Source organism: Lactobacillus sp. B4007 (assembly GCF_026535895.1).
GTDB lineage: Bacteria > Bacillota > Bacilli > Lactobacillales > Lactobacillaceae > Lactobacillus > Lactobacillus panisapium.
Map to the genome: position 1 here is coordinate 173014 of NZ_JAFNPA010000002.1, position 57671 is coordinate 230684.

At 36.1% G+C, this 57671-nt stretch carries 51 protein-coding genes and 1 other RNA gene (2 of these 52 only partly in view); 37 read left to right on the top strand and 15 right to left on the bottom strand.

The features are described from left to right. The 6 genes from add to J3U54_RS04075 form a co-directional block, all read left to right on the top strand. On the top strand, window positions 1-806 hold the 3' portion of the coding sequence (gene add, locus J3U54_RS04050; RefSeq protein ID WP_220220999.1) for an adenosine deaminase. The gene continues 214 nt to the left of window position 1, outside the view; only the last 806 of its 1020 coding nucleotides appear in the window; its start codon lies off the left edge, out of view; its stop codon occupies window positions 804-806. A 264-nt stretch (window positions 807-1070) separates the two neighbouring features. Then, window positions 1071-2057, top strand: a complete 987-nt coding sequence (locus J3U54_RS04055) for an ABC transporter ATP-binding protein (RefSeq protein WP_267385185.1) — start codon at window positions 1071-1073, stop codon at window positions 2055-2057. Continuing rightward, a complete protein-coding gene (locus J3U54_RS04060; protein WP_267385186.1) occupies window positions 2051-2848 on the top strand; it encodes an ABC transporter permease in 798 nt (265 codons plus the stop codon). The genes J3U54_RS04055 and J3U54_RS04060 overlap by 7 nt, the downstream gene beginning before the upstream one ends. A gap of 1 nt (window position 2849) precedes the next feature. Continuing rightward, complete coding sequence (locus J3U54_RS04065; protein WP_267385187.1) at window positions 2850-3632, top strand: ABC transporter permease; 783 nt, start codon at window positions 2850-2852, stop codon at window positions 3630-3632. A gap of 462 nt (window positions 3633-4094) precedes the next feature. Next, window positions 4095-4466, top strand: a complete 372-nt coding sequence (locus J3U54_RS04070) for a cupredoxin domain-containing protein (RefSeq protein WP_220221001.1) — start codon at window positions 4095-4097, stop codon at window positions 4464-4466. Between the two features lie 21 nt (window positions 4467-4487). Next, complete coding sequence (locus J3U54_RS04075; protein WP_267385188.1) at window positions 4488-6392, top strand: copper-translocating P-type ATPase; 1905 nt, start codon at window positions 4488-4490, stop codon at window positions 6390-6392. A 59-nt stretch (window positions 6393-6451) separates the two neighbouring features. On the opposite strand, the gene J3U54_RS04080 is transcribed toward J3U54_RS04075, so the two are convergent. The 7 genes from J3U54_RS04080 to J3U54_RS04110 form a co-directional block, all read right to left on the bottom strand. Continuing rightward, window positions 6452-7171, bottom strand: coding sequence for an antibiotic transporter permease (locus J3U54_RS04080; RefSeq protein WP_267385189.1), 720 nt, complete (start codon window positions 7169-7171; stop codon window positions 6452-6454). Continuing rightward, a complete protein-coding gene (locus J3U54_RS04085; RefSeq protein WP_220269441.1) occupies window positions 7168-7899 on the bottom strand; it encodes a multidrug ABC transporter permease in 732 nt (243 codons plus the stop codon). The genes J3U54_RS04080 and J3U54_RS04085 overlap by 4 nt, the downstream gene beginning before the upstream one ends. A gap of 1 nt (window position 7900) precedes the next feature. Continuing rightward, a complete protein-coding gene (locus J3U54_RS04090; protein WP_267385194.1) occupies window positions 7901-8665 on the bottom strand; it encodes an ABC transporter ATP-binding protein in 765 nt (254 codons plus the stop codon). Between the two features lie 480 nt (window positions 8666-9145). Continuing rightward, complete coding sequence (locus J3U54_RS04095; RefSeq protein ID WP_267385195.1) at window positions 9146-11920, bottom strand: FtsX-like permease family protein; 2775 nt, start codon at window positions 11918-11920, stop codon at window positions 9146-9148. A gap of 12 nt (window positions 11921-11932) precedes the next feature. Further along, a complete protein-coding gene (locus J3U54_RS04100) occupies window positions 11933-12634 on the bottom strand; it encodes an ABC transporter ATP-binding protein (protein ID WP_103752167.1) in 702 nt (233 codons plus the stop codon). A 44-nt stretch (window positions 12635-12678) separates the two neighbouring features. Continuing rightward, window positions 12679-13503 carry a Cof-type HAD-IIB family hydrolase gene (locus J3U54_RS04105; protein WP_103752168.1) on the bottom strand — a complete coding sequence of 275 codons (825 nt, stop codon included), beginning with the start codon at window positions 13501-13503 and terminating at the stop codon, window positions 12679-12681. Between the two features lie 122 nt (window positions 13504-13625). Beyond that, window positions 13626-15233, bottom strand: a complete 1608-nt coding sequence (locus J3U54_RS04110) for an APC family permease (RefSeq protein ID WP_416381978.1) — start codon at window positions 15231-15233, stop codon at window positions 13626-13628. A 275-nt stretch (window positions 15234-15508) separates the two neighbouring features. Between J3U54_RS04110 and J3U54_RS04115 the strand changes: the two genes are divergently transcribed. From J3U54_RS04115 to dcuC, 3 genes are all read left to right on the top strand, one after another. Then, window positions 15509-16237, top strand: coding sequence for a YebC/PmpR family DNA-binding transcriptional regulator (locus tag J3U54_RS04115; RefSeq protein WP_103752170.1), 729 nt, complete (start codon window positions 15509-15511; stop codon window positions 16235-16237). A 287-nt stretch (window positions 16238-16524) separates the two neighbouring features. Further along, the gene (locus tag J3U54_RS04120; RefSeq protein WP_103752171.1) at window positions 16525-17445 is read left to right on the top strand and encodes a nucleoside hydrolase; all 921 of its coding nucleotides are present in this window, start codon (window positions 16525-16527) and stop codon (window positions 17443-17445) included. A gap of 19 nt (window positions 17446-17464) precedes the next feature. Further along, window positions 17465-18871 (top strand): C4-dicarboxylate transporter DcuC, encoded by a 1407-nt coding sequence (dcuC, locus tag J3U54_RS04125; RefSeq protein ID WP_267385197.1) that lies wholly within the window; start codon window positions 17465-17467, stop codon window positions 18869-18871. A 155-nt stretch (window positions 18872-19026) separates the two neighbouring features. On the opposite strand, the gene J3U54_RS04130 is transcribed toward dcuC, so the two are convergent. Then, complete coding sequence (locus tag J3U54_RS04130; protein ID WP_267385198.1) at window positions 19027-19356, bottom strand: helix-turn-helix domain-containing protein; 330 nt, start codon at window positions 19354-19356, stop codon at window positions 19027-19029. 1001 nt (window positions 19357-20357) lie between these two features. Here J3U54_RS04130 and comGA point away from each other — a divergent pair. From comGA to ssrA, 11 genes are all read left to right on the top strand, one after another. After that, entirely contained in the window at window positions 20358-21332 is a 975-nt protein-coding gene (gene comGA, locus J3U54_RS04135) for a competence type IV pilus ATPase ComGA (RefSeq protein WP_267385199.1), read from the top strand. Beyond that, on the top strand, window positions 21310-22302 hold the full coding sequence (locus J3U54_RS04140; RefSeq protein ID WP_267385350.1) for a type II secretion system F family protein: 993 nt from the start codon (window positions 21310-21312) through the stop codon (window positions 22300-22302). Before comGA ends, J3U54_RS04140 begins: the two co-directional genes overlap by 23 nt. Before the next feature lie 11 nt (window positions 22303-22313). Beyond that, window positions 22314-22652 carry a competence type IV pilus major pilin ComGC gene (gene comGC / locus J3U54_RS04145; protein ID WP_103752176.1) on the top strand — a complete coding sequence of 113 codons (339 nt, stop codon included), beginning with the start codon at window positions 22314-22316 and terminating at the stop codon, window positions 22650-22652. Beyond that, window positions 22627-23067 carry a type II secretion system protein gene (locus tag J3U54_RS04150; protein ID WP_220235311.1) on the top strand — a complete coding sequence of 147 codons (441 nt, stop codon included), beginning with the start codon at window positions 22627-22629 and terminating at the stop codon, window positions 23065-23067. Before comGC ends, J3U54_RS04150 begins: the two co-directional genes overlap by 26 nt. After that, window positions 23054-23329 carry a hypothetical protein gene (locus tag J3U54_RS04155; protein ID WP_220221012.1) on the top strand — a complete coding sequence of 92 codons (276 nt, stop codon included), beginning with the start codon at window positions 23054-23056 and terminating at the stop codon, window positions 23327-23329. The genes J3U54_RS04150 and J3U54_RS04155 overlap by 14 nt, the downstream gene beginning before the upstream one ends. A gap of 34 nt (window positions 23330-23363) precedes the next feature. Continuing rightward, window positions 23364-23810 carry a ComGF family competence protein gene (locus J3U54_RS04160; RefSeq protein WP_267385204.1) on the top strand — a complete coding sequence of 149 codons (447 nt, stop codon included), beginning with the start codon at window positions 23364-23366 and terminating at the stop codon, window positions 23808-23810. 192 nt (window positions 23811-24002) lie between these two features. Further along, window positions 24003-25004 carry a class I SAM-dependent methyltransferase gene (locus tag J3U54_RS04165; protein ID WP_267385205.1) on the top strand — a complete coding sequence of 334 codons (1002 nt, stop codon included), beginning with the start codon at window positions 24003-24005 and terminating at the stop codon, window positions 25002-25004. A 43-nt stretch (window positions 25005-25047) separates the two neighbouring features. Further along, window positions 25048-26232: an acetate/propionate family kinase gene (locus J3U54_RS04170; RefSeq protein ID WP_220221015.1), complete on the top strand. Its 1185-nt coding sequence runs from the start codon at window positions 25048-25050 to the stop codon at window positions 26230-26232. 88 nt (window positions 26233-26320) lie between these two features. Then, window positions 26321-26791 carry an HIT family protein gene (locus J3U54_RS04175; RefSeq protein ID WP_267385206.1) on the top strand — a complete coding sequence of 157 codons (471 nt, stop codon included), beginning with the start codon at window positions 26321-26323 and terminating at the stop codon, window positions 26789-26791. Continuing rightward, a complete protein-coding gene (locus J3U54_RS04180; protein WP_267385207.1) occupies window positions 26784-27590 on the top strand; it encodes a Cof-type HAD-IIB family hydrolase in 807 nt (268 codons plus the stop codon). Before J3U54_RS04175 ends, J3U54_RS04180 begins: the two co-directional genes overlap by 8 nt. Before the next feature lie 74 nt (window positions 27591-27664). Beyond that, window positions 27665-28030, top strand: a transfer-messenger RNA (tmRNA) gene (ssrA, locus tag J3U54_RS04185). Window positions 28031-28139: 109 nt separating this feature from the next. On the opposite strand, the gene J3U54_RS04190 is transcribed toward ssrA, so the two are convergent. Beyond that, window positions 28140-29018, bottom strand: a complete 879-nt coding sequence (locus J3U54_RS04190) for a LysR family transcriptional regulator (RefSeq protein WP_267385208.1) — start codon at window positions 29016-29018, stop codon at window positions 28140-28142. A gap of 140 nt (window positions 29019-29158) precedes the next feature. On the opposite strand from J3U54_RS04190, the gene glpK reads away from it, so the two are divergent. The 6 genes from glpK to J3U54_RS04220 all read left to right on the top strand — a co-directional run bounded on the left by glpK (window position 29159) and on the right by J3U54_RS04220 (window position 36266). Continuing rightward, window positions 29159-30679, top strand: coding sequence for a glycerol kinase GlpK (gene glpK / locus J3U54_RS04195; protein WP_267385209.1), 1521 nt, complete (start codon window positions 29159-29161; stop codon window positions 30677-30679). Between the two features lie 18 nt (window positions 30680-30697). Then, on the top strand, window positions 30698-32440 hold the full coding sequence (locus tag J3U54_RS04200) for an FAD-dependent oxidoreductase (protein ID WP_267385210.1): 1743 nt from the start codon (window positions 30698-30700) through the stop codon (window positions 32438-32440). A gap of 239 nt (window positions 32441-32679) precedes the next feature. Beyond that, window positions 32680-33648, top strand: a complete 969-nt coding sequence (gene manA / locus J3U54_RS04205) for a mannose-6-phosphate isomerase, class I (RefSeq protein ID WP_267385211.1) — start codon at window positions 32680-32682, stop codon at window positions 33646-33648. A gap of 27 nt (window positions 33649-33675) precedes the next feature. After that, window positions 33676-34071 (top strand): SdpI family protein, encoded by a 396-nt coding sequence (locus tag J3U54_RS04210; RefSeq protein WP_103752187.1) that lies wholly within the window; start codon window positions 33676-33678, stop codon window positions 34069-34071. Next, window positions 34068-34805 (top strand): response regulator transcription factor, encoded by a 738-nt coding sequence (locus J3U54_RS04215; RefSeq protein WP_103752188.1) that lies wholly within the window; start codon window positions 34068-34070, stop codon window positions 34803-34805. Before J3U54_RS04210 ends, J3U54_RS04215 begins: the two co-directional genes overlap by 4 nt. Window positions 34806-34814: 9 nt before the next feature. After that, the gene (locus tag J3U54_RS04220) at window positions 34815-36266 is read left to right on the top strand and encodes a sensor histidine kinase (protein ID WP_103752189.1); all 1452 of its coding nucleotides are present in this window, start codon (window positions 34815-34817) and stop codon (window positions 36264-36266) included. Window positions 36267-36328: 62 nt separating this feature from the next. On the opposite strand, the gene J3U54_RS04225 is transcribed toward J3U54_RS04220, so the two are convergent. Both J3U54_RS04225 and J3U54_RS04230 read right to left on the bottom strand, forming a co-directional pair. Continuing rightward, window positions 36329-37192 (bottom strand): SPFH domain-containing protein, encoded by an 864-nt coding sequence (locus J3U54_RS04225; RefSeq protein ID WP_258567364.1) that lies wholly within the window; start codon window positions 37190-37192, stop codon window positions 36329-36331. A gap of 50 nt (window positions 37193-37242) precedes the next feature. Continuing rightward, entirely contained in the window at window positions 37243-39435 is a 2193-nt protein-coding gene (locus J3U54_RS04230) for an LTA synthase family protein (protein WP_267385213.1), read from the bottom strand. Window positions 39436-39575: 140 nt separating this feature from the next. Between J3U54_RS04230 and J3U54_RS04235 the strand changes: the two genes are divergently transcribed. The 5 genes from J3U54_RS04235 to J3U54_RS04255 all read left to right on the top strand — a co-directional run bounded on the left by J3U54_RS04235 (window position 39576) and on the right by J3U54_RS04255 (window position 44622). After that, entirely contained in the window at window positions 39576-40190 is a 615-nt protein-coding gene (locus tag J3U54_RS04235) for a VanZ family protein (RefSeq protein ID WP_103752192.1), read from the top strand. Between the two features lie 91 nt (window positions 40191-40281). Continuing rightward, window positions 40282-41628 carry a glucose-6-phosphate isomerase gene (locus tag J3U54_RS04240; protein WP_103752193.1) on the top strand — a complete coding sequence of 449 codons (1347 nt, stop codon included), beginning with the start codon at window positions 40282-40284 and terminating at the stop codon, window positions 41626-41628. A 248-nt stretch (window positions 41629-41876) separates the two neighbouring features. After that, on the top strand, window positions 41877-43262 hold the full coding sequence (locus J3U54_RS04245; protein WP_103752194.1) for an MFS transporter: 1386 nt from the start codon (window positions 41877-41879) through the stop codon (window positions 43260-43262). Window positions 43263-43441: 179 nt separating this feature from the next. Further along, on the top strand, window positions 43442-43564 hold the full coding sequence (locus J3U54_RS04250) for a hypothetical protein (RefSeq protein ID WP_258566335.1): 123 nt from the start codon (window positions 43442-43444) through the stop codon (window positions 43562-43564). Further along, the gene (locus J3U54_RS04255) at window positions 43537-44622 is read left to right on the top strand and encodes a PTS sugar transporter subunit IIC (RefSeq protein ID WP_267385214.1); all 1086 of its coding nucleotides are present in this window, start codon (window positions 43537-43539) and stop codon (window positions 44620-44622) included. Before J3U54_RS04250 ends, J3U54_RS04255 begins: the two co-directional genes overlap by 28 nt. Window positions 44623-44730: 108 nt before the next feature. On the opposite strand, the gene pgmB is transcribed toward J3U54_RS04255, so the two are convergent. Genes pgmB through J3U54_RS04270 form a run of 3 tightly spaced genes read right to left on the bottom strand, consistent with a single transcriptional unit; the run spans window position 44731 to window position 49909 of the window. Next, window positions 44731-45390, bottom strand: coding sequence for a beta-phosphoglucomutase (pgmB, locus tag J3U54_RS04260; protein ID WP_103752196.1), 660 nt, complete (start codon window positions 45388-45390; stop codon window positions 44731-44733). After that, window positions 45371-48187 carry an alpha-L-rhamnosidase gene (locus tag J3U54_RS04265; RefSeq protein ID WP_267385351.1) on the bottom strand — a complete coding sequence of 939 codons (2817 nt, stop codon included), beginning with the start codon at window positions 48185-48187 and terminating at the stop codon, window positions 45371-45373. The genes pgmB and J3U54_RS04265 overlap by 20 nt, the downstream gene beginning before the upstream one ends. Window positions 48188-48205: 18 nt before the next feature. Next, a complete protein-coding gene (locus J3U54_RS04270) occupies window positions 48206-49909 on the bottom strand; it encodes a glycoside hydrolase family 3 protein (protein WP_220235323.1) in 1704 nt (567 codons plus the stop codon). Between the two features lie 135 nt (window positions 49910-50044). Between J3U54_RS04270 and J3U54_RS04275 the strand changes: the two genes are divergently transcribed. The 5 genes from J3U54_RS04275 to J3U54_RS04295 all read left to right on the top strand — a co-directional run bounded on the left by J3U54_RS04275 (window position 50045) and on the right by J3U54_RS04295 (window position 56233). Further along, complete coding sequence (locus J3U54_RS04275) at window positions 50045-51079, top strand: AraC family transcriptional regulator (protein ID WP_103752198.1); 1035 nt, start codon at window positions 50045-50047, stop codon at window positions 51077-51079. A gap of 330 nt (window positions 51080-51409) precedes the next feature. Next, window positions 51410-52696, top strand: coding sequence for a PTS sugar transporter subunit IIC (locus J3U54_RS04280; protein WP_220235325.1), 1287 nt, complete (start codon window positions 51410-51412; stop codon window positions 52694-52696). A gap of 31 nt (window positions 52697-52727) precedes the next feature. Then, window positions 52728-54185, top strand: a complete 1458-nt coding sequence (locus tag J3U54_RS04285) for a glycoside hydrolase family 1 protein (protein WP_220235326.1) — start codon at window positions 52728-52730, stop codon at window positions 54183-54185. A 157-nt stretch (window positions 54186-54342) separates the two neighbouring features. Continuing rightward, window positions 54343-55809 carry a GH39 family glycosyl hydrolase gene (locus J3U54_RS04290; protein WP_267385216.1) on the top strand — a complete coding sequence of 489 codons (1467 nt, stop codon included), beginning with the start codon at window positions 54343-54345 and terminating at the stop codon, window positions 55807-55809. A gap of 247 nt (window positions 55810-56056) precedes the next feature. Next, the gene (locus J3U54_RS04295; RefSeq protein ID WP_267385217.1) at window positions 56057-56233 is read left to right on the top strand and encodes a hypothetical protein; all 177 of its coding nucleotides are present in this window, start codon (window positions 56057-56059) and stop codon (window positions 56231-56233) included. A 26-nt stretch (window positions 56234-56259) separates the two neighbouring features. Here the strand turns inward: J3U54_RS04295 and J3U54_RS04300 are convergent, their stop codons facing one another. Continuing rightward, on the bottom strand, window positions 56260-57270 hold the full coding sequence (locus tag J3U54_RS04300; RefSeq protein ID WP_267385218.1) for a serine hydrolase domain-containing protein: 1011 nt from the start codon (window positions 57268-57270) through the stop codon (window positions 56260-56262). Between the two features lie 363 nt (window positions 57271-57633). On the opposite strand from J3U54_RS04300, the gene J3U54_RS04305 reads away from it, so the two are divergent. Beyond that, window positions 57634-57671 carry the 5' portion of a beta-glucoside-specific PTS transporter subunit IIABC gene (locus J3U54_RS04305; RefSeq protein ID WP_267385219.1) on the top strand. The gene runs 1891 nt beyond the window's last position, so 38 of the gene's 1929 nt are visible here — the first part of the coding sequence; its start codon is at window positions 57634-57636; its stop codon lies beyond the right edge, outside the window.

The window sequence follows — 57671 nt, forward strand, 5'->3', positions numbered from 1 at the left end:
GGACAAAGCAAGATTTTTATGATGTTACGTGGGCATTTTTACAAAAAATGGCGCAAAATAATGTTAAGCATTTAGAATTATTTTTTGATCCTCAGGCACATACCAGCAGAGGAATAGCCTTTGAAACAGTAATAGAAGGGATACACGAAGCAATTGTAGATGGTCGCGCGTTAGGCGTAGACACCCAGCTAATAATGTGCTTTCTCCGTGAATTTTCTAAAGAATCCGCTCGCCAAACATTAGAAGCGGCAAGGCCTTATCATGAGAAGGGCTGGATAATCGGCGTTGGTCTTGATTCAGCTGAACATCACAATCCACCGTTAAAATTCATGTTAATTTTTGCAGAAGCCAAAAAGCAGGGATACTATTTAACAATGCATTGTGATCCAAAACAAGTTGACTCTGTGGAACACATTAAGCAAGCATTGGAAATTATTGAAGTTGATCGGCTTGACCACGGGATGAATATCATTGAAAATCCAGATTTAATGGCTTATCTTGTTGAAGAAAAAATTGGTATAACCGCCTGTCCAATTGCATATTATTACACACGTCAGGATATGGAAGAAAAGGCAATCACTACGCTTTTTAAAGAGGGTGCACTAATTAGCCTGAATTCTGATGATCCTTCATATAAAGGCGGTAATTACATTAACGATGTTTACTATCAATTTGCGCAAAAAGTTGGTTGGGGCAGAGAAGAACTGATTCAGATTGCGAAAAATTCTTTTACCACCTCGTGGATTAGTGATAATGCCAAAAAGGCTTATTTGCAGCAAATCGATGATTACGTAGCAAAAAACTAGTTAAAAAGTACTACTTCGGGTAAAGAAGTAGTACTTTTTTATTTTCCACAACACAAATTAAATTTTCTATTAAATAATATTGAGCATTATGTTAGATTAATGGTAAACTGTGATCACCGCTTAGGGGCAATAAGCTGGTTTTTGCGGTTAAGATAAATTGAAAAGTTAAGATTTTTAACAGGGCATTTTTACAGGTAAATTAATTAGTAAAATTGCTTTTTTGTGCTTTTCAAAGGTATTTGAGTTTAAGAAAGAGCATTTTTAATGGACAAGCAAGTGATTGAAGCACATAACCTCACGAAACAATATTCAATTACAAAAAGGGGCGATGGTCTAAAAGCAGCTATTAAAAATATTATCCGACCAACTAAAAAAACAGTTAAGGCTGTTAATCAACTTAACTTTTCGGTTACGGAAGGTGAGACAGTTGGTTTTATTGGTCAAAATGGCGCGGGAAAAACAACAACTATCAAAATGCTAACGGGCACATTATTTCCGACATCAGGCTATTGCAAGGTTAATGGCTTTGATCCAGTCAAAAGAAGTAACGCTTTTAAAAAATCAATTTCAGTTGTGATGGGAAATCGGTCACAACTGTTTCCAGATCTGACTCCGCGTGATTATCTTAAATTATTGCAGACCATGTATGAAATAGATGACCAAGAATTTGAACAGAACGTGAATACTCTGGCAAAAACTTTAAATATTACTCATCTACTGGATACTCAGACAAGGAAATTATCCCTAGGCGAAAGAATGAAAGTTGAGTTCTTAGCGGGTGTAGTAACTAAGCCTAAAGTTTTATTTTTAGACGAACCAACGATTGGATTGGACGTTTTGGCAAAGCGAGATTTGCGCAAATTCTTGGTAAAGTTAAATAAAAAAGAAAAACTAACCATTTTTCTAACGTCTCACGATATGGAAGATATTGCTGCTATTTGTGATCAACTAATAATTGTTAATCAAGGAGAAATTATTTGGAATGGCAGAAAAAAGAATCTGTTAGAACAGTTTGGTCAAAATAAGTATATCAGTTTTAATAAGGCCGAAACATTTGCACCAGAAAAGATAAAGACGCAAATAATTGACCAGGATGACTTAACAATTACGCTCAAAGTCCCGAACAACCGCGTGGATGAAGAACTTGCTGCGTTAGCGCGTGCTAAACAGGGATCAAATTTTCAAATTCATGATTTAAAACTAGAAGATATTATTCTTGAAATTTTTGCCCGGGAGAAAAAGTCATGTTAAAAAGCTATCTTGCAATTATTGCTGTTTCTCTAAAAAAGATTTTTGCCAATAAAAGTAGTGTCGTTATTCTGTTAATGCAAGCCATTGTTCCCAGCATTGTAATGTTCTATTTATGGTCAATTATTATCAAACCTGGTCAAACGATTGGTGGTTTCACCCGGAATCAGTTAGTTATCTACTATATTGGTGTAAATTTTATTAATTCATTTGTTTGGTATGCCATTGACTGGGAGTTAAATGATGATATTCATTCAGGAGAACTCTCAAAAATTATTCATCGACCTATTCAACTTCATTGTTATTACTTTGCCAAAATGCTAGGAGACAGGTTAGCAAATCTGCTCTTGTTATTACCAATCCTGGTAGTTGGCTTTTGCTATCTATTTGTTAAAAAGCTAGTTCAAGTTTCGCTTTTAACGTTAGTCAAATTTGCAGTTAGCCTCATATTAGCAGCTATTCTTTGGTTCTTATTTTCTTACATTGTTGGTAGTACAGCTTATTGGTTTGATAATCTGTTTTTTGTTTTAATCGTTAAAGAAATTGTTGTCAATTTATTGTCAGGCTTTTATTTTCCCTTAGAAATGTTACCTAGCCCGATGTTTAAGATTATTAGTTGCTTACCGTTTAAATATTTTAGTTCATTTCCAATTGATACGCTTGTTAAAACATTGCCTACAAAGTTTTGGCTTGTAAATACTGCGCTTGAATTGCTTTGGATTTGTTTACTATATCTAATACTGGTGTTGGTTAATAAGAGAGGGCTTCAGAGATATTCTGATGTACTAGGATAAAATGAAAAATAAGCTTAAATTAATAAGGAATCTAAGCAAGGTTGCCTTACTTGAAAGTATCAGTTTTAGACTTGATACATTGTTCGGAATGATATCATCGATCCTATGGTTAGGAATCCCGATTGCTTTTTTCAAAGTTATTTATTTGAACGTTGACACAATTGGCGGCTGGACATTTAATGAATGTCTTTTGCTGGTTGGAGTATATACGATGCTCGATGGCTTTTTAATGGCCTTTTTGGTTAAATCAATGCCATTACTGGAGAAGGATATTCGGGAAGGAACACTTGATTCGGTTTTATTAAAACCAATTAACACTAAGTTATTCTATTTTTTTAGATCAATTGAATTTACGCAATTTATTAATGCGGTTTTGGGTTTAATCATTGTTGTAATAGCTTGTCAAGGTAAGGCGATAACTTGGCAACAATTAGCTTTATTTGTTTTTTCATGTCTGTTCGGTTGTATCTTGTATTATTCACTCTGGTATCTTTGGACAATCTCTGCCTTTTGGTTCCCAACTAATTTTGGTCGCACCGATTTATTTTTAAGTATGATCCAAATGAGTAGGTATCCAGCGACAATCTATCGCGGAATTGGTAATTTGGTTTTCAACTTTTTATTACCGTTTGGTTTAATTGCTTGTCCAGCCACTATCGTTCTTCTTAACGCAAAAAAGTGGTCAGTTGTACTTATCCAGTTCGCTGTCGCTATTGTATTTCTCTTTTGTGATACTTATGTTTGGAACTTAGGACTGAAAAAGTATGATGGTGCAGGAAGATAGTCAAAATCACCTTTTATTTGACTAAAAAAGCAGGTTAAAAAGTCAATTCAAAATACTTGCATGATAAAAAAGATGCTAATAAAATCTTTTTTGCGGTTTTAATTTTATGACGTCTAGGATGGGATAGAAAATGAAAAACTAAGGTATTGTACGCTGTTAAGTAAAGCATTAATTGCTACAATCCTGATAAGTTGATAATAACGATTTTGCTTGAAGATAAAAACTCGTTGGGTAAAATAATTTTTTTACACGCGGGTCGAAATTTTCCAGTTTGGAGGACTGGCTAAAATCGAGTAGACAAAATAAAAAAATCGCAAAGCCTATTGGTTTCAGTGCCAATGGGCATTTTTTATTGCTTCAAACCTTTTATGTTTACATTTGTAAATTTTGGCTTTATAATTATTATAGTTTACAAATGTAGACATTAAAAATGAAAATTAAAACGCAATAGGAGAAATAATTATGGCTAAAATAATCGTATTAATTGTAGGTCTTTTCTTAATACTATTCATTACATGGTGGTTTTTTGGCAAGCAAAATGTTAAGGCTGAGACGGCAGAGCTTGGCACCGATAAGCAAAGTATTAATATTGAGGTAAAGGGCGGTTACTCGCCAGAAAAAATAGTTCTAAAAAAGGGCGTGCCAGCCACGTTAAACTTTAAGCGACTTGATTCATCAAGCTGTCTTGATCACGTCATTTTTTCTGATTTCGGTATTAATCAAGAATTACCTAAGGGAAAAGTGGAACAAGTTAAAATTGATACGAGCAAACCAGGCGAATACGAATGGGAATGTAGTATGAACATGTTTCATGGCAAAGTAATCGTTAAATAAAAAGATAAGGAAACTACCAAGATGAAAATTACAACACGCTTCTGGATCTCATTAATTTTTTCCTTACCGATGCTGTTAGAAATGATTTTGCATCCATTTACCGGGTGGATGCTACCGGGCGGTTCATGGACAATGTTGGTATTTACGACTATAATCATGTTGATTTCAGCAGGTCCTTTTGTGAGTAGTGCATGGGCTGCCTTTAAAAAGCACCATTCTAATATGGATACTTTGGTAGCGCTGGGGACATTAACCACTTATCTTTACAGTATTTATGCTATGTTTACTCACCGGCCAGTTTTCTTTGAAACAGCTGCTTTTGTAATTACTTTCGTTCTTTTAGGCCAAGTACTTGAAGAAAAAATGCGCAGTAATGCTTCTAGTGCTATGAGCAAATTGGTTAAATTGGGAGCAAAAAATGCCTTAGTAAAGCGTGATGATCATTTCGTGAAGGTTTCAATTGATCAGGTTAAACAAGGTGACTTAATTCAAGTTCAACCAGGACAAAAAATTCCGGTAGATGGCAAAATAGTTTCCGGTAACTCGGCTGTTTATGAATCTATGGTAACTGGTGAAAGTTTACCTGCCCACAAAAAAGTGGGCGATAAAGTAATTGGAGCAACAATCAATCAAAATGGGTCATTTGTTTTTACCGCGGAGAAGGTCGGTAGTGACACTATGTTGGCCCAGATTATAGCGATTGTTAAGCAAGCCCAAAATAGTCATGCCCCAATTCAAAAACTGACTGATAAGGTAGCTAATATCTTTGTTCCCACGGTTTTGATAATTGCTATTGCGACCTTTCTTGTCTGGTATGTTCTAATCGGCAAGGATGTGGCTACAGCCCTTAATTTTGCCGTTGCAGTAATGGTAATCGCTTGTCCTTGCGCTCTGGGTTTAGCCACGCCAACAGCCTTAATGGTTGGTACAGGCCGTGGAGCGAAGATGGGCATTTTAATTAAAAATGGTGAAATTCTCGAAGCTGCCAATAATCTTGATACTGTTGTTTTTGACAAAACTGGCACAATAACTAGGGGCAAACCGGTAGTAACCGATATTGTCGGCAATAAAGAAGAAGTCCTGCAGATAGCTGCCAGTTTAGAAAAAATGTCAGAGCATCCCTTGGCACCCGCTATTTTAGCTGCTGCCAAAGCTGGCAAAATTTCTACTAGTCCAGTAACTAATTTTATGGCAATTGAAGGTAGTGGAATTAGTGGTCAAATTAACGGTCGAGCAGCCTTTGTCGGAAAGCCTGCTTCTAAAGACGTGACTGTCGCTTCACCGCTGAAAGCCAAGATTACCACTTTACAAGAAGAAGCTAAAACGGTTGTTCTAGTGGCTATTGAAAAACAGGCAATTGGTTTAATTGCGATTCAAGATGTACCAAAAGAAAATGCGGCGCGAGCAATTAGCGATTTAGTTAAATTGGGTCTAGAGCCGGTGATGTTAACTGGCGATAATAAACCTGTTGCTCAGGCAATTGCCCAGCAAGTCGGTATTAACAAGGTCATTGCAGAAGTTTTACCAATTGATAAGGCAGCCGCAATAAAAAAATTGCAGCAACATCACAAAGTCGCATTTGTTGGTGATGGTATTAATGATGCACCAGCTTTAACCCAAGCTAATGTTGGAATTGCCATGGGTTCTGGAACTGATGTGGCGATTGAAGCAGGTGGAATTGTTTTGATAAAAAATGACTTAGAAGACGTTGTTCGTGCATTAAAGTTGAGTAAGAAAACCTTTAGCCGCATCAAGCTCAATTTATTCTGGGCTTTTATCTACAATGTCCTTGGAATTCCAGTTGCTGCCGGGCTATTTGCTGGTGCTGGCTTAACTCTTAGCCCTGAATTTGCCGGTATGGCAATGGCCTTCAGTTCATTATCAGTAGTAATCAGCTCTGTTTTATTAGGGAAAAGCAAAATTTAAGCAAAACAAAAAGGCAGTCATTATTGACTGTCTTTTTATGTCGGTAAAACTGTGTGAGCTTAAAAGCGGTGTTTTCCTTTGGTTAAAACGGGCCTAATTTGAATGACGTAAGCAATCAAACCAACCAACAGCCAAATTAGAGTAATTATGATGCTGGCTATTAGGTTTGCAGAACCTGTTTTGATAAAAGTGACTGGACTAGCGAATGGAAAAATTAGTGCGATTGACTTTAACCACATCGGATAGGCAGTAATCACAACCAAAATACCGGCTACCAGTTGAATAATTGCGCTAAAGAAATTGGCCAAAAAGTAGGGATCATTCATTTGCCATGATATTGCCCAAGCTGTGAAACCAAAAATAATCCCGGTTAGACAAAGTAATGGCAGCAGGATGACAACACGTAAAATGAGATAAAGGGGAGCACCAAAACAAAGCGCTAAAACCAAATTGATAATTGCTAAAATGGTCCCGATAATTGCCGAAGTGATGCATTTACTCATCCAATACCGAAAGCTGAATGGCTTTTTAGCAATCATCTCAAAGTCGATGCGCAAGCTGGCATCTTCAACTAATAGGTCGTTCATCGTTTGCATTGTTAAAGTGGTAGTATCAATTGCAATTGATGCAGCAACAATCGACCAATTAAAACTGTTGGCATATTGCATATCAATTAATACCAATAATGCCATATTGATTAATGGATTGAGTACAAAATAAATTATTTTTGTACGCCAATTGTTTAAGAAAGGCAAAGCTGAAAATTGTGTGGCAATCATATGATCTTCAACGCTCCTTTCTTGCGTACTAAATAATTAATCTTTTTAACTGTAATAGCAATTAAAAATAACCAGAAGATTAGGCTAAAAATGTAGGCTGCCCAATTAAAAACGATGTTTCTTGTTAGTGCGGAGATTGGTGCTGTAATCGGAATAAACCACTGTGCGATATTCGTTAAAGGCTTTAAAACAGCTTCATTGCCAAATAATCCGGCTACTAACAAAATCGGAGTGCCGATTAAAGTTTCATAAAGCATTGAATTAGGCGAAAGGGTTAAAAAGGCAGCAATTAAAATGCCCATGATAGTGCAACCCAGCCATAATAAAAGAATTAGTAAAATAAAACTGCCAGTTATTGGTCCCGTTGCTACTCCTAAGATTTTAGCCAGTACAAAGGCAAGGGGAAATGAGAAAAGCCCATAACTAGAAGCAGGGAGCAAAAGCGTGATTAGAGAAAGACGTTCATCATACTTGCTATTTAGCAAATAAGGTAAAGTTCCCTTATATTTTTCAAAACTAATGCAGCCGGCAACAGTCGTACAGGAAGTCCAGGTACCAAAGATTCCGCTTTGACGCCATAAAAGGGGATTGTTTAAATCGTGACTTGCGTATGCGATGGTATATTGTATTAAAAAAATTGAACAGGTTGACGTAATTACTAGCCAAACGAAATATTGATCAGATAAATAATCGCGCAAGTGAAAGAGAAATAGTCGAATGAAACGCATTTTATTTTCTCCTCAGCTTGGGTGCTAAAGCCATGTAGGCATCTTCTAAATTATCTAAGGACTTTTGCGTAGTCGAGTTTGCTAAATTAACCACTCCACTAACTGTTCCAGTGTAGAAAATTTTTCCGGCACCTAAAATAATGACTTTGTCGGCTAATTTTTCAACTTCTGTCATTGTATGACTTGTCAGCAAAATACTAATTCCGGTGTCCGCCAAGTTTTTGATCGTTTGCTGGATAGTATGTGTTATTTCAACATCAAGTCCACTAGTTGGTTCATCAAGTAATAATAAACTCGGGTTACCCAGGAGCGCGCGGGCAATATGCAGGCGCTGAACCATTCCCTTAGAGAATTCACCGATTTTTTTATTAGCAACGTTACTTAACTCGACAGTAGCTAACACACGGTTAACTTCATCATTTTGCTTGCGAAAAGGAACCTTAGCCAAATCAGCAAAAAACTTCAAGTTCTGTTTGGCAGTTGCATTACGGTAAAAACCCATTTCACCACCAAAGGAAACACCGATACTTGGCCTTTTACTGGTAGTTGTGATATCTTGGCCCTTCAGGATAACTTTGCCAGATGTTGGAATTAAGTAACCACCAATGATTGAAACAGTGGTAGTTTTTCCAGCACCATTGGGCCCTAACAGTGATAGAATCTCACCTTGATTAATTGCAAAAGAAATATCATCTAAGGCCTTAAATTTTTGATTATGGTCTTGATAAGTCTCTTTTAAATGTTTAACGATTAAAATTTTATTCAAATTTATTCTCCAAAATTAATTGTAAATTCTTTATCGCTAAATAAGGAAGGAGCGATAATCTAAATTTTTTACAGGTTAATTTGAAGATCTGTGATGTTTAACATTAAATCTATTATTGGATTATATCATACTTTTATCATTTTTACTTTTTTAATTAATAAAAAATGGACGTTAAAAGATTAATTAGTCCGCTTGCGTATTTACAAACAGTTAAAGAAGTTGAGCAAAAAACGACAGGTTAATTATGATTCAAAGTGGATGAATATTTTTATGCTAGAAATAATCAATATTTGCTGCAATTGGAAAGGCTAGTTAAAAGTTGCAAATTCGTGAGTTTGAGGCAGAAACAACGGGTCAAGCAGTCGCTAAAATTAAGCAGCGGCCAAAAGTTGTCTTGAAAGTTAATCTAAAAAATACCCGCTTCCAGTAAAATTGTGGAGTCGGGTATTAAATTATTTAATTTGTTAGATAATATTTAGTTTAATCAACTGATTTTAACGCTTCCAGCATATCCAAATTTTTCAATTTGCTATTCACGATGAAGCCAAGCATAATTGTAATAATTCCGATTACTCCTAGTGGCCACATAAAGCTTGAGGCAGATAGAGCAGGATTAAACATCACGTTATCGGGCGGTACTACGTAAAGAATATACTGGTAAAGCAAGTCGCCGCCAAGGTAGCCAACTAGAATACCAATAATAGTTAATAAAATTGTTTCGCGGTAAATGTACATCGTTACTTCGTTGTCATAAAAGCCCAATACCTTTACCGTTGACAGTTCACGAATTCGTTCAGCGATATTAATATTAGTTAAATTATAAAGGATCACGATGGCAAGAAGACCTGCAACAATAATAAGGACTACCATAATCATGTTTAGCGACTGCACAACGACGTCTAATTCCTGACTCACCGCCGTATTTTGAACTACCCCAGCAACACCATTTAACTTCATAAATTCGGCCGCCACTTTTCTGGTATTTTTACGGGATGTATTTTTCAAGTTTACTAGGTAAGCAGTCGTTTTGTAATTGCGGTTAAAGACTTTTTGGTACTGCTTTTGATTCATGAAAACGAAATGTCCCATGTACATTTCCGTAATGCCAGCAATCTTCATTGACCGGCGTTGATTGTTTTCATCAGTTAAAGTGATATGGTCACCTTTTTGAACGTGCAACAGACTTGCTAAGCGCTCGGAAATTACAACACCATTATTTGTTAATGGAATTGTTTGTCGATTGCGCCGGTTATTTAAGTGAACATATTGATTAAGTACATCACTGTGTTTGGGCACAATCAGAGTAATATCTTGTGTATCACCAGACTTACCGGCCGTTTTGGACATTGACTCATAATAAACTGGAGTAGCCGATTTAATATTTGGCTCTTTAAGCTTAGTTGTTAATTTCTGTTGCTGGGTATCTGATAGTGGCTTCTTTTCGGCTACAATCATGTTGTAATGGATTAAATCAGAAAATTGGCGATTGTTCATATTGCTAATTGAATTCTTGACCGCGAATCCAGCAAATAGGAGTGTACCAGCACCGCAGACGCCAAAAATAGTCATTAACATTCGCTTCTTGTATCTGAAAATATTACGTGCAGTTACCTTGTGAGTGAAACTGAGATGATTCCAGATAAAGGGAATCTTTTCTAGTAGAATTTTAGAGCCTGCTGCTGGGGGTTTAGGTAAAAGCAAGGAGGCAGGCTTTTCACGAAATTCGTTTTTAGCGGTCAAATAAGCCGGTAAAACTGAACTTATCCAAGATAAAATCAAGGCAACCAAACTAATTTGCCAGTGAAAATGTTCTTCGATCGGTGGAAGAGTCAGCGACTTATAATAAGCGTGATACACAATCTGCGGCATTAACGTGTGTCCCAGATAAATGCCAATAATTGTTCCAATTGTCCCTGACAAGAAGCCATAGAAAACAAACTTATTAATAATGACATAATCATCGTAACCGAGGGCCTTTAAAGTTCCAGAATTAATTCTTTCTTCATCAATAAACCGGTTCATTGTGGTGAAGGTAACAAGAGCCGCAACAAAATAAAGGAAAATCGGGAATACCTTAGCTAAGTCTTCGACGACACGAGCAACAGTGGTATAAACTAAGTTGCCCTCTCCTCCGGGAACTTCTCGGCGGTTATAAACGCTATAGCTTGGAAGTGCTAATTTTTCAATTTGCTTTTTAGCTTTTGCTAGTTTTTGTTGGCCAGAAGTTATTTCAGATGTAGCTTGTGCAGCTTTTTTGGCTAGTGCCTGTTTTTGCCTTTGTAGTACTTGGGCCTGGGCAGTTAATTTAGCCTGTGCACCCTTAAGCTGCATTTGGTCCTGTGGAGTTGTAGCTTGTGCGGCTTTTCTTGCTAATAGCTCTTTTTGCGCAGTTAGTTGTTTTTCAGCAGTAATTAATTGCCGCTGCGCCGTATAGATTTTTGCTTTAGCTTGCGCTAATTTCTTTTCTTCTGGTCGTAATTTCTTGAATGCCGCTGCAGTAATCCGATCCTTGCGGTTTTGGGCACCATTTTTAAGTACTTTTTGCAGCTCTTTTTTATGAACACTGATTTTATTATTATAAGTTTTTCCAAAAGAATCGAGTCCACGTAAATCATGGTATCTTAAATTAGCTACGGTATAAACGGTGTGATCAAATGCTTGTGGCATTATTACGGCATAGCCTTTTAGCTCACCAGTTCCGCTATTGCTTTGACCTAGATTAACGTTTGACAAAATTTGACTAGAACGGACGAAACCGACAACTTTAAAACTTTTGCGCTTTAAGAGGGTTGTGCCAAGAATATTTTTCTTTTCAGTAAAACTAACTTTTTGCCCTAGATGGTAGCGCTTGTCGTAATGCGCAGCTAAAGCTACCTCATTTTGCTTATTAGGCAGTCGACCTTGACGCACTTCATATTTACCAACACTTTTGGGTTTGGAAAAAACGCGAAAACTTTCTTGCGTTTTTTTTAAAACCGTATCGGTCATGTAACCAAATTCTGCTGTTTCTAAACCCTTGGCTTTTTTGATCTTGGCGGTATCATCATGGTCAAAGCCATAATTGCAGATAACAGTCAGATCGGCAGTATTGAGCTGCTTAGCGTAATGATTACCGGTATCGCGCATGTCGGGTCCAGTGACAATTAAGCCGACCAAAGCAAAAGCCCCAATCATCATTAGGCCCATGATTGACAGAAATTGCCCTTTGGTATGTTTAATTGACTCCCAAAAATCTTTCCAAATTATTTTTGTCATTGTTAGCCTTCTTTACCATTTAACGTTAGCAATGTCTTCGGGATGAGCGTTTTGATCAATCTTAGTAACTTGACCGTCATGAAAATGAATTACCCGATCAGCAATCGGTGCTAAAGCACTATTGTGGGTAACTATGACAACTGTGGCACCTTTTTTGCGACTCATATTGGCGATAATTTGCAACACACTTTTACCAGTCTGGTAATCAAGAGCACCAGTTGGTTCATCGCAAAGTAAAATCTTGGGATTTTTGGCCACGGCACGTGCAATCGCTACTCTTTGTTGTTCACCACCCGACAATTCAGCTGGAAAGTTGTTAATCCTGTTTTTAAGTCCGACATCTTCAAGTGTTTTAACAGGATCAAGAGCATCATTGACGATTTCAGATGCTAGTTCCACATTTTCTTTAGCAGTCAGGTTTTGGATTAAGTTATAAAACTGAAAGACAAAGCCAATATCATTACGGCGATAAGTGGTTAATTCACGTTTATTGTAATTAGCGATATTTTTGCCATCAATTATGACATCACCAGAGGTATTGGTATCCATTCCGCCAAGAATATTTAAAATGGTAGATTTTCCAGCACCTGAAGCACCTAGGATAATTGCTAATTCGCCTTTTTCCACTGTAAAACTAACATTATTGTTAGCTAAAATTTCCGTATCACCTGTTTGGTAACGTTTGAAATTGTTTTTAACTTCGATGTAGCTCATGAAGAATTATTCCTCTTACTTTAATAAATATTTCTTAGTTCATTTTAGTACTGTTTTCCATCTAAGTAGTTTTCAAGCACTTGCAAAACTCCCATTTCGTTATTAGAAGGGGCTTCATATTTAGCAATTTGTTTCAACCGCTCATCGCCGTTTTTCATTGCGTAACTGTAGCCAGCAAGTTCAATCATTTCTTTGTCATTCATGCCGTCACCAAAAGCAATAAGCTCTTCCGGTTTTACATTGAAGTAACGCAAAAAGTACTTGATTCCTTGCCCCTTATTGACACCAGCTGGCATCACGTCGATATTATCAAAGCCACTTGTTGTGCAATGAATTCGTTCGGGATTACTGGCATTAAATTTACGCTCAAGTTCACTAGCGAGTTCAGAGGAACAACTTAGCGTTAATTTAGTAAGGCTATCACTTGTTGGAATATCGACTAAGTTATTGACTTCCACTGAGTCAGGGTAAAAGAAGTGCATTAAGCTCTTGAATTTAGCTGGTGCTCTTTTATTCATGTAAGCCCGATCCAAACCGCTAGCCGCTATTTTTACTTCTGGATAATTGTCTTGAATAAAGTTGATTAACTTAATGCCAGTTTTATATGTAAAAACATGGCGGGCAATAATTTGATTATCTTGGGTTAAAATTGAGCCGTTGTCAGCAACGATATCGATCCGATCAAGAAATTCAAAAAAGTCTTGGCGCAAACGGGAAAGCGGCCGACCGCTTGAAACGATAAAGTGAACGTGTTGGGCACGCAATCTGGTCAGTACTTTTTCAAACCGCTGATGATCGAATTGCTTGTCATCATTTTCAAAAGTACCGTCCATATCAACTGCAACTGCTTTAAAAGGGATAGATGTCATTTTACTCTCCTCATTACTAATTTATTAAGTATATTATATAGTAGAAAAGGCCATTACCTCGTTAAAAAATTAGCTTTTACACGAAAAAAGATTCATTGCAGACACAATGAATCTTTTCTATTTTAATTATTAATTTTAACAGGCTTTCTTCTGCCAACAAGCCAACAAAATAGAATAGCGACAATCGTCTCAATGATGATCAAGACAATATTCATTCCTAATTTGATTTGACCTAAGCTGACGCTAGCACCACCGAACAGGCTATTTTTCTCACCAAGATAAAGATCAAAAATAATCGAACCAATGATTAAAATGAACATTATCAGCCACTGATTGCGGCTAAAGGCAGTGCCGTATTCTTCTTCTCTGCGTCTGATACTTGGCAAAATTACTCCAAGACCAATTAAAACAACAATGGCAATAATATTAATGATTAATTCGTACCACCAATAGCCACTGAATTGTTTAACGTCTTGCGGTGCAATACCGAGAATTGTTGCCACTGCGGTTACAATTAGCAGGAATAGTCCAGCTAAGTAACCAACCTTGTCATTTTTCAAGAAGACATAATCAGACGGGAACTTCTTGGAATTTTTCCGAATCTGCATAAATGAGAAGAAAATCCAGCAGGTGACACCCGGTGAAATAATACCGTTGAGGTTTAGTAACCAGTTGAAAATATCATTCATATCTGGCAAAAAGATACCTAACAGCATGATGAAGGCTGATAGAGCAACCGTTAATACGTAGCCATTGATAGGCAAGCCGTTTTTATCTTTTTTCTGTAAAAAGCGGGGCATATAATTGTCACCAGTGTCAGAAATAAGCATTCTGGTCATGGCATCAAGTAAAACGGCTAATAAAGCTGCGTTATAAAATACGGAAGTCCAAGCCCAGATGTAGAGTAAGGTCTTGCCCATTCCATATTGATGTCCAACCATATCAAAGACGTAGTAGGCACCATTCATTTTTAAGTCATTTGGAATATGATAGCTGTTAAAGTAAATACCAAGAGCAAATGATCCAAAAACGGTTAAGAAAATGGTCATAAGAGCTAGCGCAACCATAGCTTTAGGAAAATCTGATTTTGGTTTCTTCATTTTGGTAACGTATGGTGCAACTAACTCACAACCGTTTAAGGCGTAAATCAGCATGGCAATAGTTGTCCAATAATGCATATCAAATTTTGGAATTAATGTTTTCCAAGTAAATGGTTGAGTAGCCATGTGGCCGCCGGATTTTGCTAGCCCTAAGAATGCCAAAAAGACAAACATTAAGGTCATGATTAACATTAATCCACCACCAATCGTGGACAATACTTCCATTGAACGGGAGAAGTAATGCTCGATAATAATGAAAATAATGAACATGGCAAAAGTCATGAGAGCAAACTTAGTATTAGAAATCTGATTTTGAAACTTCTCTGAGCCAGTTATTGCCCACCCGATGTCAACAATAATTTCATTAGCTGAATCGACCGCATAAGGAATCGAAGCTGCCCAGTATGTCCAAGCAGTAAAGTAACCTAAGAATTCGCCATTAGTGCCCCGGACCCACGAAGAAAGTCCGCCACCTTCATGGTTAAAGACCGAACCAAGTTGGCCAACCATTAATGAGTATGGAATAACATAGAATAGACACATGATAATCCAGGAAGTGACAACAGGCATTCCCTGGTTTTGGAAATTATACATGATATCATCGAGGCCAATAACCGTACAAAAGGCCATCAAGGTCAGTACGGGCCACGAGATAAATTTCTGATTAGAATTTATTTCCTCCACAAAAGTTCTCTCCTTTAAATTAAACTAACGTTTCCATTTTACTAATTAAAAGTGAGAATGACTAGGGTAAATCACGAAATTATTGCAGGCTATCCTTGAAAAATGCGTAATTATATAAATTAAAGAAAAAATTTCCTTAACTAGTTGCTAGTATTGAATTTTCCGTGTCTGTGCGGTAAGATTATATCGTTAATAATTTACCAAAAGAAAGAAGGATTCTTATGTCAGGACATTCAAAATGGCACAATATTCAAGGCCGCAAGAATGCGCAAGACGCAAAGAGAGGTAAAATTTTCCAAAAATTATCTCGTGAAATATATATGGCTGCAAAGAATGGTGGTCCTGATCCCTCTGGGAATCCTAACTTGCGAATGGTGATGGACAAGGCTCGGGCCAACAACATGCCTAAGACAAATATTGATCGGGCTCTTAAGAAGGCTGAAGGAAATTCAGACGAGCATTATGACGAGATTACCTATGAAGGTTATGCTCCTGGTGGTATTGCTGTTTTTGTTGAGGCTCTGACCGATAACAAGAACCGGACCGCTTCAGCTGTTCGAGTAGCTTTTACTCGTAATGGTGGTTCACTTGGTGCTACTGGATCAGTTGCCTATATGTTTGATCGCAAAGGTTACATTGTTATTGATCGGACAACAACAGACGCTGATGAAGATCAGATGTTGTTAGACGTAATGGACGCCGGTGGTGATGATTTGCAAACCAGTGACGATGCCTTTGAAATTTACACAGATCCAAAGCAATTCGCTCAAGTTCGTGATGCACTGGAAAAGGCTGGTTACAAGCTTGCTAATGCTGAACTTACAATGATTCCAGAGAACACGACGCCAGTTCCAGAAGAAAAGAAAGATCAATTTGCTAACCTAGTTGATGCACTTGAAGACGATGACGATGTCCAAAACGTCTACACTGCAGCAGCTGACGAAGATTAGTACTATGTTGATTTTTGCTTTGATTTTAAAACAAAAAAATATTTAAAATTAACCCTTTAGATTAGTTTGAAATTTTTCTAAAGGGTTTTTATTTTAGCTGATTTTTCAACGTGTAGTGCAGATTAATGATGAATAACGAATATTTTTTACTAAAAATAGATATATTTTACGTGATTTTTAGAATATAATTTGAAATAAGTACTAGATTGATGGTCTTACTACCATAAATTACGTACTATTAATTTTCATCATAAACTTATTGATTTGAGCCATAGGAGGATATGGTAATGAGTAAACCCATTATTTTAAGTACGGATCCCGGTATCGATGATGCCGTTGCTTTGGCAATCTTATTGTTTGATCGTCAGGTTGACGTCAAACTAATTGCAGCCGCTGCCGGAAATGTCGGAATTGAGCAGACTCTAACAAATGTTTTAAAACTAGAAAAATTTTTGAATAAAAAGGTTCCAGTTGTTCAAGGATGTAAAAGGGCTATCGTCAAAAAGCCAATCGACGCGGCCAGTGTTCATGGCAAGTCGGGAATGGACGGTTATAATTTCCCAGAGCCAGATAACAGCCTTCTTTTAGAAAATCAAGTTGCACCGGAAGCAATTCATCAAGTTGTTGCTAATTCACCGGAAAAAGTGACTTTGGTTGGCATAGCACCGCTGACAGATTTTGCCATGTATATTCGGCTTTATCCCGCTGATTTAGCTAATATCGAGGAACTGGTAATGATGGGTGGCTGTATCGGAAGAGGAAATTACGGCGTTTTATCAGAATTCAATATTGCGGGTGATCCCGAAGCTGCTAAGATTGTGTTTGAAAGTGGCTTAAAAATTCGTGTGGCTCCGTTAGAACTAGGATTTCAAGCGAAAATCAAACCTGAAGTAAGTGAACAAATCAAGTCTTTAGGTAAAGTGGGTGATATGTTTTATAGCTTGTTTAAACGATACCGGGGCGGTAGTTTCAATACTGGTCTTAAAATTTATGACGCGTTGGCTGCTGGTATCTTACTCAAGCCAGAAATGTTTGAGTTTGAAGAAACGCATGTGGAAATAATAACAGATAGTGGCTATACTTACGGTGCTTCCTTGATGGATTTCAATGATAAATTGCACCAATCTCCTAATGCAATAATTGGTAAATCAGTCAATGTCGCAGAATTTGTTGAATGGTTCGTTAGCGCCATTAAACAGGCTAGCTAAACAGAAAGAAGTATTTTAAATGAGTCAAACAATCGCAATAATTCTTACATTGCTTTCCGTAGGCATTTTAGTTTATATGTTATCGAAAAAGATGGATATTAAAATCGTCTTATTTGCCTTAGGCTTGTTGCTGCTATATTGTGCCGTTTTTATGGGTAATAAAGTGACCGTATTGCAGCCTGTCTCCAGCCAATTTTTAAAACCAATTCAAGTAATGATCGATCAGTTCACGACGACATTGTCGCAAGCTGGTTTTGTAATTTTATTATTGGCAGGCTACAGCGCGTATATGAGTCACATCGGTGCAAATGATATTACGGTTACCGGACTAACTTCTTCAATGAAGGGGATTAAGTCGGTATATTTATTAGTCCCAATTGTCTTTTTGATGGATAACATATTATCATTAGTAGTTCCGAGCGCTTCAAACTTAGCAATTATCTTGCTAGCGACTTTATATCCAGTTTTACGTTCAACGGGAATGAGCAGACTAACCTCAGCGGCTTTAATTGCCACATCGGCAACAATTATCCCTACGCCACTTGGCTCCGATAATGTTGCGATGGCAAATGCATTACATATGTCAACAACCCAGTATGTCTTTAATTATCACGCTTTAATTTCTATTCCAACTTTATTATTAATGGCGTTAGTGCAGTATTTTTGGCAAAAACATGAAGATAAAAAAGATGGTCCAGAAATTAGTTATGAGCAAGAACTAAAAGAATATGGCATTGAAGATGAAACTGCTAAAACGACAAAAGCGATTAATGGCAAATTCATGCGCTTTATTTATGGTGTATTACCGTTAATGCCAATCATTATTCTTATCGTCAATTTTATCTTTAATATTGCTCAAGGAAACGACTCAACAATGAGTGTTCAGGCAGTAACACTAATTAGTTGGATAATCGCAATCATTATTGAGCTAATTAATTGTAGGGATGCAAAGCAAGTTTTAAAGGATACCAACGTCTTTATTAAAGGAATGGGCAATGCAATGGGAATAGTTGTTTTGTTAATTGCTGCTCAAACTTATGTCCAAGGATTAAATGCGATTGGTATCATGTCAATGATCCAGAATGCGATGCTTCATGTTAAAGGAGCAGGAATATTGCTACCATTAATTATGGTTGCCTTTACTGCGGTAATTGTTATTCTTAGTGGTAGTGGAATTGCTCTAATTTTTGCGATGATTCCATTAATTGTTCCGTTAGCTAAATCGGCGGGCATTGCACCACAGCAATTATCAGTCCCAATCCAACTGGCTGGCAATTTATTAAGAGCCGTTTCACCAGTAGCTGCTGTCGTATTAATTGTATCCGAGGCCACACACGTGGAGCCTGGACAAATTATTAAGCGAACCACGGTACCGATGATTAGTGGTGTAGTAATAATGTTAATTTTGTCATTCATTTTGCTTTAATGCAGGATATAAAGTAACAATCTTTAATTAAAATAAAAAAACAAAAAGGTCCTAAGTAATCCTCTGAATTAGTAATAAGCTATTATCAGAGCTAAGCTTAGGCTTTTTGTTTTGCGGCAATGTTCTTTTAAATATAAATTGATTATTTAGTTGTGTTAGTGCTTGTCTTTTGGGCTCTTTTCATGAATATCTTCTTCCATGAGAAAGCCAAGCATTTTAATGTATTTATCTGGAATAGGATGACCTTGATAAAATAACGGCATAGTTGTATCCGCTAGATCTATCCCTTTATTGTTATCCTGTCCGAGTAAAAAATCCGTCGAAACGTGAAGAACTTTAGCTACTTTAGTTAAAGATTCAATTGAAGGTTTAATTACTTTCCAGCGATAAATACTATTTTCCCCAATATGGGCTTTTTTTGCTACTTCTTTAACGGACATTCCGTGATTTTTGGCAGTTTTATAAATACGAGTATAGACATTCATGGCAACTCTTTCCTTAAAAAAGTATCACAAATGATTGTCTTTTTCGCTTGACCGCTATCAAAGGTGGTATTATAATAAAACCATCCACAAGATGGACTGCGTAAAGACTTTTCATATTGTGTAACGTTTGAATTAAGTAGTCATTATTTGGGATTGGCTACTTTTTTGCTATATCTAAATAGTATCACTAGTGATAGCAAAAAAAACAATATTTTGTACTATGTTACGTCCACAAAAGTGTCCGTGTATTATTAACTAACAGCATAATGTGCCAAAACTTGGCAAGGACCATAAAAATATTCATTACTACGTTTTGTATTATTATATGAATTTATTTTTTTAAGTCAATTATTTTATTCTAAATACAAAATTGCTTAAAGATAGTTAAGCGTATTACTATTCGTGAATAGTGATATGGGTATAGTATTTGTTTAGTAAAACATTAAATCTTGTAAAATCAGTAATATTTGTAGATTACTTAAGAGGGTTTAGTGTATACTCATAAATTGACTTAAAAATAATACTGGTATTTCGAACAGTTGACTGAATTAAAAAAATTAAATAATGATTTTATTTTTTTAGCATACGACCAGAAAGGAGAGTGATGCCTTGGGAGTAGACGCATTAAATACTAATCAAATCGGAGCAAAAGAGTTAAATTCGTTTAAGTTTCCTAACAGAACACCTATTCGACAAATACAGCAAATCTCTTATGCAAACAGATGAGTAAGAGGAAAACATACTAAATTTATTCTTTTCTAGAGATTTTATTAATTACATAATATTCTATACAAATCTATACAAATATAAACATTATCTTTTAGAGTGAGAGACTGTTTTCCACCCCTTCTAAGCGAGCTTGATTGGGGCGATTGGTATTTAAGCGCAAAAAGGGCAGCATACAAATGCTACTCTTTTTGTTTGCTAAAAATTTTTCTTTTTAAAAAATAAAATCGTTTTTTTGCGTAACTAATAATGGTGACAAAAATAAGGGGGTATTTATGCGAGTTAAAGAAATGGTTAATTCACTGATTGAACAAGCGATTCAAAAACATGCAAGTGATATTTTCTTTTTAATTCAGAATCAAGAACTGATTATCAACTTGCGCACAATAGCTGGTATTAAACGGCAAAGATCATTTTCTGTAAATGAAGGAAGGGAAGTAATTAATTTTTTGAAGTTTGCGGCACAAATGGACATTGCCGAACATCGCCGGCCGCAAGTTGGAGCGCTTGAATATCAATTTAACCACGAAAAATATTATTTACGTTTATCAAGTATCGGTGACTATAACGATAATGAATCACTTGTTATCAGGATAATTTATCGAATTGGTGCAAGTAAGTTTTTTTACAGTAAGCAGCTGCAGCGTTTAGAAAAATTGACGCAAAAAAGAGGGCTTATTCTAACAAGCGGTCCCACTGGTTCGGGAAAAACAACTACGATGTACAAATTGGCTAAGCGCATGAGCAAGAGCCAAATGGTGATGACAATTGAAGATCCAGTGGAAATCCAGGAAAAGTCATTTTTACAAACACAGGTTAATTTTGAGGCTGGCATCACATACACTAAACTTCTTGAAGCTGCAATGCGCCATCGCCCAGATATTTTAATTATTGGTGAAATACGAAACAGCGCGACTGCACGGCTGGCAGTTGATGCTGCTTTAAGTGGCCATTTGGTTTTCGCCACTGTGCATGCAAAAAGTACACTGCAGACACTATCAAGGTTAGAAAGCCTTCATGTTAATGCTAATGAGTTAAGTAATTGTCTTACCGCAATTTGCTATCAACGGTTATTACCGACTGTAAATGGTTCGTCCTGCTTAATGGATATTGCAGCAGAAGACGATCTAACAAATGCACTTAGTCAAAGTATCCGTTCAGATTTTATTAACTGGCCCAGTAACTTAACTAAATTATGTGAGGGAGGACAGATCAGTGCGCAGGTATATGAACGGTTTAAAAAAGGATAAACTGACTAATCAAGAGCGGCTTAATTTTTTAGATTATTTACAAAATAGTTTAGCAAATGGTTTTTCGCTCAGTGTTAGCTTGGAATTAATGCCAATTTTATGGCCCAAGCGAAAAGATTTGCTCGTTCAAGTAAATAAAAATATTCAATCTGGTAGCAGTTTGAACAGTTTAATGTTGACATTAGGTTTTTCAAAAACAATTGCAACACAAGTTGCATTAGCGCTGAGGCAAGGCAATTTAGTTGAATGCTTATCGCAACTGGCAACTCTAAACCGGTTAAAAAATGACCAAATTAAAAAACTAAAAGCAGAAATGTCTTATCCGTTTGTTTTAGCGCTAATGATGATCTTTTTATTGTTTTTTATGCAAACCTTTGTTTCAAATCAATTTGCTGATACTAATGAGCACACGGGCGATATCATGTTACTCATTTTATTATTTTTGAGTCTGTTATTTTTATATTATCTGGTTAAGATAATGAACCTACTAAAATTGCAGGATTACCATTCATTAAATAAATTAGCTCATTTCCCTGTTATCGGAAACTTGATTAGTTTGTACGTTAAATATTTGTTGATATACGATATCGGAATGCTGCTTGCGAGTGGCTTTTCATTACAGAAAATGTGTGAATATGCCGCAATTCAAGAAAAAGGTTCGCTGCAACAATTTATCGGTGAAAAAATTAGGCAACAATTACTAGCTGGAAAGAGTTTAGAGGAAATTATCAAATATGAGTATTTTTTGCCGAATGAATTACTGCTTTTAGTTAAAGCGGGTTCCAAAAAAGAAGATCTCAGTAAAAGATGTTTGCTATTAGGTCGGACACTTTTTACTGATTTGACCAATAGAATTACTAAGCTGATTGTTAATGTCCAGCCGGTTTGTTTTATTTTAATAGGATTATGCATTATTGGGATGTATCTTAAGTTGCTACTACCAATGTATGCAATGATGCAGAGCATCTAGAAGAAGGAAAAATGAACAAGAATTTAATTACTAAAAATATTAAAAAGAAAAAAGCAAAAGGATTTACCTTAATTGAAATGGTTATCGTTGTAGCAATTATTGTTATGCTCCTAGTGATAATTGCACCGAACTTAGCTAAGCAAAAACAAAGTGCCAATGAAAAAACAAATGATGCTTTTAAAACCACATTACAGACACAAGCCAACTTATATGAGGATGACAAAGACCGTGACGGTAAGGAGATTAACTTTAAAAATATGTTTGATGATGGTTATTTGACTAAAAAGCAGCTTGAAAAGGCTAAAGGTTATACGGTTGTAGACGGTGTTGTTCAAAAAGCTACCGAATAAAGTAAAAAAATCGGGCTTTACTCTTATTGAAATGATGATTACTTTAACCATTTCGATTAGTCTGGTGATGCTTGGAACAGTCTACCTAAAAAAATATGATGAAAAGTTAATTTTGGATAATACTGCTAGAGAAGTTAAAAGCTCAATTGAGCAGGCTGCAAGAATATCAACTATTGAGCATGAGCCAACCATAATCAGTTTTTATCCAGAATCGAAATACTTATCTATTAAAAGAAGTCATGATTACCGCAAGATTAAAATCAACTCTCAAATCGAGATATATAATCTTGCCAACTTTAAAATATCTGCCAAAGGTTCAATGGCACCGCATACGGTCGTTATTACTAATCATCATGAAACAAGACGAATTCGATTACAAATGATGTGGGGACGTGCAATAAATGGTAAAGACTAAGCTAACAGGATTTTTAATAGTAGAAAGCATTGTAGCGTTGCTGATAACTATTTCTGGGGTTGTAATTATGGCGCTAATCGTCGGTCAAAGTCGTGCCTTGGAGCAAAAAATGGAAGAAAAAACTGATCGTGTCTACGCCTGGCATGTCATGAAAAAATGCGATCTAGCTCAAATTACAGTTCATAGTCACGTTTATCAATTAGTAGGTAATAAAAAAGTTTATGACACAAAAGATAAAAAAACTTATCAGATCACGAAATAATAGTTTTTTAATAGCAGAAGCCATCTATTCAGTTATGGTGACACTTTTAATTGTAGTAACTCTGCAAGGGTTAATAAAAACAATTACTGTGTCTAATCATTTGCAGCATCATACCGATGATATTGTCTTCAGTTATGTTCAATTTAATCAGTTTTTAGGGGATGAAGATGTTAAGACGGGCTTCGCATTTCCAGAGGCGTCGAATTCACGGCAAGCCGCTGTTGAAAAAGTTACTAAAGACGGCGAATCAAATATTTATCTTTTGACGCATTACAAAAATATGATTCGTGTCACTACCCCCGAGGGCGGGCACATGCCACTTCTTTTAAATATTAAAAGAGCCTTTTTTGTCACTAAGAATCGGCAAATTAAAATAACGATAACTGAAGAAGATGGTCGTAAGTCAGAAATTTATTTTAAACTTGATCCTATTCCGAAAAAGAAGGAAAAAAATGCTAATAAAAAGATTCACCAAGTTTAAAGCAAGTGCATTACTTAGTAGTGTGTTAGTTTTAAGTACTTGTTTAATTTTTGTCCAATTTTACCAGTTGATCTTTCGTGATTGCATGCAAAATAATTTATTACTAATCCAATACCTACTAAATAATTGATTTGCTTGCTTGAATTGCCTTCTTTCTATTAAAATGTTTAATGAAATAGAAGGGGACACGAGATGAACAATATAGAAGAACTGTTTAATAAATTTTTAGATTGTATTAATTGCTTGCAAGAGGCATTGAATGTCTCTTTTGGTGAAGCTCTAACAGAAACATTTGATAATTTGGAAAACAACCAGATCAAGGTTGAATTAGGAGCACCTGATAAGGAAACTGTGGCTAAATTAAGTAAAAAATACGCTGATCTGCATTATGATGAGCTGACTCAACAAGTTAAAGTTCAGCTGTTTACGTATTTAACACTTAAGGCGATTAATGAAGATGGACTAGATCCTAATCAAATGCCAACACCACCAATTATCGCAACAATTATTGCAATGTTTATGCAAAAACTTTTGCCAGATAAAAAACAGGTAATTGTGGATCCGGCTATTGGATCAGGTAATTTATTATTTTCAATAATTAACCAACTAAAAAGAGCTAATCATTCACGGAGCAATTTTCAATTATTTGGAATTGATAATGATGAAGAAATGCTCAATTTTGCGGATATCAGTGCACATTTGAATAAGATTGATATTGAGTTATTCTGTCAGGATGCTCTTACACCTTGGCTTTTTGCCAAGCCAGATATTGTTGTAAGCGATATTCCAATTGGCTACTATCCAGACGATGACAATGCTGCAAATTTTGCTACTAAAGCTGAAAAAGGCCATTCATTTGCTCACTTCTTATTTATTGAACAAATTATTAAAAGTTTGCGGCCAGATGGCTATGCTTTTTTGGTTGTACCGCAAGCAATACTTTCTGGTAAAGGTGGAAGTGACTTTATGCCTTGTTTGTCGGAGAAAGTATATCTCCGGGCAATAATTGAGCTACCCGATAATCTCTTTCAAAATAAGTTTAACCAAAAGTCAGTGTTAGTATTTCAAAACCACGGCGAGCAAGCAAAAAATTGTGAAGTATTTCTCACAAAGTTGGACTCTTTTAAAAACGAAGAAGACCTAATCAAGCTTAATGTTAAACTAAATGAGTGGTATACTAAAAATATTCATTAATTTGTGAAAAAGTCTAAATTATGTGTATGGAGGAATATCATTTATGAAAAAAGTTTTAGCAATTAACTCAGGCAGCTCTTCTTTTAAATATAAATTGTTTGCTATCCCAGAAGAAAAAGTGTTAGCAGAAGGAATTGCCGATCGAGTTGGAATTGATGGCTCTTCTTTTGAAATTAAATTGGCAAACGGCGAAAAGCATACGCAAGAAATTGCTATTCCAGATCAAGAAACTGCTGTTAATCTGCTATTAAAGGCTTTAAAAGACTACCATGTAGTTGACGATTTAAGTGAAATTGTCGGCGTAGGTCATCGAATAGTTGCAGGGGGAGAAGATTTTACTGATTCTGCCATCATTGATCAAGCAAAATTGCAAAAGATTTATGATTTAAAAGAATATGCACCGTTACATAATCCGGCTGAAGGTAAGGGAATTGAAGCTTTCATGAAATTACTACCTGATGTACCGGAAGTTGGTGTCTTCGATACTTCTTTCCATCAAACTTTAGATCCAGAGCACTACATTTATTCAATTCCTTACGAATACTATGAAAAATATGGTATTCGTAAGTATGGTGCTCATGGTACTTCAGTTCGTTATATTGTTGGCCGTGCCGGTCAAATGCTTAAAAAAGATGTCGAAGACTTAAAGTTAATTGTTTGTCATTTAGGTTCCGGTGCGTCAGTAACGGCTGTAAAAAATGGTAAATCATATGATACTTCGATGGGCTTTACCCCATTAGCTGGAATTACTATGGGTACGCGTTCAGGTGATGTTGATCCATCTGTTTTACAATACATTATGAATAAAGATCATCTTGATATTAATGAAATGATTGATATCTTAAATGATAAATCAGGCTTATTAGGAATTTCAGGAATTTCTTCTGATATGCGCGATCTTGAAAACAATTCTGCACAAAGAGCAGCACTGGCACGTAAAATTTTTGTTAACCGGGTAAGACAATATGTTGGATCATATATCGTTGAACTTAAAGGTGTTGACGCAATTATTTTCACTGCCGGAGTTGGCGAGCATGATGCTGGTATTCGGGAAGAAGTAATGAAATCATTTGAATTTATGGGCTTAGAACCTGATTATGAGGCTAATAAGTCTAATGGCGAAAAATTTATTTCAAAACCAGACTCGAAAATTAAAGCACTTGTTATTCCAACTGATGAGGAATTGATGATTGAACGCGATGTCGTTCGTTTGGCACATTTAAATTAAACTTCGGAAAAACCGTTAAGAAAAAATCTTAGCGGTTTTTTTGTATAATTTTTGTTATGATAAATAAATAGGTTAAAGGGGAGAGAATATGAGAGATTGGCGTGATGACAGAATTGATTCTGCAATAAATGGTACTAATCCAATGGTAATGGCGGAACTAACTGGAAGTTTTGTAGCTTTTGGAGATACACAGTTTTTACCAGGTTATTGCGTTATATTACCTAAAAGAAAAGTACCTTCTTTGAATGATTTAGAAATTAATGAAAGAACATCATTTTTGTGTGTGATGAGTTTGGTAGGGGATATCCTATTAAAAGTATGCTCATGTCAAAGGGTTAACTATGATATTTTAGGAAATACTGATAATTTTTTGCATGCACATGTATTCCCACGATACTTAACAGAAAATTCTAAAAGGTTGGCAAAGCCTGTTTGGTTGTATGATTCGAGTTTTTGGACTGATTCAAAATATCAGTATGATGCAAATAAACATGGAAAAATAAGACAGGCTATAACTGAAGAACTAAAGAAAATAACGCAAGGAGAAATAATTGATTAAATTAGTAGCAATTGATGTTGATGATACTTTATTAAATAGTAACGGAAAGTTATTAGAATCAACAATCACCACTATTAAAAAAGCAGTAAACCAACAAGTAAAAGTGGTTTTGTGCTCAGGACGGCCTTTGGCGGGAGTTAAGCACTTTTTAAATGAATTAGATATTGTAACTGATGACCAATATGTGATTACTTTTAATGGTGCTGTGATTGAGTCAGTTACGGGTAAATTATTAAAAAAAGCCGGGTTAGATTTTGCCACTTATCAGAAAATTGATCAATATTCATATGATCACAATGTTTCATACAATATAGTGGATGCTGATAGCAATATTATTACTAGTAACTTGGATGTCAATTGGATTACGGTAGTTCAGGCATGGGAAAATAGTGCTGGAGTCTTGGTCAGAAAACCAGCAGAATTGACTAAAGATCACCAGATTATTAAAGCGGTTTTTGGTGATGAAAAAGAAAAATTAGACCAGATTGAGGATGATGTCATGAAAGAATTTGGGCAAGATAATTATGTAGTCCGAGCACATCCTTATTTTTTAGAAGTTATGCATCAAAATGTTAATAAGGGTGCAGCTTTAGAGTTCTTGGCCGAAAAACTAGGAATTAAGACTAGTGAGATTTTGGCGATTGGTGACGAGCAAAACGATATTCCGATGTTTAATGTTGCCGGAACCGCTGTAGTAATGGGTAATGGATCCGATGCTGCCAAAAAACACGCCGATTATGTTACATCAACCAATGATGATGATGGTATTAAGCAGGCGTTTGACAAATTCGTTTTTTAAAATAGTAAAATTGCTGATAACAGCTGCCAGTAGTAATGCAATCACCTTTATGCTATAATAATGTCGTCTTAAACGGGGATGTTTTGGGATTCGACAGGCGTAGATTCGCATTGACTGCGGTTCGTAGGTCACGTCTACGTAAAAACGTCACAGTTTTATAACTGCAAATAAAGAAAATTCTTACGCATTAGCTGCTTAATTTAAGCGCATGTGTTGCTTGTTACCGAATTACTCACGTTTGGTTTCAAGTATCAACTTAGTGAGTTACGTTTAACTACCTCATCTGAATAGTTAAAAAGAGTCATTACAGGTTAGCTAGTCCATTCTAGCCCTGTTATATGGCGTTTTGGGCTAGTGAAGTTCAAATAATATAACTATAATCGTAGATGTCAGTGACGGGATGCGTTTGGACAGGGGTTCAATTCCCCTCATCTCCATATTAAAAAGCTTGTAACAGCAATTGTTACAAGCTTTTTTATTTTCTTACGGCAAACGCACGGCATAAATAATTTTTTGAATAATTATTAGATTAAGTAGTGATATTATTACTTATTTCGCGGTTATACTTTGACTTAGAATACGGGTAATTGCCGGATCTTTATAGATGGCGACAACATCATATTGAAGAAGGGGTAAATTGGGTAAATACCTTATGTTTTGATCATTAATACCGGGAATTGCCAGTTCTTTAGGGTAAATTGCCATTCCTTGGTTTAATAAGACATTCGAAAGTGCACCATCAAAGCTATTGAGGTAGATAATATCGCTATAGTCAATTTTCATCTTGGCCAAGATTTGGAGAATTTTTGTTTGCACATCATTGTCTTCTGTTGCAGTCCATTTTTGTAAAAAAAGTGGCTGCTTTTTTGTTTCTTCCTTTTTAATTTCTCCGCGTTCATTTAAACAGTTTTGATTGACTAAAATACTAAAGTTGGCTGTTCCAATTTTTTGAGAATGAATATTTTTAATTTTACTAAGAGCTGTTGAGAAGCTCACCAAAATATCATAGTCGCCCTGGTCTAACTTGGTGATACTCTCTGAAAAGTTTTCGGTGTCTAGTTGTAAAGCCAGAGAAGCATGATGTGTTTTTAAAAGCTTGGCTAAGTTAATTGCCCAATAGTTAAACCCCCGTAAATAATGGATACGCAGAGTGTGGTAAGAGTTGTCCAGTTGGCTTACTTGAGCATTGAATTCATAGTAATTATTCAAAATCTGGATGACATAGTGATAGAGCTTTTCGCCAGCAAAAGTTACTTTAAAGTGTGAAGTAGAGCGGTCAATCAGTTTGACATTTAACTCTTTTTCCAGGTTTTTGATGGAATTGCTAATAGCTGTTTGGGAAACAAAATTTCTTTTCGCTGCCGGAGTAAAACCCTGAGTCTCAACGACATCAACAAAATACTTGAATGATAATAAATTATATTTCATTAAAAAGCTTCCTTTGCTTATAACTTCAAGTGATAAGTTATCACCATTATATGTTAGCGCTTACTAAAAAGCGAGGGTAAAATTTAATTGTAACGATCGTTATTTTCCTAAGACAAATACTAAAAAAGGAGTAGTGGACAATGCCTAAGAAATATATTTTGGCAATTGATGAAGGTACAACCAGTACCCGGGCGATCATTTTTGATCATGCAGGGAAAAAAGTGATTGACTCGCGTAAAGAGTTTAACCAATATTTTCCTAAACCTGGTTGGGTAGAACATGATGCAAATGAAATCTGGAACTCAGTTTTATCAACGATTGCTAACTCATTCATCAATTCAGGAATTAAGCCAGACCAAATTGCCGGAATTGGAATCACTAATCAACGTGAGACAACGGTCATCTGGGACAAAAAAACCGGGTTACCTATTTATCATGCAATTGTTTGGCAATCGCGGCAAACTTCTGCAATAGCAGACAAGTTAAAAGCTGGTGGCTATCAGGAAATGATTCATGAAAAAACCGGGCTAATACCAGATGCTTATTTTTCCGCTACTAAGATTCGGTGGATTTTAGATCACGTTGAAAATGCCCAGCAACGTGCTGAAGATGGTGAGCTTTTATTCGGAACAATTGATTCTTGGCTGGTGTGGAAGCTAACAGGGGGCAAGGTTCATGTAACGGATTATACCAATGCCAGCCGGACGATGTTGTTCAATATTACTAAATTGGATTGGGACGACGATATTTTAAAACTGCTTAACATTCCACGTAAATTGCTTCCTGAAATTAGAACTAATTCGGAGGTATATGGTGAAACTGCTGAATATCATTTTTATGGCAGTCAGGTACCAATTGCTGGCATGGCAGGTGATCAACAAGCAGCCCTAATTGGCCAATTGGCGTTTGAGCCAGGAATGGTCAAAAACACTTATGGTACTGGTGCTTTTACCGTCATGAACACGGGTGAAAAGCCCAAATTTTCGGCGAATAATTTATTGACGACAGTTGCATACGGTCTTAATGGCAAAGTAAATTACGCTCTTGAAGGAAGCGTCTATGTTGCTGGTTCCGCAATCCAATGGTTACGCGATCAGCTGGGAATAATTGAGGATGCACCGCAATCTGAAGAAGAGGCCCGGAAGTCGAAAGACCATAATGAAGTATTTGTTGTTCCGGCTTTTACCGGTCTAGGCGCACCATATTGGGATTCAGACGTGCGAGGCGCTGTTTTTGGCTTAACTAGAGGAACAACCAGCGCAGATTTTACTAAAGCTACGCTTCAATCGCTGGGTTACCAAAGCCGTGATGTTATTGATACGATGCATGCAGACACTAAAATTAAAATTCCTAAACTTAAAGTTGATGGTGGGGCCGCCAATAATGATTATCTAATGCAGTTTCAAGCAGATATTCTTGGTATAGAAATTGAACGGGCAGCTAATTTGGAAACCACTGCACTTGGAGCAGCCTTTTTAGCTGGCTTGGCGATTGGCTTCTGGGAAAACCTTGGTGAGATTAAAAAAATTCAGAAAAACGGGCGTATTTTTAAGCCGCAGATGTCAACGGCTGAACGTGAGTCCTTGTATTCCGGATGGAAGTCGGCGGTTAAGGCAGCGCAAAGTTTTTCTTACGTTCCTTTTCAAAAGAAGTCCAACTAAAAAGAAAGGAGCTAGAAAATGACATTCTCGCTTGCAAGTAGAAAAGATGAAATTGAGCGGTTAAAAAATGAACAACTTGATTTGTTAGTCATTGGCGGAGGGATAACGGGAGCGGGAGTAGCGCTCCAAGCTGCCGCAGCAAAAATGAAAACTGGTTTAATTGACATGCAGGATTTTGGTGCAGGTACTTCCTCACGTTCAACTAGGTTAGTCCATGGCGGTATTCGCTACCTAAAAACCTTTGATGTGCAAGTCGTTTCAGATACAGTTAAGGAGCGTGCAATCATCCAGCACATAGCCCCGCATATGACACGTCCTGATCCGATGATGTTACCGATTTATGATGAACCGGATACCACGTTTACAATGTTTTCAGTCAAAGTTGCAATGGACCTTTATGATCATTTGGCTGGAATAGAGGGTGATTCTCCCTTGAAAAAGTATGCAAATTACACCATCGATAAGAAAGAGGCATTAAGACGAGAGCCACAGCTAAATTCGCAAAACTTGCTAGGTGCAGGCATTTATCTGGATTATCAGAATAATGATTCTCGGCTGGTGCTTGAAAATGTTAAAAAAGCTCATGAGCTGGGATGCTTAGCAGTTAGTCATCTAAAGAGCGTAAAAATCCTTCATGACAGAGCAAAGCGTGTTAATGGCGCCCGCGTCCATGATAATTTAACCGGTGAAGAATTTGATATTCACGCCAATGTAGTAATCAATACTTCTGGTCCATGGTCTGACATTGTTCGGCAAGAAGACAAAGCTAGTTACCGGAAACCTCGCTTACGGCCAACAAAGGGCGTTCACTTAGTCGTCGATCAAACACGCTTAAAAGTTCCCCAACCAACTTATTTTGGTTCTGGGACAGCAGATGGCCGGATGATTTTTACCATTCCAAGAGAAGGTAAGACCTATTTTGGGACGACAGATACTGATTTTACTGGTAACCTTGCCGATCCAAAAGTAGAGAAAGGAGATGTTGATTATCTACTAAATATTATTAATAAAAAATATCCGAGCGCTCATTTGAAAATAGCCGATATTGAGGCTAGTTGGGCAGGTGTTCGTCCGCTAATTGAAGTTGACGTCGAAAAAAACCAAAGTGCAGCTGCTGATGCAACTACTGGAGCAAGTGTTTCCGATAGTACTTCTGCACCCTCAGCGGTTTCTCGTGGCAGTTCTTTAACACAAGCAGAAGATGGCTTAATTACCTTGGCTGGTGGAAAACTAACTGATTACCGCATTATGGCAGATGGTGCAATCGCTAAAATTAGGGCCGTTTTAAAAGATCGGTTTAACAGAGATTTTACGCTGCAAGATTCAGCTACTATCAAAGTGACAGGAGGTGATTTTAATTCCGATAATGCCGAAGAGGAGTTGGCAAAAATTGCTGACTACGGAATTGCGGCTGGGTTGACGAAAGACGATGCCACAGAAATCGCACACTTATTTGGTTCTGAAGCCGTTAAAATATATGATCATGCTAAAGAAATTGAACCGGAGGATGGTCTGAGTTTAGGCGAAACAGCGGCCCTTGATTATTCAATGGCAGAAGAGATGACTTTAACTCCTGTAGACTATCTATTACGCAGAACTTATCATATTTTATTTAAAAATGATACTTTAGACCGAGTTAAGTTTGGTGTAATAAATCATATGGCGAAGTTTTATGGCTGGGAGCGAGATAAAAAAGATGAATATGTACATGATTTAAATCAAGAAATTTCGGAATCACGATTAGAATATTTAAAAAAATAAAAGTAAGAATTTGAACTAAAGTAGTAAATTATTTCCCAAAAAAAATCTATCAGAGCATATTCTGATAGGTTTTTTGTCTGTAATCATTTAAAATAAAAGAGACCGGTCTTTTAAGTGGTAATTAAAAAATGAATATTTAATTACCTGTTAGATCTGGTTTTAGATCAAGTTTTCATATTTGAAAAAATGGTTTTAATTTTAGAGAGTAAAAGTTTAAACTTATATATGAGGTGAGACAGATGGAACCAATTTTTTTAACACCATACTTTAGACCCAAAATTTGGGGTGGTCGTAAGTTAAAGACTATTTTTAGTTACGATATTCCTGAGGGCCAGATTGGTGAAGCATGGGTGATATCAGGCTATAAGGATGATGCTTCAACCGTTGAGACAGGTGATTTAAAAAACAAGAGCTTACGGACAGTTTATCATGAACATCCTGAACTTTTTGGTAATCCCAAAAGTAAAGAATTTCCATTATTAGTAAAATTTTTGGATGCTAATGATAATCTTTCGGTACAGGTTCACCCTGACGATGAGTATGCTCGCAAAGTCGAAAATGATAGTGGCAAAACCGAAAGCTGGTATGTCTTACAAGCTGATCCAGGTTCTTACCTAATCTATGGTCATAACGCAAAATCACGCGCTGAATTAGCCGATATGATTAATAAAGGTGAATGGGATAAACTCCTTCGCAAAGTACCCGTTAAAAAAGGCGATTTCTTTTATGTACCTGCTGGAACAATTCATGCCCTAACAAAGGGGATTGTTGTTATTGAGACGCAGCAATCGAGTGATGTAACTTATCGTTTATATGATTATGACCGAGTAGATCAAAAAACTGGTCAAAAACGAGAGTTACACACGCAAAAGTCAATTGATGTTACAACAGTACCGCATGTTGACCCTAAGCTTAATGTTCAGGTTAAAAAAGAACAAGATGCTGTCATTAAAACTTTGGTTTGTCCGCCTGTTTCACCTCACTTTTACCTCTGGCAAATTACTCTAGATGGTAAATGGGAGACTGGCTTAAATGATAAACCTTATTTACTGGTAACAGTTATTGAGGGCTCAGGAAAGCTTGAAGTTAATTCGAAGATTTACGATTTAAATATAGGTACCAATTTGATTATTCCTAATCAGATGAAGAATTTTACATTCACTGGTAAAATGAAAATGGTTATTTCTGCACCAGGAAATGACGACTAATTTTTTCTGTTAAAAAGGGGAGACAGTATGATTTATATAGCTTGTGGGTCGATTATTTTAGTTGTGGGTATCTTATGGTTAATTAACCCACCTAAAAAACCTTGCCCATTTTATGGTTATTATTCATACTTAGCTCAGGTTAATAAAGCCAGTTTTAGATTTGCTCAAAAAAAGGCAAGCCTTTACTTTATTATTTTTGGCGGAATTCAGTTAGTATTAGGAATTGGGATTCATTCTTTAAATTGGGATCGCTATTTTTTGCTTTGGCTACTTACATTTTATCTTTTTCTTTTGTTTCCAATTATGGCGACAGAAAAAAGTTTGAAGCAGTTTTTGCTTGAACGTCATGAATTACCGCGCGATTACACGGATCCTGACAAAATAAAAAGGGTAAAAACTAAAGGATTTAGGGACCGAAAATGAAACCAGAAAAAAATTTGAGAATTTTAATGGTTGAGGATGATAAATCAGTTGCTGAAATGATGGACATGTTTATTAAAAAAGAAGGATGGACCATGGATGTGGCTACTGATGGTGATCAGGCTGTCAAAATGTTTGCCAAAAATCCTGACCAATATGATTTGATCACTTTAGATTTAAATTTGCCTAAAAAAGATGGTATTCAAGTTGCTAAAGAAGTTTGTGCCATCTCACCGACAATTCCAATTATTATGTTAACTGCCAGGAGTAGTGAGGCTGAACAGATCTTAGGACTGGGAGTTGGGGCAGATGATTATGTCTCAAAGCCATTTAGTCCGCTTGCCCTGATTGCTCGCATTAAAGCGTTGCAACGCAGGATTATGATTGAAGATAATCAAAGCAAGGTTATTTCGGAAAAACGTGATGAGACTTTTGATGTTGAAACCCAACATATGAAAATCTCGAAAAAAAGACGAGAAGTATTATTTGATAATAAAGAAGTCGACTACATTACTCCAAAAGAGTTTAATTTACTGTATACAATGGCCCAAAAACCAAAACAAGTATTTTCACGTGGACAATTACTTGAATCTGTTTGGGGCTATGATTATTTTGGCGAAGAGAGAACCGTTGACGCCCACATTAAAAAACTAAGACAAAAGTTAGAAAAGGTTGGCGCTAATGTCATTCAAACCGTGTGGGGCGTCGGCTATAAATTTGATGATTCGCAGGTTTAAAGTTACGATATGAAATTAATTTATCAGCACATGCTCAGCTTTTTGCTGATTATTCTGACCACAGTAGCGATTATTGGGTATTCTGAAATTTTATATGTTACCAATCAATCTTATTCTCAAAATTACCAACGAATGGAAGATTATGCGTCTGCTCTGGGGTCACTTGCAACTACTGATAAGAAAAATGGCACTTATTTGCTCAATTCCGAATTTTTGCATCAACTAGAGTTTATTTTGCATGGAGATGATCTCCATATTCGCGTTTTTGATTCAAAAAGTAAGCAAATATACCCTAAGACTTCTGAAGATTTACATTTAGCTTCAGATGTTTTAGGAATCCTGAAACAAGGACAAGAAATTCGCATTAAAAATAACAATGATTCGCATACTTACTTAGGTCATACTAAAGATTCATGTACTGGCGTATTGGTTCCTTGGATTAGTGATCATCAGTTTATTGGTGCTGTTTGGATTGGTGCACGTGTCAAAAATGTTGAGAAGCCCATTACGATGGCGAAACAAAACTTGGTCAATGCCTTAATCATTGCACTAATGGTCGGACTAGGGCTAAGTTTCGCTTTAGCATATTACACCACGAATAAAATTAAGCGCTTAACACGTGCTACGCAAAAAGTGGCTGCTGGCAATTTTGAAGTTCAATTAGAATACACTGGTCATGATGAAATTGATCAACTAGCTGCTAATTTTAATCAAATGGTCCGAACATTGAAACAATCAGATAACGAGATTAAAAAGCAGGAAAAAAGACGTGATCAATTTTTGGCTGATGCGGCTCACGAAATGCGCACGCCACTGACAACAATTAATGGTATTCTAGAAGGATTACAGTATAATGCTATTCCTGAGGAGTCAAAACCGAAGTCAATTGAATTAATGCAGCGTGAAACCAAGCGCTTGATCAGATTAGTTAACGAAAATCTTGATTTTGAAAAAATCAGAAATAATCAGATTCTTTTGACTAAGACGGAATTTAATGCAACGCAGATCTTAAATGATGTGTCCATTCAACTTTCGCATAATGCCGAAAAAGTAAATGATAGAATCAAGGTTAGCGCTCCAAGTGACTTACCAATCTATGCCGATCAAGATCGTTTTACCCAAATAATCGTTAATCTCGTTCAGAATGCTATTCAATTTACTAAGAAGGGTAAAATCATGATTTGCGGTAAAAGAGTAGATCATGGAACAGAAATTAGTGTTAGCGATAACGGGATTGGAATGAGTGATGAGCAGATGAAATATATTTTTGAAAGATTTTTCAAGGCAGATCCTTCTCGTGTTCGTGACGGGTCGGGAGAATCAGGTCTTGGCTTGTCCATTGTTTCTTCACTCATTAAACAGCATGGTGGTAAGATTACGGTTAAGTCTCGCCCAAATCAAGGAGCAATATTTACGATTACGATTTTTGATAAGGGTTACGAGCAATACATTACTGACTAACGAAAAAAGACGCTTTTGATTAAGGTGTCTTTTTTGTTTACTAATTTCTCGTTTATAGTAGATTATTCGTTTTCAGTCGATTTATTCCAAACTTTAGCAGTTGCTGGAATTGAACCCAAATTGGTCATATCGTCTTTATCAACTACAATCATGTTGTTAGGACCTGTGGCCAGCTTATTGAAACTATCCAAACTCTGATTTTTAAAGTAGCCATCACTGGCTGCAGCTAAGCTACTTTGCAATTTACTAATTCTGTATGCCTCAGCATCGGCTTCGGTTTTAACGGCCTCAGCTTTCGCTTTTGCCGTTGCAATTAAAGCATCGTTTTTAGCTTTTGTAGTCAATTCAATGTTTTTAGCTTCACCTTCAGCTTTTTCAATAGCAGCAATTTTTTCACGATCGGCGGTCAATTGCTTATCCATGGCTTTCTGAATTTCAGCACTTGGTAGCAACTCATCGATATTGACCCGTACAACCCGGATGCCATAAATATCGGTTAAATCACCGATAGCCTCAGATAATTGGGTATTAATTTTACTGGTTGATCCAAGGGCTTCATTTAAGTCCATTCGACCAATGATGTCACGCAGGTGCCCTCTAATTAGTTCTACCATTGATTTAACTGAATCAGTATTATTGTAAAAGTATTTATAAGAATCAGTTACCAAATAGTTTAAGGTTAAGCTGGTGGTAATCTCAGCATTATCTTTGGTAATGATAGAATATTTTGAAATTTCTGCCGGAAACATCGCTAAAGAAACGCGCCGCATTTTCTGAATAATTGGAATGATAACAACTAGACCGGCTTTAACGGTTCTAGAATACTTGCCCAGAGTCTCAATAAGTCCTTCGTTATTTTGCGGTACAACGCGAAAAGATGATAAAACGAGTAGAATAACCAGGATAGCAATTATTGCTTTAAACATAATTAAGGTAACCTCCATTCAAATTGAAATTTTTCTGATATCCTTAATTTTTAATTATAAAACTTTCTGCTTTTTTTACTAGGCTTATTTTTCTTTTCAACTAAGTGATTACCCGAAACCGAATCTGGAATATCCGTAATTTCTTCATGCCGGCCAGACAATTCGGCGGCATCTGTTTTGTACAAACTAGTAGTGGATTTATGGTGTTTAGTTATTAGGGCGGTTGAATGTCCTTTTAACTTTTCTCTTATTTCTTCCATTTGCTGAAAATTAGTTAAATAATCGAATTGTCCCGGATCGACCGGCTTGAAGCCAGTTGGGGTGTAAAAGCGCAAAAGATTATGATTGTTTAATAGGTCAGAATACTTAAGCGATAATTTACCTTTTTTGGCTAAAGCAGCAATCTCAATTTTTTCTTGTTGGGTAAAATTGATAATTTGCTTGCCAGATTGACGGTCGTAAACAACACCTTTTTGCCCCTTGCCACCAATGATGACGTATTTTTGACTAACGATAGTGCCATTGCGGAAGACAATCCAAGGCTTATATTTGGGTGATAATAAGTCATTTCCAAATTGAACATAATGGCGATTAGAAATACCTAATAAATGAAGTAAAGTTGGTAAAACATCAATTTCGCCGGCTACTTCGTGTTTAATTCCTCCCTTTATTTTAGGTGAATAAATCATAAAGGGAACTCGCTGCATTTGGACATTGTTATAGCTGTTCCAAGTATCTGAACTTTCTCCAACAATCGGAGCCAAGGTTTCATTTTCCGAATTGCTTAAACCATAATGATCACCATATATGACAACCATCGTATTTTTACTTAAGCCAGAACGATCTAAGTAGTTAAAAAATTCGCGGACAGCTTGATCGAGATAATGGGCAGTTTCAAAGTAATTATTAATTGATTTATCCGTCGTGTCAGCAGTTTTGAAAGATGGATCTAAGTCTTCTTCGTCCATATCAAAGGGAGTGTGATTAGTTACGGTAATAAACTTGGTATAAAATGGCTGCTGCATTCTTTCCAAGTACTTAACACTTTCTGCAAACATAATTTTGTCTTTAATACCATAACCGATTCGATCACTGCGGTCATAACTGAAGTAATTTTGGTCAAAAAAGTAGTTATAGCCCATATTTTTGTAAACATCGTCACGATTCCAAAATGAGCCCACATTACCATGAAATACGGCAGAGGTGTAATTGCCGTGTTCACGTAAGATTTGTGGTGCGGCTTGAAAGGTATTAGAACTACCGAGGGCAGTAAATAATGAGCCATCAGAAATACCGAAGGTACTGGTTTCAAGCATATTTTCCGCATCACTTGTCCGACCAATGCCAACCTGATGGTAGAAATTAGCGAAGCTAAGTGAATGCCGGTTATGATAGATTGAATTGAGAAATGGCGTGACTTCCTTGCCGTTAACCTTTAAATCAATTAAAAATTGCTGGAAGCTCTCTAAATGGATTACAATCACATTCTTGCCTTTGGTTACACCATAATATTGGGGGTTAACCGGTAATTTGCTTTTTTTGGTATAAGCCAAAATTTTATTTAAATCGGCAGTGTTTGCGTTGCGGTTAACTTGCTCAGTTTGCTCGTTTTTTACGCCATCATAGATCGTAAACGTATTAATACCAAGATATTTGACAATGTATGACCGATCAAAAGTTGTCCCTAACAAGCGTGGCCGAGAAGATTCAGCCATGAACACGTTTAGTGACAAAACCACTGCACCAAAAGAAGTGATGGCAAACGGTGTTAGCAGGCCATAAGATTTTTGATCAATTTTAATTTTGCGTGCAATTAATAAGCCGATAATTACTATTAGATCAAGCCAAAGAAATAGATCGGAAAACTGTAAGAGGGCGACAGCACTTTTACCAAGTCCGGGTGCAACTTTACCGGCATTAGCGATTGTTTTTACCGTAATAAAGTCGGAAAATTGCCGATAATTAAGAATATTGGCAAAAAGCAAGCCGGTATCGGCAAAATCCATCAATAGCATTACACAATACGAAACTATTGGTTTAGGAAAATAAAATCCAATGCCGATTAACAAGATTGTCGTGCCAATCGGGCTCAACCACATAATAATATGTTGGTAAGGATCAGAAATGCCCAGGTTAAAATCGTGATATGCTGCGAAAATGTATTTCAGTGTGAATAACACCACTAAAAGGCAGAAAAAGCCTGTTCTTGTCTGAATGAACTTAATCAGATTCTTTTTTTTCAAAGTGAACTCTCCTTATTTAATTATTTTAAGATTTTCAGCAGTTTTAGACAATCTTTTCTACATTGTTAGTCCTTTTTTAAGAATTAACTGGTCAAGATTGAGTATAATTTAAATGAATACTATTATGGGACTGAACAAAAATGATATTTTTAGGACCGCTATATAACCTAATTGCTCAAATGTATGCAACACAAATTAACCATTTTGCCTTGATCAAGTTAATTGTGCTAGCGTTTGATAAAACTATTTTTTACTTTTTAGTTTTTATGGTGCTGCGTTTGTTGTGGCTAATGGCGATAAGACGACGTCGAACAATCAAATCCGAAGCCTCTGTGTGGTTGTTTGCATTTTATCTAATCTTAGTGTTAATGCTAACAACCTTTCGGGGAACATATTTTCCGTGGCAGCTTTCTTTTAACTTTCACCGGCCGTTAAGCGACATTAACTTGGTATTTATGAAAGAAACTTGGAAAATGTTTTATGCGCAAAGCCGCTTAGATTTTGTCTATAATTCTTTTGGTAATATTGTTTGTTTTCTGCCTTTTGGCTTTTTGGCACCATTTGTTTTTTCAAAAAAGCAAACATTTATTAGGGTATTACTAAGCGGAATGATGTTTTCGATATTTATAGAGGCAATGCAATTTTTACTAGCAACTGGCGTGAGTGATATTGACGATGTCTTTTTTAATAGTTGTGGTACAGCCTTGGGGTACCTGCTTTACTGGCTGGTGCAAAGAGTTCGGCAAAAGTTATAAAACTATTCAAAAAGCTCTGGTATTTATAAAATAAGATTGCTAAAATGGTTTTGTGAAATAGATATTTAATTCAATAAGGGGAGCGTATTGTATGAATTTAATTAAATTCGATAGCACTAAATTAACACCGTTTGTTCATGAAAACGAATTAGGCGAAATGCAGGCCATGGTTGACGCTGCGGCTAAGGAATTAAAAGACGGAACCGGTGCAGGTAGCGATTTCCTCGGCTGGGTTGATTTACCAGTTAATTATGATAAAGATGAATTCGACCGAATTAAAAAAGCTGCTAAGAAGATTCAAGACGATTCTGAGGTATTAATCTGTATTGGAATTGGTGGATCTTACCTTGGCGCACAAGCAGCAGTTGAATTCTTAAATGGTGCATTTTACGGAAAGGGCAAAGAAAAGTATCCTACAATTGTCTTTTGTGGTAACTCACTTTCTGGCTCATATCTTCATGATTTGATTGAATGGCTTGGTGACAAGGACTTTAGTGTCAATGTTATTTCTAAGTCAGGAACAACGACTGAACCAGCTGTTGCTTTCCGCATTTTCAAAGATAAGTTAATTCAAAAATACGGCAAAGAAGAAGCACAAAAACGCATTTTCGCTACAACTGACCGAGCAAAGGGTGCTTTGAAGACTGAAGCAGATGCTGAAGGATACGAAGAATTTGTTGTTCCTGATGATATCGGTGGTCGTTTTAGTGTCCTTTCAGCCGTGGGTTTATTGCCAATTGCTGTTTCTGGTGCTGACATTGATCAATTGATGAAGGGTGCAGCCGATGCTCGCAGTGATTACCAAGATACTGATGTTACTAAGGCTACGCCATATCAATACGCTGCTTTGCGCAATATTTTATACCGTAAAGGTTACACGACAGAAATTGTTGAAAACTATGAACCAACATTAAGAATGTTTAGTGAATGGTGCAAACAATTGATGGGTGAATCTGAAGGTAAGGACAACAAGGGAATTTGGCCAGCAAGTGCTAACTTCACTACTGATCTGCACTCACTTGGACAATATATCCAAGAAGGACTTCGAAACTTATTTGAAACTGTTATTAGAGTCGAGAATCCTGCAAATGATGTTGAAATTCCAACAGATGACCGTAATTTAGATCAATTGAACTTCTTAGCAGGTAAGAGCCTCAATTTTGTTAATGACCGCGCATATGAAGGTGTAGTTTTGGCTCACACTGATGGTGGTGTCCCAGTGATGACTGTTAACATTCCAGATCAAACTGAGCATACCTTAGGCTACTTGATTTACTTCTTTGAATTAGCAATTTCAATCTCCGGCTATTTGAATGGTATTAATCCATTTAACCAACCTGGTGTTGAAGAGTACAAGCGCAACATGTTTGGTCTTTTAAACAAACCTGGTTATGAAGACTTACACGATGATCTTTCAGCTCGCTTTGAAAAAGAATAAGACTATTTATTTAAAAGCTAATTGCGTTTTTTACGAAAAAGCAATAAAATAGTTTAAGTGTATTTACTAACATTATCTTTAATAGCATTGTTTTATCAATCATATTGAGAAATTAGGTAAATTGGAAAAACAAAATTAGTATAGTTCATCCTGTACATGTTAAATTATTGATATTTAGTCAATTATGGAAAGGGTAAAAGTTAATCGCTTTTTACTCTTTTTTTATTATTAAAGATAAGGAGTTTATTATGAAAGAGAAAACAGAAACGCCCAAACACGTTTTGGCAATCATTAGCTGTGCTTTAATGGCCTTTGTCTCAATTTTGACGGAAACTAGTTTAAATGTTACCTTTCCGACGTTAATGAAACAATTTCATATCGGTTTAGGGCTAGTGCAGTGGACAACTACAGGCTATTTGCTAATGATTGCTGTGATTATGGTTTCGAGTTCTTATTTGAATGACCGTTTTTCGGCTAGGCAGTTATTTTTAACTGCTGCCATAGCTTTTATTGGCGGCTCGCTTGTTGCCGGGTTTGCCCAAAATTTCTGGGTTTTACTAGCTGGTCGATTGATTTCATCAGTCGGGGCAGGTTTATCTATTCCATTAATGTTTAATCTGGTTGTTGAATTGATGCCACAAGAAAAGTGGGGCTTTTATATGGGCTTAACGGGTTTGGTCGTCATTTTGGCACCATCACTCGGCCCAACTTTTGGTGGAACAGTTGTATATTACTTTGGCTGGCCATTAATTTTTCATATTGTTTCCGGTATCGCTTTGTTGGTGTTATTACTTGGATTTTTTACGGTTGAACAGTATCATGAAAAAAAGCACCCAAGTTTTGACTGGCTAAGTTACGGTGTTATTGCGGCAGCAATGGTCATCTTTAATATTGGCTTTAACCGCATTAGCAATGGTTTAACTGATCTTGGGTTTTGGCTTAGTATGATTGTGGTCGCAATTCTGGTGTTCATTTTTATTAAATTATCTAAAACGAGCGATAAGAAGCTCATTAATTTAGCTATTTTCAAGAATAAACCATTCATCTTTGCGATGATCTCATACTTGTTATTACAGTTTATTAATATTGGTACAAGTTTTGTTTTACCTAACTACGTTCAGATCGTTAATCATGCTAGTTCTTTGGTCGGCGGCTTGGTCTTATTACCTGGCTGTATTTTAAGTGGTATCTTGAATCCTTGGTTTGGCCACATTTATGATGAAAAAGGCCCAAAGATTCCATTTTTGACGGGAACATTGTTCTGTTTCAGTGCTAGCTTATTATTTACCATTTTTGGCCTAAAAATTTCTACGCTTTTAGTCGGTGTTTTTTACGGCATTATGATTATTGGTCGGCAAATGGCCTTTAACAATACAATGGCGGAGGCTTCGAAACTGCAGCCAGATGAACTGCATACTGATGCAACCGCGGTATTTCAAACAGGGCAACAATATGCTGGTTCAATGGGCACGACAGTGATGGCAACAATTATTTCAGCTTGGCAAAAAAAGCCGGGTAATTATGCCGTGTTAACTGCTCAAGGTAGTCAGGTAGCTTTTTTGGTCATGACTGTTATTAGTGTAATTATTTTTCTTAGCTATTTAAATTTATTTAGATTAGAAGCACAAAAGTAGAATAAATTCCTATTTTTTAATTATTAAAGTCTTACCGTAAGGTAAGGCTTTTTTGCTTTGTTTTCTACCATATTTGAACTATTAAAAGAGTAATATTAATAAATTATTAATTAATTTATTTACTTTTTCATTTTTAATGTTAAAATATTTAACTATATTTATTTTTAGGAGGAAGAATCATGCAAGAAGTCATTACTAACCAAGATTTGTTGAAAGTCATTTTGAAAGGTAGGGTACATGTAAAGGCAAGAGTAAAAAGTAAAGGAGTATTCTCATGGCAGATGCAACTAACAGCAAATTAACCGTTAAAACCTTTTTTAACAATATTCTAGCAGGAACTGCTACTGGCATTATTGTCGGCTTAATTCCGAACGCCGTAGTGAGTGCCATTTTAAAATTATTTGGTCAAAATCAAATTACAGCAGGAATAGGTCAGGCACTTTTGATTTTTCAATGTGCCACCCCTTTATTAATTGGCGCCCTCATTGCTATTCAATTCAAGATGGCGCCTTTAGATGTAGCGATAGTTGCGGCAGCAGCTTATGTCGGTTCGGGTGTAACAAAATTTGTTCCTCAGATTGTCAATCCAGCAACCAAAGCTCCAGGTGTATTTATTTCCGCAGGAACAGGGGATTTAATTAATACGATGATTACAGCAGGATTGGCTACCAGTCTGATCTTACTCGTTGGCAACCTTTTTGGTTCGGTTAAAATCGTTGCAGCCCCAATTTTAATCGGTGGGGGTGCTGGCTGGATTGGCCTGTTGATATTACCGTATGTAAGTAAAATTACGACCTGGTTAGGGACTGTTATTAATTCCTTTACTAATTTACAACCAATTTTTATGTGTATCTTAATTGCTTGCATGTTTGCAATTTTAATTATTTCTCCTATTTCAACTGTAGCAATTGGAATGGCTATCCAATTAAATGGTCTTTCAGCTGGGGCTGCAGCGATGGGTGTGGCCGCAACAACAATCGTCTTAGTCGTTCACTCATGGCGGACAAATAAATCTGGTATTACCTTGGCAGTGGCTCTGGGGGCTATGAAAATGATGATGCCTAATTTATTTAGACATCCGATTATTTTGCTGCCAACCCTAATAACCGCAATTGTTTCGGCTATTCCGGTAGCCTTATTCCATGTTAGCGGAACGCCGGCATCAGCTGGTTTTGGGTTAGTCGGATTAGTTGGTCCGCTTGCTTCAATCGATGCAGGCAAGGCTAGCATTAGCGTCATTCTAGCTTTAGTAGTTTGGATTATTATTCCGGCTGTGGTAGCAATTATTTGCCGCTTTGTTTTTGAAAAAATCTTTCATGTATATGATGAAAAAATTGTTTTCGCATACTTAGGTGAATAAGGCTATTGTCGAAGTTTATATCAAAATAAAAGGATCCAGCCTCAAGTTAAAGAGGTTGAATCCTTTTTTGTTTGTTTAAGTTTTTTCAATTTCAAAGGGTCGATTAAGCTACTTAAATTCTTCCCAAGCAGATTCTATTTGGTCATAGTTTAGGGCTGAGGTATCTGGAAATAGTAGTTTTGCTTCACTCAACTCATTTTTAGCACCAACGCCAACTGAAAGTGCACCGGCTTTATTAATTGCTTTAATACCGGCAATTGAATCTTCAATTCCAACACAGTCTTTAGGATCGACATTGATTGCAGATGCTGCTGCTAGGAAAATATCCGGAGCAGGTTTACCCGCTGCCACTTTGCTTGGATCAGCAATTGCATCAAAAACAGAATTTAATTGTAGTTTCTCTAAGATATAAGGGCCATTAAGGCTGGCTGAAGCTAGTGATAATTTAACATCATGTTGTTTAAATTGGGAGATTAAGTCAGATATTCCTGGAAGAATATTTTGTGGTGTTAAACTGGCAAGTAATTCACGAAAGACTTTATTCTTTTCGTCTGTCATTTCTTGAAAATCTGCATCACTAACTTTGATATCGAGATAGTTTAAGATTGCTGTTAAGGAGTCTTTACGACTAACTCCTTTAGTTTGCTTTTCTAATTCGTCAGGCAAATCGCGGTTAAAATGATCTTTAATTAACTTGCGCCATGCCTGAAAGTGGTAAACGGAGGTATCGGCAATTACGCCGTCAAGATCAAACAGTACGCCTTTCATTTAAGAACTTCCTTTCACTTGCTAATGGTGTTTGTACCATGATTTCTTTGATTTTTGCAAAATCATCATCTGAAATATTAATAAATGGGAGCATTACGTTCATCTCGGTTAAAGAACTACCACCAAAAGTTTCCAGATTCTTAGGATCTTTCAAAAAGCCAAATACGTCATTGATTGGTTCTAATTTTTCAACTAATTCCTGGTCAGCCATAATTTGCTTGGCAGGCATTGCTAAATTGTAATATTCAATGTAACTAGTTACTGGTTGGTAGCTAATAGTGTATTTTCCGCCGGTAAGGGTCAATGGTAGGCTTTCACTCACGCCATTGACTTGCACTTGTCCGTTAGTCCGAGGCAATTTAACCGTTACAGTTTGTCCAAATGGAATAGTTAAGTTAATTTCAATCGTGTGTTTTTCGTCTTTTTCAAGTTGATATTCAATTTGCAGGTCACCATATGAGCTTTCATAATGGCCCTGAACATGTTTAAGACGATAATCAAATTGTGGTGCAAACTCAACTTTTTGGTAGCCGTTTTCTTGATGATGAAGACCGAGAACTTGTTGATAAACCCACTGCATGATTGCTCCGATGGAGTAATGATTTAATGAATTCATTCCTTCAGGGTTCATTGAACCGTCAGGTAAAACTGAGTTCCAACGTTCCCAAATGGTAGTAGCTCCAAGGTTAACGGCATAAAGCCAACTTGGAAAATCTTCGTTTAAGAAAATTTGGGTAGCTAATTTATGCTCACCGTTTTCTGACAATACTTGACAAATTAATGGGGTACCCACGAAACCAGTCTTTAGATGATTATTATCCTTACCAAGGCGTGTCACTAAATCACTTACGACACGCTTTTTCTGTTCTTCAGGAATTAAGTCAAAGCGCAGTGCTAATGCATAAGCGGTTTGGGTGTCAATTGCTAGACGCCCGTTGTTCGTGATATATTCAGCTCTAATAGCCTGCTTGATAGCTTTAGCCTGTTCAGCGTATTTTGCTGCATCTTCTTGATGACCTAAAACTTTAGCAGCGGCAGAAACGATTGAACTTGAATAGTAGTAGTAAACGGAGGCAATGAAGTCTTCATCTGTTTTACCAGTAGGCATTGCCGGATTTTCACCATCAAGTGATAACCAATCACCAAACTGGAAACATCCTGTCCAAAGATTTGGCGTTGAAGTCGATTGACTAATCCAGTCAACCCAAGCCTTCATACTGGAATAGTTTTGCCTTAAAATTGCTGGATCACCGTATGCTTCATAAACTGTCCACGGAATGACGGTCGCAGCATCACCCCAAATAGCGGCTCCACCACTGTCATTACCCATTGCTGGGGCATACATAGTGAGCATGCCATCGTGATTGTTTTGCTCAATTTGCATGTCACGGGCATACTTCTTAAAGAATGCGTATGCATCCATGTTTAAGACAGCAGTACTTGAAAAAATGTCTGCGTCACCAGACCATCCAAGACGTTCATCACGCTGCGGACAATCTGTTGGTACATCAAAGAAGTTGCTCTTTTGACTCCACATTACGTTAGCTAACAAGCGATTAACCTTGGCATTATCTGTCTTAATAGCCCCGGTAGTTTTCATGTCTGAATAGATCACTGCTGACCTAAAATCTTCCTTAGTTAGTGGTTTAGTATTGCCAGTAACTTTGACATAGCGGTAGCCGTAATAAGTGAAGTGGGGACGAACCCATTTTTGTTCACCATTTGAAGTATAGTGGAATGCTGCCCGAGCCTCTCTCAAATTGTCACGGTAAAAATTACCATTTTGCAGAATTTCGCCAACCTGTAATTTAAGTGTAGTGCCGCTATTTTCCCGGTTAAAGAATTCTGGCCATCCAGCATGATTTTGACCAAAATCTAAGACCGTTTCACCAGCAGGTGTCGTAATTATTTCTTTAACTGGAAGGTATTCATTAACTTTAAGCGGTAAGCTCAGACGATCATGTAGAATTTCTTTAGAATGATCGAGTATGGTTACCGGCTCCCAGTCAGCTATTACATGAGTATCATCATAATCCTCACCATAATAGATAGCCGACTTAGTGATTTTACCGGAAGTAGTTTTCCAGGAAGCATCACTTAAAATTGTTTCTGTTGAATTATCATCGTATTGAACATGTAATTTAGCAATAGCCATTTGGCGATCGCCGTAGATATTGTCTTGGCCGCCATCAAAACCAAAATTGCCTTTATACCAACCATCACCAAGTGAAATTAATAATTCTTGGTCAGAGGATTTTTGAAGAAGTCTGGTTACGTCATAAGTCTGCACTTGAACCAATTGGTCATAGGCGGTTACACCGGGGGCCAATATTTCATTGCCAACTTTTTCCTTATTCAGGTAGGCTTCATAAACTCCTAGACCGGTCATGTAAAGACGAGCACTTTTTACCGGCTTTGTTAACGCAAAGTTCTTTAAAAGCAAAGTATTTTGAAGATCTTTATTAGAATTGCCAATCCAACTTGCAGTGAATGGCTCAGCCATTTTACCCGTTTCAAAGAAACTATTTTTACTGCTTTCATCGTTAGCATTTTTTACCGAAACGGTTAATTCATAGCGCGTTCTAGGCTGCAAGTTAATCGCAAAATCAAAAAAGTTATTCTTGTAATCTTGCCAGTCTGAATCGTAAATTTCTTGATCAGCTTTAACTACGACTCTTTTCTTTGTGTTCTGCATAGCGACAGAACTAGTAAGATTAAAGTCAACCCGTAAATGATTATCTAAATCATAACCAAGTGGTTCGGTTAAATGATTAATTGTAATCTGATTAATTTCAATCATGATTTTACTCTCTTTCTATAGACGGGTATCGAAGCGACCGCAGAAAGGATCTACTGGGTTTTTACCGAGAAATTCTTCTTGTCCCATCATTTTCTTTAATAAAGCATCAATAGTAACATCGTTGCCAGTATATGCATTGACGTAAGTTGAAACCATTGGGATATCAAAGAGGTGGTAAGGGTTGCAAGTGGAAACAAAGACAGTTGGGATGTCCTTCATGAACCACGGTGCATCTGCGGCCATTAAATGAATCCAATCTAATCTAGTGGTCGTTTGGTTACTTGCAGTTTCAACGTTGGCAACGTAAAAGGCAAGGTCAAAGCGATCTTTTTCAAATTGGACACCACCTTCAAAAACTTCTTGGAAGTCTAAGTGCTTTCGATCAAAGACAGAAACCTGGAATCCTTTTTCCTCAAGTTTTTCTTTAAACTTGGCAGTTACTTTACCACCTTCTTTAAAGCCACCATCATCCGTATCACCTAAAACGACAAGACGAACTCGTGGATATTTCTTCGGTGTTATTGGCAGTAATTGATCACGATCCTTAACAAGTGTTACTGATTCTTCAGCAACCTTAGCAGCAAGCTTTTCGTGTTCTGCTAGCTTTAAGTCGAAATTACTTGATGAAGGTTCACAAAGTTCACCTGCGGTATTCATTACGCCTTGTGCTACCTTAGTTGCGATAATTCTCGTAACAGCTTCATCAACGCGTGACATTGGAATAGTTCCGTTAGCTACGGCATCAGTAATAAATTGATAATCTTCGTCAATATCTTTATTAAAGAGAATCATGTCAATACCGGCATTGATTGTTGCAGGTAAGGCTTCTGAGCGCTTCATGATTGCGTTATAACCAATCATTGGCGTTGCGTCAGTAATGGTTAGGCCATTGAAGTTCAAAACTTTCCGAAGTAAGCCGTTAATTAAAAGCTTAGAAGTTGAAGCCGGTCGTAAATCTTTATCTTCAATTCCTGGCTCAAGTCGGCGTTCCCAAGCAGGCTGCATAATATGAGCAATCATGATACTTGGTAAACCATTATCAATTAAGTGATGATAAATTTCTCCGTAGGATTTCATCCATTCATCAGCCGAAAGCGAATTAATCGAACTTAATAAGTGCTGGTCACGTTCATCGACACCATCACCAGGGAAGTGCTTGGCAACAGGAATAACGTGGTTAGCATTTAATCCGGCAATTTGAGCATCAGACATTCTAATTACTCGTTCCTTATCACTCCCATAAGTCCGGACATTCATAATTGGATTACGGAAGTTTTGGTCCAAGTCGACGATTGGTGCAAATGACATGTTGCCACCAACTTGTTTTGCTTCGTAACCGGAGACATCTCCTAAGTTATAAGCGTTTTGATCATCATCAGTTGCAGCAATCTGTAATGGGCGGCCAAACCATGTACCGCCGTTAACAAGTCCATTACCACCAGCTTCAAGGTTAGCTGCGATTAAAAGTGGAATGTCACTTGCTTTTTGTGAAGTTGCAATTTCGTGTTGTAGTTTTTTGGCATCATCGGGACGGTACATAATTCCGCCTGGTTGATATTTTTCGACAAATGCTTTCAAGTCCGTGTTTTCTTCGTCTTCACCGATAACAAAGAAAAGTTGACCGATTTTGGCATCGGTTGACATGCTTGCTACTTTTTGCTTGACAAAGTCAATTTGCGCAGCAGACAAGTTATAAGGTTTTTTAGATAGGTCTGTCATATTTTTCCTCCGTGTGCTATATAAATTTGTCTTGCTTTGCTTATTATTTTAACGTAATGTATAAGAGTGAACTATTGTTAAATAACATAAAGAAAATGTTTATTTCACAGAAATATTTTATTAAAGGTAATGAATATGTACGAAAAGATTATCCAAATGCTCCGACAAAATAATGGCTACCGGGACTGGAACGAAATTTTGCAAAAGCTTAATAAGAACGATTCTAAATTAAGAGTAGCAAAGTATATAAACGGCAAACCGGTTTATAAATTTTATAATACATACTCTGATAATTTGATTTTGAATAATAGTTCTATCACTATTTCAGTCCAACCAGTTAAGTCTTTTATACCTTTTCACATTCATGATTATGTTGAGATAAATATTCCTTTAATAAATAGTTGTATGGTAAAAACTGAACATGAACAGATTCTAGTTAGTCAGAACGATGTGATGTTCATTGGAATGAAGACTCCTCACAAAGTCGAGCCAATTTCTGAAACTGATGTGGTAATCAACATAGAATTACGTCCCTCAGCTTTTTCATTAAATGAACTTAATTTTTTACAAACAAAAGGAAAGGGCATCACAATTTCTAATTTGTTGTTCTCCCTTCTGTCAAATGAAGAGCATGGTGAAGGACATTATAGCTTATTTAAAATTGATCAAGATCCTAAAATTTGTAATTTAATTTATGATATTATTGATGAATATTACAGACCAAAAATCCAAACTAATCAAATAATTAAACTAAAAATGTTAACTATGTTTTCGCTTCTAATTCGAAAAGTTTATTATAAAGAATCAAAAGTTACCAATTCAAAAAAACAGACTAATAGTTTATTATCATTACTTCTTTATATTGAAAAAAACTATTCGAATATTACACTATATAAAATGGCTAATCATTTTAGTTTTAATCCTAATTATTTATCAGATTATTTAAAAAGTGAAACTGGGTTGTCCTTTATTAAATTAGTTCAGCTACAACGGGTAAATGTTGCAGCTGAATATTTAACCAATACTGAAGTTTCAGTTGAAAAAATAGCCAATCAAGTTGGTTATAAAAACGCTTCATATTTTTATAAAGTTTTCAAAATTTATTTTGGAATTTCGCCTGCAAGATATAGAATAAATACTAGAGAAAGTTTTAAAAAAACAAGTAGATAATTACAGGATTTGACCTGGAAATTAAGCATTAACCATGATCTTAATAGATAAACAAATTCCTAAATAATATACGGACTTATTATATAGAACATTCAATTTTAAATTGAATGTTCTTTTGTATTTTAAGGAAAGTAAATATTGCCTTTATTAGATTAAGACTTAAACCCAATCAAATCTTTTTAACTTATTGATTATTGTATATCTGTGAAATAGACATAACTATTCTGTATTTTATATATAGTAAATTTTGGAATATTCTTTAAAATAAAAATAACTGATCAGTATGTCATAATTTTATTGTTTCTATTTTATATTTTTTAGGAGGAACTTATGGAAAGAATATTGGAGAATCCATTTATGAAAGAACTCCAGAAATGGGGTGAACAAATAGGAAAAAATAAATTCCTATCCGCTTTGCAATCTGCTATGATGGGTACACTAGGTATAATTTTGGTAGGGTCTATTGCACAAATATTAATGGTTTTTTTGGGACCTACTTTATTAAAAATTATTTCTGATAAAGGAATCGTTTATAATTCTTTAAACTATATTTACCAATTTACTATGAACTTAATGTCGTTATGGATTGTAGCACTATTTGCGTACAACTATGCAAAAAAATTGAGTTTAAAAGCACCTTTAATGAATATTTTAGATGCTCTTGTTTGTTTCTTTTTGGTTGTAGGATCGATTACGGTAAATAGGAATGGACAATCAAGCATTGATATGACATATTTAGGAACGCAAGGCATGTTTATAGGGTTTCTTGTAGTTTTCTTATCTGTTCAAATAGAAAAAATATTTCAAAAAAATAATATTCGTATAAAAATGCCTGATGTTGTACCTCCTTTTCTAGGGGAAAGTTTTTCTGCATTGTTACCTTTATTGTTTAGTACGGTTGTATTTTCAATAATTGTTGGTACAGTTTCAGCTATTTCAAATGGTAAATATACTCTAGCATCTGGATTTACAATGATATTATCGTACCCATTAAAAACATTAACTTCAGTGCCAGGTATAATAATTCTTTGCACTCTTGCTTCAATTCTGTGGTGTTTTGGAATTCATGGCACTATGTTAATATCTTCAATTGTTTTTCCTTTATCAGTTCAAGCAATAGCATTGAATGCAGCAGCTCATGCTGCTGGACATCCAATGCAATTTTATCCAGTATTTTTGTATGCAGGTCTTTCTATGGTTGGAGGAACTGGTAATACTCTTCCATTAGTATTAATGGGATGTAGGTCAAAATCAGAGCAAATTAAGTCGATTTCAAGAGTATCACTAATACCAGGGTTATTTAATATTAATGAACCAGTAGCTTTTGGGATGCCTATTATGTATAATCCAATATTATGTATCCCTTATGTTTTGAGTGTACCAGTTGTTATGCTTTTAACATACTTTGGTTACAAGACTGGCTTTATACAAGTACCTTGGATTTTAATACCTCCAATGTTGCCATTAGGTTTTCAGAGATATCTAGAAGGGTTAAAATGGCAAAATGCAATTTGGGATTACTTAATGTTAATTCCAACAACAATTCTTTACTATCCTTTTTTAAAAATTTATGAAAAACAGTTATTAAAGAAAGAACAACAAAAAAAGAATAATTAGATTGTAATATTTTAGGGGTAAGGAGTTTATTATGGTAAGATTTCCTAAAGATTTTTTATGGGGTGGAGCAATTTCTGCTAATCAGACTGAAGGTACCTTTTTAAAGCACGGAAAAGGTTGGTCCACAGCCGATATAGACAAATATGTTCCTAAAAATATAAGATCAAACGGTCCAACAAATAGCTTAATTAAAAAGTCAGATATTGAATATGCCATACATGATAAGAAAGGAAGATATCCTAAAAGAAATGGAATAGACTTTTATCATCATTACAAAGAAGATATTCAGTTATTGGCTAATGCAGGATTTAAGATGTTTCGAACCTCAATTTCGTGGTCTAGAATTTTTCCAAATGGTGATGAAGAATTCCCTAATGAAGAAGGATTACTATTTTATGATAGAGTTTTTGATGAGTGTTTAAAAAATAACATTAAGCCTATGGTAACATTGTCTCACTTCGAAATGCCACTTAATCTTGTCTTAAAGCAAAATGGTTGGCTTTCACGTAAAACGATAAATCAATATGTTCATTTTGCAGAGACGGTATTTAATCGTTATAAGGATAAGGTAAAATATTGGATTACTTTTAATGAAATTAATATTTTAGAAATGAATGGATTTACTAGTGGAGGTATTTTGGCTGATGGTATTGAAAATAATATTGAAGCACGTTACCAAGCAGCTCATTATCAGTTTATAGCAAGTGCATTAGCAGTTAAAAAATGTCACAAAATTATACCTGATGCTAAAATTGGAGCAATGATTGCGAGATTTCAAAGTTATCCAAGAAGTTGTAGGCCAGTTGATGTGTTAACAAATGTAAAAGTAAATCAAAATAATCTCTTTTTCAGTGATATACAAGTCAGGGGATATTATCCTAGCTATGCAAAGAGATTCATGAATGAAAATAATATACATATAAAAACTCAAGAAGGCGATAATCAAATATTAAAAGAAGGAGTAGTAGATTTTCTTGCTTTTAGCTACTATTCATCCATGGTAGCTGTTTCTCAAGAATCCCAAGAAGGTGAAGAAATAACTTCTGGTAATCTGAAGTTATCATTTAAAAATCCTTATCTAAAATCTAGTGAATGGGGATGGCAATTTGATCCTATTGGATTGAGAATAGCTTTAAATGAACTATATGACAGATACCAAATCCCACTATTTATTGTTGAAAATGGATTAGGAGCAAAAGATACTATTTCAAGTGATAATTTGATTCATGATAGTTATAGGATTGATTATTTAAAGCAGCATATTAAACAAGTTGGAGAAGCTTATGAAGATGGTGTAAATATTATGGGTTATTTAATTTGGGGTTGCATTGATTTAATAAGTGCTAGCTCATGTGAAATGTCTAAGAGATATGGTATTGTTTATGTGGATTTAGATGATTCTGGTCAAGGAACACTTTGTCGTCAAAAAAAGTGTTCCTTTGATTGGTATAAGAAAGTGATAGCTTCAAATGGATCAAATCTAGAGTAAAATTAATTAATACTTTTAATTTTGATAAATACTTAGAATGTAGAATTACATTTTATTATTGATTTTTATAAATTAATTTAATTGTAGTTTTTACCACTTTTTTACTGATTAAATTTTATAGTTTTTTGAGAGCGATTTAAATGTAGGAAAGAAACTTATGCTAAATTTTACAATTGATGAAAACAAAAAGACAGATTTTCCCCATTATTGGGAAACATGTGTTGGAAGCTGTCATGCTTATACGGCATTGAGGGAAGATTACTGTGAGCAATTAATCAAAGTTCACCAAGAATTAGGGTTCAAGTATGTTCGCTTTCATGGTATTTTCGATGATGAAATGAGTGTTTGCATCGAAAACTTTGATTTTAACGGCAAGTCTCAAGGAATTACATATAATTTTATTAACGTTGATAAGATTTTTGATTTCTTATTAAAAATTGGTATGAAACCCTTTGTCGAATTGAGTTTTATGCCTACTTGTCTCGCCTCAGGAGAGAATCGCGTTTTTCCGTATGGTGGCAATAATACAATGCCTAAATCGGATGGAATGTGGGAAGAACTTATTAATCGTTTTATTTGTCATTTAATCGAGCGGTATGGCAAAGAGGAAGTTGAATCGTGGTTTTTTGAGGTTTGGAACGAACCCAATTTACCGTTATTTTTCGCCGGGAAACAATCAGATTATTTTCACCTATACCAAATTACGGCCTTAACAATTAAGAAAATTGATTCTAAGTTAAAATTGGGTGGTCCAGCAACTTCATTTAATTCATGGATCCCTGAAATGATTGCTTTTTGTGAAAAGAATCAGGTTCCACTTGATTTCATTACGACTCACCATTACCCAACAGATGATCCCTTATGGCAAAGTGGTTTGGGAATTGAAGAGTTTTTCAAAAACTCAGATCAAGAAAAAACAGACTACCATCGTGGCATCTTGAAAGAAATGACTATTAGAACGAGGGAGCAAGCTAAATCATATCCCCTTTATTATACCGAATGGAATGTTTCCGCAATGGTAGGTGATTTAATTCATGACGAACCATATGCTGCTGCAATGGTAGCTAAAACATTAGCTGACAATGATGGCTTAGTTGATGGCTATTCGTTCTTTACTTTTACTGATATTTTTGAAGAGCAATATCAAAAGCCGGGAGTATTTCATGGTGGCTACGGCCTGCAAACAGTTCAGGGTATTGAAAAAACTGTCTACCGTATTTTTGAAATTTACCATCAATTAGGTACTAAGCGACTAAAAGTTATCAATAAAGATCAAGGAACAGCTGAGGTACTTGCAGTCCAAAAGCAAAAAGACTTACAGATACTAACATATAATCATAATGTTCCAAGTGAAAAAATAACTTCAGAAAAAGTGGTGATTAATATTGCCAATCAGAAAAACTTCAAGGCTATTATACAAAGAATAGATCAGAATCATGCTAACTCATTTGGAAAATGGCAAGAAATTGGTAAGCCGGAATATCTTAAACAAGCAGAAATTGCTGAGCTTCGAAAAGCATCACAGCTACAAAAGCAAGAAATGGTAATTGAAAACGGTCAGATTACAGTTGAAATGCCACCTCATTCATGTGCTTTGATTACTATTCACAATTATTTTGCCTAAGAAAAAGATCAGTATAATCATAATTAAATTACATAACGATAAAATTGATTAAAATCGACAAATGTAGCCGATTGCTTTTACAAAAAAGTTTGTTAATGCTTACGATTGTAAACATTTTGGAATAATAACAAAATTTCACATTGGATTTTAAAAAAGCTTATTTTTGCAATTAAATAACCTGGAAAAGCTCCATTTTTGGCTTAAAAAACGGTATAATTGGCAGAGAAACGAAGGGAGTTTTTTACCAATGATGTGTGATAATTTGTTTTTTAAGATTGTTTGGGTAATTGTTTACGGCATTACCGCTTACTTTACTTTTACTAACCAGATGATGATGGCAATGTACTGGATGGCTGGAGGCATGTTTGCTCAAGCTGTTGTTGATCTTGTTTATCATTTTTGGCCAAAGCAACACAAATGCTAAAAAAGACAGTCAGAAGACTGTCTTTTTTATTGGTCATTTTCCTTTAAAAAACTTTGAATGATTTTTTCTCGCATAGTCAGAAAAATTTGATTATGACCGGTGGGATGAATTCTATTTGTCAATAAAATTAACCCGGATTTACGCACGCGATCAAGCAAAAGCAAGACGCCTGTAAAGCCAGTGTGCAAAATCAAAGGATAGTGCAATTCAGGATCAAAGCGAAGGTCCCAGCCCCAGGAACGGGGCTGAAGTCCTGCAGGATTTTTATTATCAAAGAGCTGGGCAATAACTTCTTGACTAAGCGGTAAGATATCTCGCTCAATTCCCAAGTAGCCTTGACAAATTTTGATTAAGTCAAGCATTGATGAAAAAAGTCCCGCAGAACCGCAATCACTGCCTAACTGGCGGGCTTTGGGATCATGAGGTACGCCTTGAAGCAATTGATCATTGAGCCAGACGGTTGGCACACAGTTATTTTTAACAGGGGAAAAAGTCGTATCTGGCAAATCCATTGGCGTAATAATTTCTGACATCCCCACGTCTTGGACTGGGCGACCGTAGATTTTTTTAACGACCAAGCCTAACAAAATAAAATTGGTATCCGCATAGCGCATCTTATGTTCAAATTCGTCTGTCACTGGAAGATGAATGATTGCATTGAGCAGCTCGTCATGATTTAGCTGATCGCGGTGATCAATCCAACCGCGAATGCCACTAGTATGTGTTAAGAGGTGAAAGAGCCTAACTCTTGGATCCTTAAATTCGGGAATAAAATCAGTCAATGGCTCGGTAAAATTAAGTTTTCCTTTTTGATATAGTTTTAATAAGATGTTTTCAGTAATCAAAACTTTTGTGAGGCTGGCTAAATCGTATTGGGCAAAGGGACTAAGTTGGGTCACTTTGGGATATGTACTAGCAAAACCAATGGTTGAGGTAAATACTTGCTTGTTTTTAATAAAAGCATAGTTGACGCCAGGAACGATTCGCTCCGTGACCATTGATTCAATTAAGCTTTGAGTGGTTGAATAATCAATCATAAAATTTGTCCTTCAGTAAAATGTTTCTCATTCTATTATATACAATTACAAGGCTATTTTATGGTTTAAAGTTATTAAATCTAGGCAAAAAGGTTAAGACTTATAATTGTCTTAAGTTGCTAATTTGTTAGTAAGATTAACCTTAACTCATATATGTTAAAAAAATTGTTTTATGGTGTTTTTTGATAAAAGCGCTTGCAGCTGCTTATTGATGATGCTATATTAGCTTTAATAAAAGAAAAACGTGATTTTGACGCGTTACTGGTAGAGCAGGCGAGATCAAATGTACGAAAGATAACCATCATTGATGGTGTTATTTTACGTACGTTTGATCTTTTTTTATTAGAAAAAAGAAGGGTTAATATGAATGAGCATCAGATTGCTGAACAAATCCTAAGTGA

Coding starts and splice junctions, on each gene's coding strand:
- J3U54_RS04055 (WP_267385185.1), top strand. CDS start 1,071: ATGGACAAGCAAGTGATTGAAGCACATAACCTCACGAAACAATATTCA.
- J3U54_RS04060 (WP_267385186.1), top strand. CDS start 2,051: ATGTTAAAAAGCTATCTTGCAATTATTGCTGTTTCTCTAAAAAAGATT.
- J3U54_RS04065 (WP_267385187.1), top strand. CDS start 2,850: ATGAAAAATAAGCTTAAATTAATAAGGAATCTAAGCAAGGTTGCCTTA.
- J3U54_RS04070 (WP_220221001.1), top strand. CDS start 4,095: ATGGCTAAAATAATCGTATTAATTGTAGGTCTTTTCTTAATACTATTC.
- J3U54_RS04075 (WP_267385188.1), top strand. CDS start 4,488: ATGAAAATTACAACACGCTTCTGGATCTCATTAATTTTTTCCTTACCG.
- J3U54_RS04080 (WP_267385189.1), bottom strand. CDS start 7,171: ATGATTGCCACACAATTTTCAGCTTTGCCTTTCTTAAACAATTGGCGT.
- J3U54_RS04085 (WP_220269441.1), bottom strand. CDS start 7,899: ATGCGTTTCATTCGACTATTTCTCTTTCACTTGCGCGATTATTTATCT.
- J3U54_RS04095 (WP_267385195.1), bottom strand. CDS start 11,920: ATGACAAAAATAATTTGGAAAGATTTTTGGGAGTCAATTAAACATACC.
- J3U54_RS04100 (WP_103752167.1), bottom strand. CDS start 12,634: ATGAGCTACATCGAAGTTAAAAACAATTTCAAACGTTACCAAACAGGT.
- J3U54_RS04105 (WP_103752168.1), bottom strand. CDS start 13,503: ATGACATCTATCCCTTTTAAAGCAGTTGCAGTTGATATGGACGGTACT.
- J3U54_RS04110 (WP_416381978.1), bottom strand. CDS start 15,233: ATGGCCTTTTGTACGGTTATTGGCCTCGATGATATCATGTATAATTTC.
- J3U54_RS04115 (WP_103752170.1), top strand. CDS start 15,509: ATGTCAGGACATTCAAAATGGCACAATATTCAAGGCCGCAAGAATGCG.
- J3U54_RS04120 (WP_103752171.1), top strand. CDS start 16,525: ATGAGTAAACCCATTATTTTAAGTACGGATCCCGGTATCGATGATGCC.
- dcuC (WP_267385197.1), top strand. CDS start 17,465: ATGAGTCAAACAATCGCAATAATTCTTACATTGCTTTCCGTAGGCATT.
- J3U54_RS04130 (WP_267385198.1), bottom strand. CDS start 19,356: ATGAATGTCTATACTCGTATTTATAAAACTGCCAAAAATCACGGAATG.
- comGA (WP_267385199.1), top strand. CDS start 20,358: ATGCGAGTTAAAGAAATGGTTAATTCACTGATTGAACAAGCGATTCAA.
- J3U54_RS04140 (WP_267385350.1), top strand. CDS start 21,310: ATGAACGGTTTAAAAAAGGATAAACTGACTAATCAAGAGCGGCTTAAT.
- comGC (WP_103752176.1), top strand. CDS start 22,314: ATGAACAAGAATTTAATTACTAAAAATATTAAAAAGAAAAAAGCAAAA.
- J3U54_RS04155 (WP_220221012.1), top strand. CDS start 23,054: ATGGTAAAGACTAAGCTAACAGGATTTTTAATAGTAGAAAGCATTGTA.
- J3U54_RS04160 (WP_267385204.1), top strand. CDS start 23,364: ATGGTGACACTTTTAATTGTAGTAACTCTGCAAGGGTTAATAAAAACA.
- J3U54_RS04165 (WP_267385205.1), top strand. CDS start 24,003: ATGAACAATATAGAAGAACTGTTTAATAAATTTTTAGATTGTATTAAT.
- J3U54_RS04170 (WP_220221015.1), top strand. CDS start 25,048: ATGAAAAAAGTTTTAGCAATTAACTCAGGCAGCTCTTCTTTTAAATAT.
- J3U54_RS04175 (WP_267385206.1), top strand. CDS start 26,321: ATGAGAGATTGGCGTGATGACAGAATTGATTCTGCAATAAATGGTACT.
- J3U54_RS04190 (WP_267385208.1), bottom strand. CDS start 29,018: ATGAAATATAATTTATTATCATTCAAGTATTTTGTTGATGTCGTTGAG.
- glpK (WP_267385209.1), top strand. CDS start 29,159: ATGCCTAAGAAATATATTTTGGCAATTGATGAAGGTACAACCAGTACC.
- J3U54_RS04200 (WP_267385210.1), top strand. CDS start 30,698: ATGACATTCTCGCTTGCAAGTAGAAAAGATGAAATTGAGCGGTTAAAA.
- manA (WP_267385211.1), top strand. CDS start 32,680: ATGGAACCAATTTTTTTAACACCATACTTTAGACCCAAAATTTGGGGT.
- J3U54_RS04210 (WP_103752187.1), top strand. CDS start 33,676: ATGATTTATATAGCTTGTGGGTCGATTATTTTAGTTGTGGGTATCTTA.
- J3U54_RS04215 (WP_103752188.1), top strand. CDS start 34,068: ATGAAACCAGAAAAAAATTTGAGAATTTTAATGGTTGAGGATGATAAA.
- J3U54_RS04220 (WP_103752189.1), top strand. CDS start 34,815: ATGAAATTAATTTATCAGCACATGCTCAGCTTTTTGCTGATTATTCTG.
- J3U54_RS04225 (WP_258567364.1), bottom strand. CDS start 37,192: ATGTTTAAAGCAATAATTGCTATCCTGGTTATTCTACTCGTTTTATCA.
- J3U54_RS04235 (WP_103752192.1), top strand. CDS start 39,576: ATGATATTTTTAGGACCGCTATATAACCTAATTGCTCAAATGTATGCA.
- J3U54_RS04240 (WP_103752193.1), top strand. CDS start 40,282: ATGAATTTAATTAAATTCGATAGCACTAAATTAACACCGTTTGTTCAT.
- J3U54_RS04245 (WP_103752194.1), top strand. CDS start 41,877: ATGAAAGAGAAAACAGAAACGCCCAAACACGTTTTGGCAATCATTAGC.
- J3U54_RS04250 (WP_258566335.1), top strand. CDS start 43,442: ATGCAAGAAGTCATTACTAACCAAGATTTGTTGAAAGTCATTTTGAAA.
- J3U54_RS04255 (WP_267385214.1), top strand. CDS start 43,537: ATGGCAGATGCAACTAACAGCAAATTAACCGTTAAAACCTTTTTTAAC.
- pgmB (WP_103752196.1), bottom strand. CDS start 45,390: ATGAAAGGCGTACTGTTTGATCTTGACGGCGTAATTGCCGATACCTCC.
- J3U54_RS04270 (WP_220235323.1), bottom strand. CDS start 49,909: ATGACAGACCTATCTAAAAAACCTTATAACTTGTCTGCTGCGCAAATT.
- J3U54_RS04275 (WP_103752198.1), top strand. CDS start 50,045: ATGTACGAAAAGATTATCCAAATGCTCCGACAAAATAATGGCTACCGG.
- J3U54_RS04280 (WP_220235325.1), top strand. CDS start 51,410: ATGGAAAGAATATTGGAGAATCCATTTATGAAAGAACTCCAGAAATGG.
- J3U54_RS04285 (WP_220235326.1), top strand. CDS start 52,728: ATGGTAAGATTTCCTAAAGATTTTTTATGGGGTGGAGCAATTTCTGCT.
- J3U54_RS04290 (WP_267385216.1), top strand. CDS start 54,343: ATGCTAAATTTTACAATTGATGAAAACAAAAAGACAGATTTTCCCCAT.
- J3U54_RS04295 (WP_267385217.1), top strand. CDS start 56,057: ATGATGTGTGATAATTTGTTTTTTAAGATTGTTTGGGTAATTGTTTAC.
- J3U54_RS04300 (WP_267385218.1), bottom strand. CDS start 57,270: ATGATTGATTATTCAACCACTCAAAGCTTAATTGAATCAATGGTCACG.